Below are 57,671 nucleotides of genomic sequence, written 5' to 3'. Positions count from 1 at the left end.
TGTATGATCAAATCCGCATCCCCGCGGTTGCCCGCATCGATCAGCATGGTCTGCCCGCCGCTTTCCAGCAATGTGCAGTCCGCCTGGCCCACGTCCAGAAAGGTGATCTTTAATTCCCCGGATGCCGGCGGCGCATAGCTGCTGCCGGATGTGCCGCTTTCATTCGCCGCTTCCGCACAGCCGCTAAAAAGCAGGACCAATGCGATAAGAAAGCCCAAGACGGCGGCCCTGCCTGTTCTGTATTTTTTCATATTTAGAATCCTCCATTTTATAAATCGCAGGCGGATGTCCTGCGCACACATCAGCGTGCTTCCTCCCCGTCCTGATCACCGCGGCCCGCGCTTAGCCGTACGCTTATGAGTTTCCACACGGTCAGCAGGATACCGGCAATCAGGCAGAAACAGAAGATGCCTACCAGGGCATTCAGGCGGTACATCTGTACAAAACCGCTGAAGGAGTAGGGCGGATCATTGGTATACCACACATTTATGCCGTCTGAGGCGGCCGATGAGAAGCCGGACTGGATCATTGTGGAAAGCACCCAGATCACCAGCAGTCCCAGCGCGCCAATGCCGCTTAACGCGGCACTTACAGCCACCCATAGGCGGCCGGTGTTTTTTTCTTTCCGTTTGCCGGCGGTACAGTCTGCCGGCTGCCGCATTTCGGACGCCTGCACTTCTTTGCCGGCTTCTTCGCCGTACTCGTCATACAGCAGATAGTCCGTCGTCACCTCAAACAGTCTGCCAAGCTGCACGATATTCGCCGCATCCGGCATGGTATCTCCAGACTCCCAGCGCGAAACCGCCTGTCTGGACACCGATATCTGTGATGCCAGCTCTTCCTGCGACATGCCGCGGCTCTTTCTAAGGCCGGTAAGTTTTTCACCAAATTTCATAAACTGCTGCCTCCAATTTCATGTTTTTGATTATACTACATGATCCGCATTGCGTATGCCACCGCAGCAACGCGGCATTTGCGCAACCCGATGCAACATACGGATCGCAGGGAGGTAACAGCCGGTTGCCCGCTTATCCCTGCAAGCCATTGGACTGGCGTTCCATGTTCTCCACCACGATATCGTAAATCTCGCCCAGTGAGGCACAGTACTCCAGCACCTTCCAGGGCGTGTTGGTGTGGAAATGTATCTTGATCAGCTCCTCATCCCCAACCGCCAGCAGGCAGTCGCCCTCTATATTATTTGTGATATAATCGTTGATCTCATCTTCGGAAAGGTCTTCTCCTTCAATTAAGAGCTGTGTGTCATATTTGTACTCGAGCATATCGTTCTCCTTATACTGTTTATTTTTAGTACTGCATTGTGTAAATAATGGTGAATAGAGTGCCTGATCTCTGTGTCAGGTGTGCGTCTGCAAAGCTGCGGACACAGAGCCGTCTGCCGTAACAGTAGTTTACGCCCTGTTTTGTTTCTTGTCAAATCTAAGGTAAAGAGTTTCTATACTGATGTTACTTGTTCACACGTTGCCGATAAAGCAGCGTATGAGAGGACCATACCCTGCCCTCTCTTACGCGGGAATTTTTCGGTAACTGTGAACAGTAACATACTGATGTTGTAATAACTGACCTTCTCCGGTATACTATTACAAAGAGAAACATAAAGGAAGCGCGCCAAGGCGGGCGCAGGCCATCGGCCTATCAGCAGAAAAATGGGAGGCGAATCGTATGATCTTATATTTTTCCGGCACCGGCAACAGTGAATACGCAGCAAAGAGGATCGGAGAAGCATGCAGGGATGAAACGGTCAGTTTATTTGAAAAAATACGCAGCCGCGATTTTTCCCCCATGCATTCCGACAGCCCCTGGGTCGTTGCCATACCCACCTATGCATGGAGAATCCCCCGCATTGTGCAGGAATGGCTGCACCGTACCAGTCTTTCCGGAAACAGGAATATTTATTTTGTGATGACCTGCGGCGGAAATATCGGTAATGCGGGGAACTATCTGAAGAAGCTGTGTGCCGCTAAAGGACTGAATTATATGGGGTGCGCCGAAATTGTTATGCCTGAGAACTACATTGCAATGTTCACTGCGCCGGCGAAAGAAGAGGCGCTGGCTATCATCGGACAGGCGGAACAGGTGATTGACAATGCAGCACTTTTAATCAAGAAAGGTGAGCCGTTTATACAGCCTGCCGTGACAGTAAAGGATAAGCTGAACAGTGGCTTTGTAAACAATATTTTCTATCCGGCGTTTGTTCATGCTAAAAAATTTTACGCCACCGACGCCTGTATATCCTGCGGGAAATGCGCAAAGGTCTGTCCGTTAAGCAATATTCACCTCGACCGCGGAAAGCCCGTATGGGGAAAGAACTGCACCCACTGCATGGCGTGTATCTGCCGCTGTCCGGCTGAAGCCATCGAATACGGCCGGCACAGCAGGGGGCTGGTGCGGTATGTCTGTCCGAAAGTTACTGTTCAGGGCTGACCTGTCATTCGCGGTAGGTTTACGACAACCCTGAACAGCAACGTCCGAAAAATATTTAATACAGTTTATAGTTTATTTCGTTTTCTTTTTTGACTAAAAATGCTATAATCAGTTTACACTTATAAATATATCAAGAAAGGAAGTATTCTGTCATGAAAAAATATGTTTGCGACGTATGTGGTTACATCTACGATCCCGAAGCCGGAGATCCGGATAACGGCATTGATCCCGGCACAGCATTTGAAGATCTTCCCGAAGACTGGGTTTGTCCTCTCTGTGCGGTAGGCAAAGATGAGTTCAGCGAAGTGGATGAATAAATAATTTTAAAAAATCAGCCCCATCCGGCATGTATCCGCCAGATGGGGCTGATATTTTTTATGCTCTCTTCAGAAATTCATACTGCGACATATAGAGCTTGTAGTATTCTCCCTGCAGTTCCATCAGCTCGTCGTGGCTTCCCATCTCCTGTATATTGCCTCTGTCCACATACATGATGCAGGAGCTGTTCTTGATGGTGGAGAGGCGGTGGGCGATGATAAAGGAGGTTCTGCCCTCCAGCAGGCGGTTTAAGCCCTTCTGCAGCACGATCTCTGTTTCCGTATCGATGCTGGAGGTGGCTTCGTCGAGAATCAGGATCTTCGGGTCCGCCAAAAGCGCTCTGGCAAAGGAGATCAGCTGTCTCTGCCCTACGGAAAGCCTGCTGCCCCGCTCATTTACCTGCGTATAATATCCGTCTTCCATATCCTTAATAAAATCGTGGGCGCATACGGTCTTTGCCGCCGCGATCACCTCTTCATCCGTGGCATCCATATTGCCGTACCGGATATTGTCCATGATGGTGCCGGAGAATATAAAACTGTCCTGCATCATGACGCCCATCTGTGTCCTTAGGGAACGGATCGTCACGGTATTGATATCCACCCCGTCGATCAGGATCTGACCGGATTCCAGGTTATAAAAACGGCTTAACAGATTGACGATCGTGGTCTTTCCGGCTCCGGTGGGGCCTACAATCGCAAAGGACTGGCCCTTCTGCGTGATAAAATTGATGCCGTTTAACACCCTGACGCCGTCTTCATAGGAAAATACCACATCTTTAAACTCCACCCTGCCTTCGATTTCCGGCATAGGCACCGCGCCCGGCTGATCCTTCACCGTGATCGGCTCATCTATGGTTTCAAAGATTCGTTCCAGGTAAGAAATGGCGGTCAGCAGTGAATTGTAAAAACCTGCCAGTGTGGTGATCGGCGCCCAGAACCTGCCAATATAGCCGGTGAATGCAATCATGATACCTACGGTCACATCTCCCGCACCGGAAACCATCCACGAAATCCCAAGCAGATAAATAAAAGCGGTCGTAATCGTGGATATGTTATCCACTGTGGGGTGGATCAGGAAGTTAAATTTTATGGCTCCCATCCATGCTTTGCGGCAGTTCTCACTTAAACGGTTAAAAATGCCCGCATTTTCCCGCTCTCTTACAAAGGCCTGCGTCACGCGGATGCCGTTAATGCTCTCCGCGATATATGCATTCAGGTTGGACTGCTTATTGCTGGAGTTCTGCCATGCGCGCCTCTGCTTCTTCTTGATCAGAAAGACAACGACTGCCAGCACCGGGAATCCGCACATGCAGACTAATGTCAGCTTAACATGGATGCTGAACATAAAGATCAGGACAAACACCAGGCTGCAGAGATCGGTGATGGTATTGATGATACCGTTGGAAAGCAGGTCGCTTAGGTTATTCACATAGTTGACCACGCGCACCTGGATTTTGCCGTAAGGCCGGCTGTCATAGTAGGAAAACGGCAGTTCCTGCAGGTGTGAAAAAATATCCTCCCGTAACTGATGGATTACGCTCTGTCCGATCGTCGTGGTGATCTTAATCTTAATGCGCAGCGCCACAGCCACATAGATGGTGATGGCGAGGGTCGCAAGCGCCACCATCAGGAGCCCGTGCATATCTTTATTGGGAATATATTCATCCATTACCGTCATAAAAAATCTGGGCAGCAGCATGGATGCGGCGCTGGCGGACAGCATGACGGCCACCACCAGTATCAGTTTCTTCTTAAACGGTTTTAGATATTTCCCAAGGCGCTTTACCTGGCCAAAGTCAAATTTCACTTCCAGATTTTCGTCTACGTCATATTTATTTCTGGCCATGTCAGATCACCCCCATCGCTTTTAACTGTTCAAACTCACCATACTGGTGGTGGAATACGGTTGCATAATATCCGTCCTGGGCCAGCAGGCTCTCATGGGTTCCCTGTTCTACGATCCTGCCCTCATCCATTACAAGGATCAGGTCCGCATCCTTTACAGAAGAGATGCGGTATGCGATCACAAACATGGTGCGCCCTTCCCCGGTGGACTTCAGCTCTTCCTGTATATAGGATTCGGTTTCCATATCCACGGCGGATGTGGTGTCGTCAAGTATCACGATCGGCGGATCCTTTAAAAGCGCCCTGGCCAGTGATATCCTCTGCTTCTGGCCGCCGGACAGGCCCATGCCGCGCTCGCCAACTATGGTGTCGTAACCGTCGGGCATCTGGCGGATAAATCCGTCCGCATCGGCGATCTTCGCCACTTTGACAACATCCTCCAGGCTGCAGTCCGGACGCCCATAGGCGATATTTCCCTCTATGGTATCGGAAAACAGAAATACATCCTGCATGGCAATACCGATATTATCACGGAGCTGATATAAATCCAGTTTTTTCACATTGACGCCGTCCACCAGCACCTCTCCGTCCGTCACATCGTAAAAACGGCACAGCAGGTTCATCAGTGTGGACTTGCCGGATCCGGTGGAGCCAATGATGCCCACCGTCTGTCCCCTTCGCACCTTAAAGTTGATATCGGTGACAATATCTTCATCATCCGCCCGATAGGAAACATTGCGGAATTCGATATTTCCGTCCATATGTTTGCGGTCCACAGGATGCGCCGGCATCTTCACTCTGGGCTCCTCAATGATGGTGGCATAGATCTTTTCCACGGAAGTGGTAAAACGCTGTATATCGTTGACCAGCCATCCAATCTGGCGCAGAGGGTTCGTCAGCATCCACAGATAACCGTTCACCGTAACCAGCTTGCCCATGGATATGTCCCCGTTGATCACCATATATCCGCCCAGCAGGATCAGTATGATCGTCAGCGCGTTGGACAAAAACTCAAATACAGGCACATATTTCATCCAGACCCTGGAAGCTCCCAGTTCCGCGTCACGGTAGGCATCGTTCTCCGTACCGAACTTTTCCATCTCGTAATCTTCTTTTGCAAAGGCCTTCACCACACGGTTGCCGCTGATATTTTCCTGTACGAAAGCATTCAGGCTGGAAAACTGCCTTCTGATCTTATGGAACGCCGGCTTCACCGCTCTTGACTGGCTTAAGGTGGTCAGCAGCGTGAACGGAACCACGATGAGCATGCAAAGCGCCAGCCGGACATCCACTGTAAAGATCATCACCAGCGCCAGTATAAAAAGCAGCATATTTTCATAGAAGGCATAGACCACATAGGATACGAAATGCCGGATCGCGTCCATATCTCCGGTCTGTCTGGACATCAAATCGCCGGTCCTCCTCTTATTGTAGAAGGTGAAATCCTCCTGCAGAAGGCGCCGGTACACAGTGTCTCTCATCTCATACAAAAGGCCCTGGGAACAAGTCTCGAAAATAAACAGGTACACCCAGCGCAGTATGCTCTTGCCCAGCGTTACGCTGACAAGGCAGATCAAAAGCTTTGGCAGCAGATCGTATTCCCCGCCTTTGATTACATTATCCACAATGATTCCCGATATGTATGGATTTACGACTGCCAGCACGGCGACGCAGGTGACAAACACCAGCCCCAACGCCATCTTCCTTCGGTATTTCTTAAGGAAGGAGTAAAACCATTTCATAGGTGTCATTTTCATATCCCCCGTACTAATGTTTTTTTGCTTGGTTTTAAGTTACATTTTGTAAATTATAATCTCATTTTTCAGAAAAGGAATGTACTTTCTTGCCTGTTTGATGTAGAATGTTGTTATTATAAGGAGTGGAAGCTATGTGTACAAACCAACATGATATTGCTTACGAAGACCTGAATCCGACCATTCTGTTTTTCTGGAAAGGGAGACGGATCAAGCCGGAACGCTGCCACTGCCACGACCATGTGGAGATGGGCTACATACTGTCCGGCAGCTGTAAATTCCGGATTGACGAGAAGATTTACACGGTAAGTGCCGGCGATCTGCTGGTATTTAATCCCAGGGTGATGCATGAAGGCATCGTCACCGATCCGGAGAATCCGTCTGTTGAATTTTTTGTCGCTTTTACAAATGTGACTTTCTGCGGCGCGGAGGCGAACCATTTTCCGCTGCCGGATCCGGATGTTCCGATCATACACACGGAAACATCTTTGCGGCAGCAGTTAAATAAACTGAGCTATTCCATGATTTCTGAAAACGAAAGCAGTCTGCCCGGAAAATATTACATGCAGAAGGCTTATCTGATCCAGTTTCTGCTGACGCTTCTAAGGGCCCAGCAAAAGGCGAAAGAGGAACCGGCCGATAAAGTGAACGGCTGTGTATTTGAATCTCCCGGACGGGCTTATGTGATCGATCAGATCGTGGACTATTTTAACGATCATTATAATGAGAAGATTTCCCTGGACCAGATTTCCAAAAACATGTATTTAAGTCCTTTTTATATTTCAAAAATCTTCAAAGAGGAGACCGGAGAAACCCCGATCAACTATCTGATCAAGATACGGCTGGAAAAGGCGCGGGATCTGCTGGATACGGACAGAGGGCTTAATATCCGTGAGGTGGCCACCCAGGTCGGCTATGAAGATGTGTATCATTTCAGCAAGCTGTTCAAAAAATACTATGGGGTGTCCCCCATGAATTACAAAAAGCAGAGAGCGGAATAAAAATAAGCTCTCTGCTTTTATGTGTCCTCCTGTGCGCCGACCCGCAAATTGATGTCCCCTAATCTGATGATATCTTACAAGCCACCCCTGGGCCTAGATGGTATAATGTCGACAGGACATTATACCTGCGCTGATTTTCGTCTGCGAAGCAGACATTTTCTATTGAAAATCATGCGCATCCCCCGGAGGGGCTATGTCAGCTTGCTGACATGTCATAATGTCGACAGACATTATACCTGCGCTGATTTTCGTCTGCGTTTATTACAACATTTATCTATGGAGGCGACACTTTGAAAAAAGAAACACGGACAATTGTCTATGACGATGAACTGGGCATAGAGGCATACCGCCTGGAAGGAATTGTCCAGCCCTTTCCAAATCATTTTCATGAATATTATGTAATTGGACTGATCGAGTCAGGGGAACGTTTTCTCTCATGCAGAAATCAGGATTACAGGCTGAAGCCAGGAGACATGGTGCTCTTTCATCCCGGAGATAACCATGCCTGCCGCCAGGCCGGGGAAGCTCCCCTGGACTACCGGGCATTTAACATACCAAAAGAAGTGATGCTAAGGCTTGCCGGAGAAGTGACAGGCGTACATAAGCTTCCGGGATTTTCCGTAAACGTATTTGTAAATGAAGAAGCCGCCTGTTATCTGCGCCCGCTGCATGAGATGGTCATGACAGGCTCCGGTGAATTTGGCAAAGAGGAGAATCTGCTGTTTCTTATCCTGCTGCTGATCCGACACTATGGACAGCCTTTTGAGGAATGCATACCGGATTGTCCGGACGAAGTGGAAAAAGCCTGCGCGTTTATGCAGCGGCATTTTGCGGAACCTATCTCTCTGGACCGTCTCTGCAGCTTTTCCGGCTTAAGCAAATCCACACTGCTTAGGGCATTTACCAAATACATAGGCATCACGCCTTACCGCTATCTGGAAACGGTCCGCATCGGTGAGGCGAAAAAGCTGCTGGAGTCGGGAGTGCCTCCTGTAGAAACCGCCATACAGACAGGCTTTTCCGACCAGAGCCATTTTACTAACTATTTCAGCAGCTTTATCGGTCTGACTCCCGGCGCTTACCGTGAGATATTTCTAAAGAGCAAAATTACAGATGCACGGGCAAAAGGAGGGGCACATGAAGAATAAAACTGCGTCGGGCCATCTGGCCGCGTTCCTCACGATCCTGATCTGGGGAACCACATTTATTTCCACAAAAATACTGCTTGCAGACTTTCAGCCGGTAGAAATCCTGTTTATCCGCTTTGTCATCGGAGCGCTCGCCCTGCTTGCGGTCTTTCCACACAGGCTGAAAGGCACCGGATGGAAGCAGGAATGCACGTTCGCTGCCGCCGGACTAAGCGGTATCTGTCTGTATTATTTACTGGAAAACATAGCGCTGACCTGTACACAGGCCTCCAACGTAGGAGTGATCATTTCCATCGCCCCGTTTTTCACTGCAATGCTGACGCATCTGTTTATGAAGGGGGAAGAGAAATTAAGTGCAAACTTCTTTACCGGCTTTGTGCTCGCCATGGCTGGGATCGCTCTCATCAGTTTTAACGGTTCCAGGCTGGCGCTCAATCCGGCCGGCGATCTGCTGGCGGTGCTCGCCGCTTTTATATGGGCATGCTATTCTGTGCTGACGAGAAAAATCAGCAGTTTCGGGTACCATACCATCCTCACCACCAGACGGATCTTCTTCTACGGCATTCTGTTTATGCTGCCGGCGCTGTTCCTGTTTGATTTCAAGCCGGATCTTACACATTTTTCCAATCCAGTCTGTCTCTTAAATATTCTGTTTTTGGGGCTGGGCGCTTCCGCCCTCTGCTTTGTCACCTGGAATTATGCCGTAGGGATCCTGGGAGCTGTGAAAACCAGCATCTATATCTATTTGGTGCCTGTGATCACCGTAATCACTTCCGTTATCGTGCTCCGTGAAACGGTAACGTTGATGGCAGGCGCCGGCACCGTTCTTACAATGGCCGGCCTGTTCCTGTCCGAGCGAAGAGGGTGTCCCGCAAAACTACAGTGACACGGTTTCCATAATCTTAGCCATCAGCCTTGGCTGTATTTCGGGATACGTCCAGGCATCCGGCAGCTCTGTAAACAATGTGATCCGTTCCATCTCAAATTCGGCGGGCAGTTCTGAAAGCTCATAAATCTCTGCATAGCAAAGCAGGCCAAAGGTTTCATTCCTGTCCGCGCCTTTAGCGCTGCTGCGGACCACCGAGTATACGCAGACCGGCTTTAAGCTGTATTTTCGAGCGCCGGTCTCTTCATAGAGTTCCCGCCTGGCAGTGGCCAGTATATCTTCTCCCGGCTCTCTGTGTCCGCCGGGGCACTCATAGGTCGAACGGTTTTTATGCTTACAGAACAGCCATTGACCCTGAAAGCGCGATACGATCACAGCATATTTTAAAAGGCTGTCTGAAACTTCATCATAAAAACAAACATCCACAATAGAACCCTGCATGTTTTTCTCTAAAACCATCAGAAGCTGGTGCTCTCCTATCCTGCCTTTCACAATAAAACCGGCCTTCTCATAGCAGCGGATTGCTCTTTTGTTATCCTGCTCCGGGTCCAGTATGATCTTACCGGCCTTTTTTTCCTGAAACAGATATCCGGTCATTTTATTCAGTATGGCCGTGCCATAGCCCCGGTCTCTGAAATCATCTTCCCCTATAAACAGATCAATCCCCCATACATCGCTCTCCCCCGGACAGTCATCGGTTTTGTAATACTGTATGTAGCCTGCAGGCCTGCCATCTATCTCTATGACAGCCGGAGTGACCGCATCGGCTCTCAGACAGCGAAGCCTGTACTTTTCCTTAACCAGGTCCAGGCTGACCCCATCCGGGAAATCTTCCTGTCCATACCACCGAAATACTTCCGGATTGGAAAACCATGACAGCAGCAGCCGGTAGTCCTCTTCCGTATCCTGCATTTCTCTGAAATTTATCACTGTATCCTCCTCACTGGCGCTCATTTCATCCAGAATTTCACAGCATCCCTAAGAAACTGGGCGCAGCCCTCCACCTCACTGTCGTAATATTTGCGGAACCGCTCATCCGCCACATACATCTCCACCAGGCCTGCATGAGTCTTCGTTGTATAGCTCTGCCAGGTAAATTCCAGCCATTCCCTGTGCATTTCGGCCAAACGGCGTCCCATCTCTCCCTGCGGGTTTTCATGGCCGGATACAGCCTGCTGCAGCCCTTTTAGAATCTCCTTTCCCAGTTTTTCAAACCGGTCGTACTCTTCTTTTGACAGATTCATCATTTTCGCATTGCTTTCCTCCACCCTGTCCTCACCGTAGAGCTCCCTGGCTTCTTCACCGTACTGTTTTTCATTGTCGTCCACCATCCGCTTTTTAAAAGCTGCAAATTTCTTCGCGTCATCCATTACTATTTCTCCTCTCATCATAGATATCGTCAGATTCACAGTTTGAATCAGGTCCGAAATATACTCCTGCTGCCTTTCAAGCTCACGCAGATGCTCTGTGAGCGCAGCCAGCACATCGAAATCCTTTTCCTGCAAGATGTCCCGTATTTTATCCAGCCCCATCCCGCGCTGTCTGTAGAACAGAATCTGCTGCAGCCTTTCCACCTCTTCCTGCCCGTAATACCGGCAGCCGGTTTCACCGGTTCGGACGGGCGCAAGCAGTCCAATCTCATCATAATAGCGCAGTGTTCTTGTACTGACTCCCGCCAGATCCGATAACTGCCGAATGCTGTATTCCATATCCAAGGACCTCCGTTTCCTGTTTCTGACACTTATACTCTATCAGTTGACGCGGCGTAAACGTCAATACTTTTTTTTAAATATTTTAGCATAGGAATGCGGAGAAAGAGATGCCGCAGCATCCCTTCCTGTCAGTGATTCTTATACTTAATTACAGCGGCTTCACAGCCAGAAGTTCGATATATCCCCGGGTACCTCTGGGCTCCAGCTGTATGCGGGGATTGGAGGTATCCCAGGCAAGCCCGATGCCGGAAGGATCATATTTTTTGATTGCTTCCTGCACTTCACAGATGGCCTCCCCATAGTCCTCTTCCTCAAAGGGTTCACCCTGGAACATCAGGTATTTCGCCGGCGGCAGATCAATGACCTCAAACCCTTCCGGCACCGCGCCGTCATAATCACAGGCAACTTCCACCCCCTGCACATATTCCGAAGTTCCCGGCCGGATCAGACTAGCCGGCAGCCAGAGACATACGGGCTCTCCGCTGATGGACCGAATGCTTGTAAGCAGCCCCCAGACGTCGCATCCCACCTCTTCGCAGTACGAAAAATACTCCGCCGCCTTCTTTCCTCTCTTTAGGATCACTTTGCGGGCAGGTCTTTCCGTCAGCTGAATAAAAACATTTTTTACCTCTTTCATCCTGTTCTCCTTTTCCTGCGTTTTGTACTTAACACCGTAAGGAGTAAACAGATACAGCGGCACCGGCCGGTTCGCATATTCCCGGGGATTGCAGCCAAATTCACGGTAAAAGGCGCGCTGATATCCGTCCACGCTTCCAAAACCCATCTCAAACGAGATATCCGTGATGCGGCAAGTTTCATCCCGAAGCTTCAGGGCTGATTTAGACAGCCGAAGTCTCCGGATATACTCGGACGGAGCCAGACCTGTCCAACGCACAAACAGGCGGTGGGAATACCACGGTGAAAATAACGCCGCCCTGGCCAGATCGGCGAGCGTGATCGTTTCCCCTATGTGTTCCCCTATATAATCCTGCATGCGCTGTACCGCTTCTATCTGATCCTGCATCCTTTTACCCCCCTCTCTCGTTTTCGGCTGTACCGAACCGTTCTGTTCCTCACAAACAGTTATGCAGCGCTTCAACGCTGGACTTAAGTATACAGGAAGCGTAAAATTATTTCTCGATCATTCTTGCTCTGCTTCTTACCGTTTCAGACCGCAGATTGTCATCTCCGGTCAGTCAAAGAACGTCACCCAGCCCGGATCGTGATATGCGTCAAAGCACATTCTGATCTGCTCCTCATTGTTCTTTTCCTCCGCCAGCTGCGGAAGCGCATTCAGCGCGAAGTAAGCGCTGTCCACCGTCTCCATATTTTTCTGAAAGCTCCCGCCCAATACCGAGCAGAGCACAAAAATCTTGCAGATCCTGTAGGCATAGACAGGGAGATTATGCTTTTCCCGGTCCTGTACGGCGATGATCCGGTCGGCGGATACCAGTAACCCCGCTTCTTCGCGGACCTCTTTTACCGTATTTTCCTTAACGGACCGGTCCACATCCACCCATCCTCCCGGCAGCGACCACATACCGTTATTTTCCTGCACCAGGAGGATCTTATCCTCTTTAAATATCGCCGCCCTGGTATCCAGCTTCGGCGTCTGATACCCCGTCTCACCGCAGAAGAGATCCTTCACTTTATCTATAGGAATCTCCGACTGCAGGCTGACCATCTCCGCAGCGATCTCCCGCACCCGTTCAAACCGCTCCCTGTCGTAGTCATCCCTGCAATAGGTCAGGGCACACTGCGCGATGCTCTGCAGCTCCACCGCCCAATCAAGCCATTTGCTCATACTTTCTCCTCCCGTACCGCCGCATGCCTGGCAGGCGGCCTGCGCTCCATCCGGTCAGCCCGTTACTCAAACTCCCCCGCATGCCTGCTGAAAAACTCATAAAACAACCGCACATTGCCAAGCTCGGTCCAGGGCTTTACATCCACCGGATTTTCATCCAGATCATAAATTTTGGCGTTTTTCATCGCTAAAAGAAACGGGGAATGGGTGGACAGGATGAACTGGCAGCCAAAAAAGCGCGCCGAATCCTCCAAAAATTTCACCAGCTCCAGCTGCCGCGCAGCGGACAGGCTGTTCTCCGGCTCGTCCAGCAGATACAGGGCATTCTCTTTGATCTTATCCACAAAATAGGCAAAGGCATTCTCCCCATTGGAACGCTCCCGCACATTATCCATCAGATTTTCCCGGACATAACGCGACTGTGTCCTGCGGCGCGACTGATTCACCTTCTTAAGCCGCTCATAGTCCTCCAGCGTTCTGAACTTAAAGTCGGAATACTTTGCATCCAGGTACTCACTGAAAATTTCTTCCCGGCGGGAATCAATGCCCTCGTTTAATGTCCTCATATCCAGCATGTAGTCAAAAACATCATCGCTGGTGATGATCCTGCTGCCCTCTGTAACCTCTTCATCCGTTTCATATCCGCACAGATCCACATATCGCTGAAAGAAGCTGGATTTGTTGTAGGGCGCCCCTCTCTCCAGCTTCAGTTTTTCGGCAATCACATTTAAAACTGTGGATTTTCCGCAGCCGTTGCCCCCGTACAGTATCGTGACCGGCTCAAAATCAATCCTCTCAAACCCGATCTTCGTCAGCACCTGAAACGGGTAATAGCTGTCATAACATCTTCTCTGTACGCTCATAAAAAAGTCAAATTCCTGCTCCGCGTCTGGAAATACAAACTGATTCAGAAACATAGGTCTGCCACCCTCTTTTTAATCGCTGCTGCATATTGTTTGAACAGGTGAAACCGGTGCATTTCAATATTTTTATTATAGCTTCCTGCAGCTGATATGACAATCCTTATTTCAAACGCTGCGGCCGATGATGCTGCTATTCGCAGTTGTCGTAAACCTACCGCGAATGACAGGGCAGAATATGGTCCTCATAGGGACACGCTCTCGCTCCGTGAAGCGCGCAGATCGTCACCAACCACCAGGTTGATGACCTGCGCGCACATCAGTGCGCTTCCTTGTGCGGGCTTCAAGGGATACCTATGAGGACCATATTCTGCCCTGTCATTCGCTGCTTTATCGGCAGCGTGCGAACAGTAACCAATGGTAAATTCATTGTTAATGTCTGCTCACATTCACTTGACATCCGCATATAATTGGTTTATCATGTTAGTAACAATATGTTATTATCATTTTATTAATATTATAAGTAGAACCACGAATACTGTAAAGAGGAAGCACACTGACGTGTGCGCAGGTCATCAGCCTCCGGCTGATGACCTGAGGAGGAACTGATATGGTTTATAATCTGAATGATCTGAAAGAAGCCTGCAGCCGCGGGGAGCATTTTAAATATATGTTTTTCTGGGGTCATACGCCGCCGGCGGACGGTCATATTAACGAGGCCTGCTTCAGCCAGTGGTGGATGTGTCCATTCAGTGTTGACGGCATAGAGTACAGCTGTGCGGAACAGTTTATGATGGCGGAGAAGGCCCGTATGTTTAAAGACACCGAGATGCTCGGACAGATCATGGAAACGCGCGTGCCAAAGGAGATGAAAGCCTACGGCCGTGCGGTCAGAAACTTTGATCCTAAAGTCTGGGATGCCTCCTGCTATGCGGCTGTCCGGAAGGGCAATATGGCTAAATTCTCCCAGAACCCTGAATTATGGGAGGTTTTAAAGGCCACGGGAAATCAGATTTTAGTGGAAGCCAGTCCAAGGGACCGCATCTGGGGAATCGGGATGGGAAAGAGCAACCCGGAAGCAGAAAATCCCTTTCAGTGGAAGGGCACCAATCTGCTCGGATTCGCCTTAACCGAGGTCAGAGACCTGTTAAGGGAACAGGAGGCGCAGCTCGTATGACAAAGTATAATGGGGACGAACCCAGGGATAAAAACGGGCTTACGGAAGCGGAATTCCTGGCACAGTATCATGCGGGCGATTATGTGCGCCCTTCCGTTGCCGCCGATATGGTGATCTTTACGGTCATGGACACTGCAAAGGAGAATTACCGCAAGCTTACGGAGAAAAAGCTGTGCCTGCTGCTGATACAGAGAGGCGGCCACCCCTTCCTTGGCAGCTGGGCGCTGCCGGGAGGATTTATACGGCCCAATGAAACGGCCATGGATGCCGCCCGCCGGGAGCTTAAGGAAGAAACGGGCCTTGCACATGTATACCTTGAGCAGCTTTACACCTTCAGTGAGCCGGACAGGGACCCCAGGACCTGGGTCATGAGCTGTTCGCACATGGCATTGGTGGACAGCACCAAGCTCTCACTGCATGCGGGCGACGATGCGGACGATGCACTGTGGTTTGAACTCTCCTGCCGGCTGCTGAACGAGCACACGGATGATCACCCGGATAAAGCGGTCAAAAGCCGCCGCATTCTCCTGGAACTGTCTCACGGGGAGATTGAGCTTAGCTGCGTCATAGAGGAAAAATGTATCCGTTCCCTGTATGATTCCGTCAGGGAATACCGCATTGTGGAAAATCATGGGCTGGCATTTGATCATGGGAAAATCATTTTTTATGCCCTGGAGAGGCTGCGCGCGCAATTGGAAACCGAGGATCTGGCACTGCATCTGATGCCGGAGGAATTTACCCTCACCCAGCTTCAGCAGGTATATGAGGTGATCTGGGACAGACCGCTTTTAAAGGCCGCGTTCCGCAGAAAAGTGGCATCTCTGGTGACGGAGACGGATTCGTACACCCAAAATGAAGGACACCGTCCTTCCAGGCTTTATCGGAGAAAATCGTCCGCTGATCTTGCGGGATGGACACCCCATCCCCCGGCGGATGCTAAATAACTATGGAAATTGGAGACACAATGATGGATAGAAAAGCGATTGCAAGACAGACTTTGGAAATACTGAAGCAGGGAAAATATACGTATCAGGATACTGCGGTGACGATCCGCGAAGCACATCTTTATTCGGTTGAGCACAGCAGGCTGTTCACACCTAAACAGGGAGAGCAGCTGCTTCATGAATACGCAGGAAAACATACCGGTGACCGCGGCACCTCTACATGCGAAACGGCAGCCGGACACTCTGACGCATGCCGGCAGGAAGTAAAAAACATCTCCACCGTGGATGCCGTTTTAGAGCTGTCCGCAGAAGGAGCGGCACATACCGGAGTCTTAAACTTTGCCAGCGCCAAAAATCCCGGCGGCGGCTTTCTAAACGGAGCCATGGCACAGGAAGAAAGCCTGGCGGCTTCCGGCGGGCTGTATAAGACCCTGACCGTCCACGAAGAATATTACAGAGCCAACCGCGGCACATCCTCCATGATCTACACCGATCATGCCATCTACTCACCCGAGGTGGTTTTCTTTCGGGACGGAAGTTTCCGCCTCCTGGAAACGCCGGTCACTGCTTCCGTGCTCACTCTTCCTGCAGTGAATATGGGGCAGGTAATTTTAAAAGGTGAAGATATAGGGATGGCCAGAATAGCTATGAGGAGGCGAATGGAACTGGCCCTGGCGCTCTTTGCGGATAACGGAGCCAAAAACCTGGTGCTGGGCGCCTATGGCTGCGGTGTATTCCGCAATGATCCTGTTCAGGTTGCAGCCTGGTGGAAAGAGCTCCTGGAGAGCGGATACGGTACCTATTTTGATCATATTGTATATGCGGTGCTGGATCACTCGGCCAGACAGGAATGCATCCTGGCCTTTGAGGAAGCATTTCCCTATCCGGCCTGATATTGCCTATTTGTGAAGATCGACCAGCCTTATGCCAAACACCCCGCTTCGCTGGCAGACCCGGAGTGCTGCATCCGACTGCGCCAGCTCGTAGATCTCATCCGAGACCTTTAATTCCAGGACTTTCCCGTCATCCAGCATCACCGATACATGATAATGCGTGCTGCCATCCTCTTCGCCAACCCGGCTGCCCATGATCTGCGCCTCATAATGTTCGGCCGGGCCGCTGAAAGCCAGATCGATACTGTATGCCAGAGAATAGCAAAGGCTTATGGCGCATACGCACAATACAGCTATATTGCCGGCCCGTCTCATAACGCCGGGCATCCTCAAGAGACAGCTGATCACAAGCACGGCAGCGATCAGCACGCTGAAGCCGAACATCTTCCAGCCGTCCGCCACCGCAAACAGCGATTCTGATGCGGTCATAAAAAACAGCAGAACCAGCCAAACCAGGATCAGATAAGCGGACGGAACCGCAGCGTGATTCCTCTTAAAGGCCTCCGACGCATATCTGGGCATTCCGCTCCAGATCAGCACCTGTGGAAACAGCAGATAATAAAAAAACATCAGCAGAGGAAGCCCTGCAAACAGTAACAGCATGTATTTTAAAGCCATGAACCTCACAAGCAGAGTGACAGACATCACACAGCCTGCCGCAATGACAGCAAGCAGCGCCCAGGCTCCCAGCCGTATGCCTTTGACATGCCGGTGTTCCGCTGTATCCATTTCGTTGGCACCGAAAGCGGAGCATACCCCGCCGCCTTCCTCCGGTCTGACGGCAAGCTCCACATTCCAGTCAAGGAGATGCTCCAAAAGCTCCTGCGAATGTTTCATATTGCCTTCAAAACTAAACAGCCTTTTTCCGCGGCTATCTGTCAGGCGCACGGAACCGGTGGGCAGCCATAGCCGCATCCTGCCGATCTGGCTGTAATGATAGGATCGCAGACGGCCTGTAAAGTCCGAATAGGTGATATTCCCATTTTCATCGAAAGCAATGCGCCGGTGGCGGTAATCCAACAGCATCCAGCAGGAAAAAAACAGCAATGCCATGCCGAATACGCCAAAACCGTAGCAGCTCTCCGTTTTATCCAGAATCGCCATACAGGAAGCTGCAAACAGCAGGCATTCACCGGCTGCCGTAAAGATACACCCCAGCATAAGCGGCACCTTCGTCTCTTTAACCAGGACCTCCCCCTGCCGCTCCTCTTTTAACACCGGGCGTCTCCAGATCACGAGCGTGATGATCCCGGTAATAAGCGCCGCCGCATTCAAAATGATTCCATGGTAAGCCACCGACTGCTCATCCGCGACACATACGCAAAAGGAGCCAAACATCATCAGCACAGCCAGCAGTACAATTAAGATCCCTGTGACCGGTCCGGCGATCTCCCGCTTTTTGGCCGTATCTGACAGACCCATAGTGATTCTGTTCATTGAAGATCTGTTCATAAAAAGATCCGTTCCTTCCCCAGGCATACCGCCCGTATGCATCAGCCATAGATAAATTTCCGGATCATGCGTTTATCCGCATCCGGGTTCAGCTTAAGCACCTGCTTCGTGATCCTCTCTTCCGCCTCCTGTTTCGATATGCGCTGCGCCCTCTGGAGTATGTCTTCCCCCCAGAAGTGCTCCGGCGTGCAGAATACTGAGGATTCCCATCCATAGGGCTGGCCCTGCCGGTTTGTCTTCTTTGCATAGCCGCAGATCGTGATATACATCCGCATCTGCAGCTCCACAACCGCCTTTTCAAAGCGCCCCTTATCTTCCTTTCCAAATCCGCCGATCCGTTTGATTTCGTGGCAGGCCGATTCTTTACAGTCACAGACGATCTGATAGATTTCTTTGGATGTACGGCTTAAACTTCCGTTCTCATACGCTTCCTCAAAGCACTCTCCGCCCTGCCTAACAGCCAGGAAATACGGATACCACTCTTTTGTGATATAGCCGCTGGTATTAAAAAACACTTTGGAATACGCGATATCCTCTCTTTCCTTCAATACCCTCATGCGCCATTGCCACGGATCAGTTTCGGGATCACCCGTATGCCATTTTACCGGTGTATTCAGAAATTCCTGCTCCTCCCAGCTAAAGGGGATAGCCGCATAGATTCCGTGCGGATTTCCTCCGCCCATAGAAAACCCGTTTTTCAGCAGTTCCTCGCAAAACTCATCATAATTATGTATCATATTTTCTCCGCTTTCCTGCATATCCGGCCATGGGGCCGATGTTGACTGTGTCCGCTGCCTGAAACTGGCTCACTCCATCTTCAGCATCTTGCCAAGTCTCATGCCTGTCAGCCTGCTGCGCACGTAAGGTGACAGCGTGAGTGTGAGCTGCCTTAAAGCCGGATCCACACCGGCCCCCTCCATATCGGTCACACATCCGGCCTTTGTCAGCATGTGTTTTACCTCCTGACTGGAGGGCAGCTCTGCCCATATTCCGGCAATCTCCGGCAATACCCGTTTCAGCCGGTCCGCATCCACTTCAAGCAGCGGGTCCGGCGTATTCTCTTTCAGTATTCCGTCTAAAAGCCCCTTTTCTCCAAACGTGCTCCTAAGCAGCTCAAGCTCCGGTCCGGCATATCCCTTAACCCCGCAGTGTCCGGACTGTATGGCATCCTTCATCCTCTCATACTCCTTAAGGCACATAATCAGCCCCGCTGAAACCTTTTCACCGTGATAGGCGTCGGTATGGGGATTGATCACTTCCATCTCCCAGAGATGGGACACATGATGTTCCGCTCCGGATGCGGGTCTGGAGTTTCCCGCCATCTGCATGGCCAGCCCGGACAAAAGAAGCGCATACATCAGTTTCTCACAGGCTTCCGGCTTACCGTCCTTTATGTCCGGCAGGCACTCCCGCACCGCTTCCACCGCCCGGTACTCCAGCCCGCAGATCTGCTCGCAGAAATACTCACCGGTCACAAGATGCGATACCTTCCAGTCCGCCAGTGCGGTATACTTTCCCATCAGATCCGATATTCCGGATGCAGTGAGGCGGTAAGGCGCTGCAGCAAAGACCGAAGTATCCGCCAGTACGGCGATGGGAGCCACCGCCGGAAAGGTGATCTTTAATCCGTTCCATGTCATAGCGGCCACTGTGGAAACAAATCCGTCCACACTGGCCGCTGTGGGAATGGATACAAAGGGAATGCCGCACTCTCCGGCCAGATAGCGGCTCACATCATGCACAGTGCCGGACCCCACCGCAAGAATCAGATCCGTATCCCCGCTCATCTGTGACTTCACCGCGAAAACTGCGCGGTTATCCGCATGCAGCCCTTCCGGCGGCAGGCAGATGCAGTCCGCCTTTATCAGCTCCAACACTTTCCTGCCGGCGGCCTCATAGGTATTGCGGTCGCAGATCACCAACGGACATCCGTATGGCTCAAGCAATCCGTCCCGAAACAGATCCGGAAGGCGCAGGATCGCCCCTGCCTCAATGGATATCTCCTTTACATCCAGCCGGTGCTCCCGCCCGCAGGCGCAGGGCCCGGTAAAAGACTGCAGATCGATTTTCATAATTCTCCGTTCTCCTTATTTTTATATCACTTATAAACCGCCTTTTGGCACACATCGCATAGATATTTATTATAACACATTTAAGTAATCCGGGATTGATAATTTTTTAAGTCTTGATGAAGTATAAACACGCAGTAAATCTATGCATTCTTTTTTCGTACAGTGACAAACTGATGCTGCGCATGTTATACTTAAACCAGCCCGTAACAAACATGGAGGCACGATCATGTATCAGATAAACTACTGCGATTATAACGCCTGCAACCGTGACTGCGATATGATTTACCGTCCCGGAGGAAGCGGCGATTATCTGTTTCTGATTCTTTTGACACCCATGAAATTCTACCTGGAGAAGGAAATAACCATCACCAGGCCCATGGCCTGTATGCTCTATTCTCCCGGCGTACCGCAGCACTACCAGTCTGTCCGGAAGTTTAAGAACAGTTATATTCATTTTTCCGCCCCTCCGGGGTTTCTTAAAGAATACGGTCTGATCACCGATAGCATCTGCTACCCGCAGAAATGCGATGAACTCAATCAGATCGTGCGTAAAATCCATACGGAATACCTGTCTAAGGACCTCTATTACCGGGAAAAAATGAATGCCTACATGGACGAACTCTTCATCACGCTAGCCCGAAACCTGCGCACGGAACACGGGCTCCCCGACACCGCGCCGCTTCTCTACCAGGATTTCCAAAGAGCACGGCTGCGCATTCTCTCTTCCTGCGAACAGCAATGGGATGCAGCTGCCATGGCGGCCCTGGTCAATTTAAGCAAAAGCCAGTTCTATCACTACTATACGATGTTTTTTCATACTACGCCCAAAGCCGAGCTGATCAATGCCCGGATCGATAAAGCCAAATACCTGCTGAGCAACGAAGCGCTGCAGATTCAGCAGGTAGCGGAATTATCCGGGTTTCAGAACCTGTCCCACTTCACCCGGTGTTTCAAAAAGCTGTGCGGCTGCAGTCCCAGCCGATGGGGAAAATAAACAGCCCTGCGAAAAACCCGTTTCTGATATCCGGGTTTTTCGCAGGGCTGTAAAAAGGAATCCCTATAAATCATAAATCCTCGTAAATTTATCTTTCAGATACTGTATATAATACTCTGCGGTGAAATCTTCGCCGGTCGTATCTTTCAGGAGTTCTCTGGATTTTTTCACCATTCCATAGCGGTGGATGTTTTCGCCAAGATACTTCACAATCGGGCTGATATCACCGGACCGTAATACCGCATCCACATCCAGTTTCTTTTTCATATGCTCATAGATCTGTGCGGCAAACGCATTGCCCAGCGCATAGGACGGAAAGTAGCCGAACATCCCCTGAGCCCAGTGCACATCCTGCAGGACGCCTTCTGTTTCATTCTTTGGACGAACACCCAGATATTCCTCGTATTTATCCGCCCAAAGCTTCGGAAGTTCGGACAGATCTATATCTTCCTCCATGATCTGCTTTTCCAGCTCATACCGGATCAGAATATGCAGAGAATAGGTGAGTTCATCGGCTTCTGTCCGGATCAGATCCGGCTGCACCTTATTGATCGCCTTAATAAAATCCTCCAGAGGCACTTCTTTTAACTGCTTCGGGAAAAAGGAAACCAGTTTTTCATAGATCGGTTCCCAGAAAGCCTCGCTGCGGCCGATCACGTTTTCCATAAATCTGGACTGTGATTCGTGCATGCCCATGCTGGCCCCGGTGCCCACCGGCGTCTGGGTCAGTTCATCCGCCACCCCGAATTCATAGAGCGCATGGCCCCCTTCATGTATGGTGGAAAAAATGGCGCTCTCCGGCATATTCTCATAATAATGTGTGGTGATGCGCACATCATGGTTATGCAGGTTTGTGGTGAACGGATGCTCGCTTTCCGCCATCACACCGCGGTCGAAATCAAACCCGATGTATTCGGCCAGAAAACGGTTGAACTCCTTCTGCTTATTTATATCATAATTCTGATGCAGGAAACTGTCATCGATTTCGGAATTCTTCTCCACCACCTTTTTAAGCAGCGGAACAATCTCTTCCTTCAGCCGGCTGAAAAATTCATCCAAAAGCTCCACAGAAAAGCCTTCTTCATACTCATCTAACAGCACGTCATACAGTTTCTGTCCGTCCTTTGCCTTATATCCAGCAAACTTTTTGTTGTAGCTGATTATTTTCTCCAGCGTGGGAGAAAAGGAGGCATAATCATCCTCCCTCTTGGCTTTCTGCCAAATCTGGGCGGCTACCGCCTGCAATTCAGCATATTCTCGGTATTCATCCGGAGGAATCTTCTCCATATCCTCCAGAGTTTTCCACAGATTTCGGACAATCGCTTTCTCATTGACAGAAAGGCTGTCATCACCTTTCAGCTTCACCAACAGTTCTTTCAGCAGCGGATCCGTGTTCGCCTTAAACTGTTCGGAAGACAGCTCACCCACCACACGGCTGGTATACTCCGATGAATCCTTTGGTGCGCAGGTTTCGCTGTCCCAGCTGAATAAGGTTAATGCGCTGGAGTACGCGTTGATTTTGTCTAGATGCGGTTTTAACTGCTCAAATAATTCGCTCATGGTTCCCTCACTCAAAAATATTTTTTGTTTCCCCACAGGTTTTGCTTTTTCAGCTCCAGATACTCGTTATATGCCTTCTCCAGTATCTGCTTCTCATTGGAAAATTTCAGCAGGTGATAGGCTTCGTAAAATTTGTAATACCCGGAATCGATAAAATACTCTTCCCGCTGGGGCTTGCTGTAATAGCTGTCCGCCATCATCAGATACCAGTGCACCTCTTTTTCAATCATATCTCCGGGTATGGTGAAGGAATACTGGCTTTTCCCCACATACTTAATGATCGAGGCCTCCACTCCTGTCTCTTCCTTCACTTCTCTAAGAGCGGTCTGCTTAAATTCCTCGCCCTTTTCTACTGTACCCTTCGGCAGCACCCAGCCTTCATATTTGTTCTTATAATTCTTGTAAAGGACCAATATTTTCCCACGAAATATTACCACACCGCCACAGCTTATTGCTTCGCTCATTGCAATCCCTCCTGTTTTGCGGTTGGACAGAGAATGTTTCCGGTTTACCTGGAAACATCCTCACTCTTTCTCTGAAAAGTATATCTCTTATCTGCAATTGTTGTCAACCCATGAATAAGAATCCCCCTCAAGGGATTCTCAGGCAGCCTCATCGGGACAGATATGCATCGAAAATCTTCTTTGCAATAGGACCGGCGTTGGTGCCGCCGGCACCGGTCTCTTCCAATACGATGCTGATGGCCAGCTTCGGATCGTCCGCCGGGGCGAAGGCCACAAACCACGCATGGGTTTCCTTTCCGGATTCAAACTGTGCAGAGCCGGTTTTGGCCGCCGCCTGGTAATCCTTGGATTTTACGGATTTCCCGGTTCCTTCCGAAACCACGCCGACCATAAAATCCTTAAGCAGCGCCGCCTCATCCCCTGTCATCACCCGGTGCGATCCCTCGGATGCAAACGACTGCACCTTCTGCCCATTAGCATTCTCAATACGTTCAATAATATACGGCTCCTTCATTTCGCCGCCATTGGCAATTGCTGCCACAATCATCGCCGCATGCAGCGGGGTGATCTGAGTATTGCCCTGTCCGAAAGCAGTCTGCAGCACTTCCCATTTATCCGCGTCCGCCGTCAGATTAAAACGGCTCCTTCCGCTTGCCAGGGCGAAGGGCATCTTCTGGTTAAATAAAAGCGTATCGCATAGATGCGTAAAGCTCTCGTTATTCAGCATAAGCCCGATCGTTGCAAAGGCACCGTTACAGGATTTTTCCACCGCCTTTTTCAAATCCACGGTGCCGTGAGCGGTGCCGCCCGAACAGCGTATGGAGTAATCCTCCACCGCAAGCACTCCGGGGCAGGTATAGGTAAAATCCTGCCAGCTGTCCGGATACTCCCGGATAAACTCCAGGGCTGTCACCAGCTTGAAAATGGATCCGGGCGGATACAGCCCCTGTGAAGCCCTGTTCACCAGGCTGGAATTGTCCGTATCCTCTATGATACTGTCATAATCCTCTTTGATTGTGTTGGGATTGTAGTCTGGTTTAGACACCATGGCCAGGATTCTGCCGGTCGCAGGCTCCATCACCACCACGGCTCCGTTGCGGTCCCCCATGCCCTCATAGGCGATCTTCTGCAGTTCCAGATCCAGAGTGGTCACCACATTGTCCCCCGGATTTTTTTTATCGCGAAGCTGGTTATAAACCTGTTCCAGCGGATTCATATGAGAGGTGAGCAGATAAAAATTCGCAAGGGACTCTATGCCGGTTTTACCCCTGGTGGAATATCCCACCGTATGGGCAAACATGCTTCCGTAAGGATAATATCTGCTTTCGCTCCCATCCTGCGCCACATTGGTCATGGCGAGAATATCGCCGCTGCCGCTTAGGATCTCTCCTCTCACCACACGGTCGGAGAAGCGGTCCAGACGGGCGTTGTATGAGTTATTGATCACATTCTGGCTTTCCACCCCTATAAACCAGCAGAAATAGCCGATCAGCCCGACGAAAAGCGCTATGATCAGATAGGTAACTGTCAGAATTTCTTTATTTTCTTTTCTGTTTTCGGCCTTCCTTTTTGCTTCCCTCAGCTTTTTGGCTGACTGTTTCCCGGAGGACGGCTGCCTTTTTGGGGCCTGCTGCATCTCGTTCCTGCTCTTTTTCAAGTTTTTGGTCCTCATCCATTTTCATGATATATAATCCCTGCATGATTCCGAATAGTATAAAGGTGCCGAGCACCGAACTCCCCCCGTAGCTCACAAAGGGCAGCGTCAGCCCGGTGGAGGGAATCAGCCGGATCACGCCGGCCACATTGAGAAAAATCTGGATGGAAAAGATGGAGGCAAGCCCTAAAGCGATGACCTTATAATACCGGTTTTCCATCCAGGTGGAAATCAGAAAGAACTGCAGGATACAGCTTAAATAAATCAGCAGCAGAGCGATGGCTGCCACCGCTCCCATCTCCTCCGATATCGCGGCGAACACAAAATCTTTCAGCGCTACCGGAATCTGATAAGGCATGCCCTGATAGATTCCCATACCGAACCAGCCGCCCGTTCCAATGGCAAAGAGCGACTGCGCCAGCTGCCATCCACGGTTTGTGATATCCGACCAGGGATCGAGCCACACCGATACCCGGACGCGCACATGATCGAATAAATAGTATGCGCCAATGGCCGCTCCGGTGCCCACAGCCGTGCCGCTTAGCAGATACCACCAGTTCCTGGTGGCCACAAACAGCATGAAAAGAAACGGTACAAACAGCGTCAGCGCCGTTCCCAGATCCTTAGACAGAACCAGAAGCAGCACATGCACAGCCGCCAGCGCTGTGGTGAGCACGGTCCACAGAAAAGTGGTCCGTTTCCGGAACATCCCGGCTATAAAGAACACAAAGGTGATCTTGACGAATTCCGCCGGCTGCAGCGAAAAGCTGTCCGTGCCCAGCGAAAGCTTTGCACCGTATTCCACGCGCCCGATCGTGCAGACCAGGAATAACAGCAGGATGCCGATGCCGCCGTAGATCCAGGTGCCTTTGCAGATCTTCTTCCAGTACCGGATGATGTAGGGCACCAAAAGCGTTACCGCTGCCGCCGCCAGCGCTATGATCATCTGTTTAAATGCCTTCGTATAGGACAGCCTGGTCTGTATGATGAAGCCGATCGTAAGCAGCATACATGCATTCGTCACCAGCTGGCGGCTGGCATTTTTATAGATCGCCCGGTACAGCAGGATATATGCCGCGAAAAAAACCAGCTGTATCGCGTACATCACCAGTATCTTGCTGTCCTCTGTTTTCAGAAACAAAATCAGATATCCAAGGAAATGCACGCAAAAAAGAAAAAAGTTCTGCATTCCCACCATGTGACGGCGGCCCGCATCCGTCTTCTTCCGATAGTAAAAATACTGGAAGAAGACATAGCCGACCATCAATATCATCAGCAGGTATTTGGATAATTCCACAATCAGGTTGGTCATCTTGTCACTCCACGCCTCGTTTGAAATGCCCCCGGGTAAATTCCGGCAGCTCTCCGCCCGACTCTTTTAGCAGAATGCTGTTAAACAGCTTAAGCACCTGCCTGATTTCATCTTCTGCTTCAATTGTAAACGAAAGCCTGACACCGGCAGGCTTCAGCCTCAAAACCTCATCAAACATCTGAAACAGTGACAGAGGCAGGCTGTTATAGATCGTATTGAAGCAGTATCTGCAGTTATTTTTGACCGGAAAGCTCATCTTTTTTCTGTCCTTCATCCAGAGCAGGCCGGGTGTACCGGTGCAGCCTTTCAGCGTATTCCTGATGCACCCTGCGGTCGTCATCATGGGCAGGCGGCCGTAAATGAGCAGTTCACTGTGTTCCATGCCCCGCTTCGTAAGCTCTCTGCTGTTTAACTCCAGCGGTGCGGTATCCGATGCGATCCCCAGCATGCCAAGCACCCTGCGGCTCTCCCGGTTCCATGTATACAGAGTATGGTCTGCCTGTATGGGTAAAGTATTCCCATGTTCTCTCAAAAATTGTACTTCTTCCAGATTTCTTACCAAAAATCCGTCGATTCCGCCGGTTTTCAGCAGAGAAAACTCTTTTTTAAACAGGTCCATGGACGTGGATCGCAAGATAGGCGGCAGCATGTAGAGACACTGTTTGCCGGCCCCATGGCACCTTTCGGCACATTTTACCGCATCCTTGGCGCCGATCCAGGCGCCGTCAAGCAGCACTCTGTCCACAAACTTCTGCCTAAGCAGCAGGTCCAGGCAGGAACTATCCTCCAGCGATACGCTGACAGCCATACCGGCTTCTCTTCCTGCAGCACCGTCTTCCTCTGTTATCCGGGGCTTTGCTGCCGCGTTTCGGTAATGCTGTTTTAAGACCTCGTGCCGCAGCGCTTCCAGCCCTTCCCTCCGAAGCTCGTTCTGCGCCTGTACCGGCATAAAGCAGTCGCCGTGTAGTTCAGTCTCAAGCCTGTCAAATTCATATTCTGTACCGCCGGTTTTTGAAAACTGCCGCCGCACGTTCTCCTCCGTAAGAGGCTGTTTCATGGCGGCCTCCACTGTCCTGCCCTCAAAACGAACCGATGTGTCACGCCATTTGAGCTCCATTATAGCAGGAAATCCCGGTTCAAATCTTACTTTTCCCTGAATATGTTCTTTCAATTGCGGCTTTAGATAAGTGTTTTCAATATATTCGGTTAAATTTCGATCCGGCTGCCGCAAATCCGGTTTTTCGCCCAGCGCGATCATATCCGCATGGTTATGGCTGTGCAGGTAGCGGTCGGTAAAACCTCCGCGGTCAAAGAGCTCCGCCAGATTTTTGATATCCTGCGGATTAACGCAAAACCTGTCCCTTCCGTGCTCCAGATACAAATCCACATAGCGCCGGTATATGCTCACCACACCGGCCGTATAGGTCGCACTTTTCATCCTGCCCTCAATTTTCAGAGAAGTGACGCCCGCGTCCAGCAGATCCGGAATATCCTGTAAGGTGCACATATCCTTCAGATTCAGGACATAATTCTCACCGCTTCCGGTCATCTTCCTGCCACGGTCCGTCACCTCATAGGGAAGGCGGCAGGGCTGGGCACAGCGGCCGCGGTTGCCGCTTCTTCCTCCGATCATGCTGCTGTAGAGGCACTGTCCGGAATAGCAGTAGCAGATGCTGCCGTGCACAAAGGCCTCCAGCTCCAGGCCCGTTTCCTCTGATATCTCCTTTAACTCACGCAGGGACAGCTCCCTGGCGGCCACCACCCGGCAGACTCCCAGTTCCTTTAAAAGTCCGGCTCCCAGCGCTCCTGTTACCGTCATCTGGGTGCTGGCATGGACATGCAGATCCGGAAACGCCCGCCGGACAAAGGAAAGCACTCCCAGGTCCTGGACGATCACCGCATCCAGCCCCATCTCGTAATAAGGCAGCAGGTAGTCATACAGCTGCTGTGTGAGCTCCTCCTCCTTTAGCAGTGTATTGACCGTCAGATACAGCTTTCTGCCATGCAGATGCACATATTCGATGGCCTCCCGGATGCAGTCCTCTCCTGTGCTCTCGGCATATGCCCTGGCGCCGAACCTGCTGCCGCCCATGTAAACCGCATCCGCTCCGGCCGCCACGGCCGCCTTCAGGCTGTCCATAGAACCCGCAGGCGCCAGAAGTTCTATTGTCTGTCTGTCTTTACTCCGATTCATTCTCGATTCCTTTCCTCTGCAGTATGTACGTGTAGATATTTAGCGCGGGGCTCTTCCTTACATAAGCCGTACTTCCCTGTGAGATGAAAAAACGCAGCGGGATGCCTGCTTAGACACCCCGCCCCCTCTTTTGTTATTCCTGTACTGGAAAGTTCCGGCTTTCTGTTCCCTTTGCAGCATCCTGATCTTTCTGATGGCTGTCATCTGCTGTCCGGGTATCCGCATTCGCCGGATATGATTTATCCTTCTGCATATTATTGGCCGTTTTACCGCTGCGGCCGTTTCCCGCGGCATATTTCGGATTATTTCCGCGCCTGCCGTAAGACTGCTGCTTATCGGCCTGCTGCGCTTTCTTATCTGCCGGATTTTCAGAAACTTTATCCGGCTTAGCCGTACCGCCGGCCGTCTGTATTTCTTTTTTGGCGGCTTCCAGCTGCATCTGCACCGTCACCAGCTCGTGCTTGATGCTGTAGACCTCTTTTTCCAGCTCCGCCAGCTTTTTCTCCTGTTTTCTGACCGTATCCTGCGCTTTGAAGTAGTCGTCTGCGATGTTCAGCGCCAGCAGTACTCCCTGGAATTCCGGGCTCTGTTTCCTATAGCCCTCCACCACGTCCAGCTGATTCAGCTTGCCGTTTATGTAAGAAGCGACCTTCTGCAGGTACTCCTCTTTCTCATAGCCGCCCAGCTTGTACACATTGCCGCCGATAATTACATCCGTATAATTCTTATCGCCCATCTCGCATACCAGGTGTCCATCGAGTTTCCAACGGCCACCATACCCTTTCTTCCTGTTACAAGAGAAATCGAAAGGCATTTTCACCTGCCTGTTTCATTATATCCTGCCGGGGTTAAAGTTGCAACCCCAAATGCCGGTATGCAGCAGGAGTAACCACCCGCCCCCTGGGGGTACGCTGTATAAAGCCGTTCTGTATCAGGAAAGGTTCATACACATCCTCCAGCGTCCCCACATCCTCTCCCAGGGCCGCCGCCAGCGTATCCAGCCCTACCGGACCGCCGGAAAATTTATCTATGATCGTCGTCAGGATGTTCCTGTCATTGTGATCCAGCCCCATCCTGTCCACATCCAATATATCCAGAACCTCGACGGCAACCTGGCGGGTGATCACTCCGTCGTATCTCACCTGCGCGAAATCCCGGACCCTTTTCAGGAAACGGTTCGCCAGACGCGGTGTCCCTCTGGATCTCTTTGCAATCTCCACTGCGCCCTCTTTTTCCGTCTCGATCTTAAGCATCCGGGCCGAACGCAGAATAATCGTGGTCAGTTCCTCCACCGTATAAAACTCCAGCCGGTTCACCACGCCGAAGCGGTCCCGCAGCGGCGCTGTCAAAAGCCCGGCTCTGGTGGTGGCACCCACCAGCGTAAACTTCGGCAGATCCAGCCGGATCGATCTGGCCGAAGCACCTTTTCCGATCATGATGTCGATGGCAAAATCCTCCATCGCCGGATACAGCACCTCTTCCACCTGCCGGTTTAAACGGTGGATCTCATCCACAAACAGGACATCGTTTTCCTGCAGATTGTTGAGAATCGCCGCCATCTCACCCGGTTTTTCAATTGCCGGGCCTGAGGTGATCTTTAAATTGGTGCCCATCTCATTGGCAATGATGCCGGCCAACGTGGTCTTTCCAAGGCCCGGAGGGCCGTAAAACAGGACATGGTCCAGCGCCTCTCCCCTGGACTTGGCCGCTTCGATGAAAATCTTAAGCGTGCCCTTGGCCTTCTCCTGGCCTATGTACTCGGAAAGCTGTTTCGGGCGCAGGCTGTTCTCTATGCCCTGGTCCTCTTCCGTAAAATCCGTCGTAATCATCCTTTTATTCATACCGATCGCTACCAATCCTTAGAATTCACCCTGTCTGCCTCATTAAAGAAACACCAGTTTTTTCAAAGCCTGCTTCAGGACCTGCTCCACTGTCATATCTTCGGTGAGCTCCACCTGTTTCACCGCCTTTAACGCATCCGTCTGGGAGTAGCCCAGCGCGGCCAGCGCCTGGGCAGCCTCACCGATGACGTCGCCCGGCAGCCCATCCCCGCCTGTAAGATCACTCGCGGCCAACCGCTGTTCAAACGCATCCTTCAAATCCAGCTTGTCCTTCAGCTCTATGATCAACTTCTGAGCCGTTTTATTTCCGATGCCCGGGGCTTTGGAGATGGCCTTCACATCATCTGATAAAATGGCAAACCTTAAGTCATCCGGGCTGATATTGGACAGTATGCCGAGCGCACCCTTGGGCCCGATGCCGCTGACCCCGATCAGCAGCCGGAAGATCTGCAGATCGTCCCTGGTAAAAAAACCGTAGAGCTGCAGCGCGTCTTCCCTGACATACAGATATGTATAAATCTTCACTTCACGCCCGATAGGGGGCAGTCCGGACAGCAGGGAAACCGGCACATTGATCTGGTATCCGATCCCGTTGTTCTCCAATGTAATGCAGTCCTGCATGACCTCCGTCAGCTCACCCTTTATATAATTCAGCATTGCCGTTCTCTCCTCACTTGACATATCACGGTTCTTATCTTACCATAGAATCACACGGATGGCAAGCAGAAGCGCACTGATGTTCGCTGCTGGGCATAGGGGATGGAGGTACGGATGGTTGAGATTACGAAAGAGATGATGACGGAGATCGGGTATGATCTGGACAGGATCACAGAGCCCTGTGAATGTCTTTTTTTTGATATTGAAACAACGGGATTTTCGGCGGACCGGGCTTTCGTCTATCTGATCGGCTGCGTCTATCAGCAGTCGGGACGGTGGTGGTATACACAGTGGCTGGCCGAAGAGCAGACGCAGGAGGAGGAAGTGCTGAACGCTTTTTTTGCATTTTCGGAATCTTTCCGGTATTTGCTGCATTTTAACGGCGATACCTTTGATATACCTTTTCTGACGAAAAGAGCCGATATTTGGGGGATTGCATCCCCTTTTAAACAGCTGGAAAGCCTGGATCTCTACCGGATGATCAAGCCGTTTCGCAGGCAGCTGGGGCTGGACAGCTGCAAGCAGAAATCGCTGGAACGTTTTTTAAATATACACAGGGAGGATCAATTCTCCGGAGGAGAACTGATACCGGTGTATCTGGAATACGAAAAGACCGGCAGCAGACGGGCGCGAGATCTGGTGCTTCTGCATAATGCGGACGATCTCGCGGGCATGCTGATGATTCTTCCTGTATTAAATTACCGGGACTTTTTTGACGGGGATTTCGTGCTGGAACATTCCTGCATGCAGGAATACCGCACCCTGCAGGGTGATCTGCGCAGGGAGCTGTATCTGACCTACCGTTCCAAAGTCAGCGTTCCGGTGCCTTTTACCGCAAATCTGGAGCACTGGTATATGAGTGTGAAGGGGAATGTCCTGAAGCTTCGGATCGCGCTGTTTGAAGGGGAGTTAAAACACTTCTATCCCAATTACCGGGATTACTATTACCTTACGGTGGAGGATACCGCCATTCATAAGAGCGTCGCAGAATTTGTCAATAAAGAATATAGAAAAAAGGCTACGGCTAAGACCTGCTATACAAAACACAGCGGGATCTTTCTGCCGCAGCCTTCGGAAATCATCACGCCCTGTTTTCAGAGGGAGTATAAGGATAAGCTGTTCTTCGCCGCTTACGATGAACGCCTGTTTGAAGATGCGGGGCGGTGGGAACAGTATCTCCACGCGCTGATCGGCAAATCCGTTTAACTTTTGCTTCCTATCAGTCGAACCAGATCACTTTTGAATCGGGCTGCGCACCCTCCGGGCCGATGCAGACGCAAAGGCTGTAACCGTCCATAAACGGGATGGGATAAAACCTGGCCGGACAGCCGCCAAGCACCGAGAAACCGGAAAAACTGTCGCTTATGCCTGAACCTGTATATTTAACATAACTTTCCTTGGCCGCCCACAGGTCAAAGAAATCCGTAAACCCGCTCTCTTCCAGATGCTTTCGTTCTTCCGGGTGAAAAAAGCGGCGGACCACCGGTTCGGGATTTGTGCTACGGTGTTCCTGCAAATCCATACCCAGGTCCGCGGTGTAAAATGCACAGGCCCAGTAAGACCCGCTGTGGGATACGGAGAAGTGAAGGGGGGAGGCGCAGAAATACGGTTTCCCCCGCTGCGTCCGGCAAACCGAGGTTCCCGGCTCCCATGCAGTCCCTGTAAGCTCCGCGTAATTCTTCGCGAGCGCAGGAACCGTTTCCTCCGTAGTGATCCCCGGCTTACGGACACAGGCATAGACTGCGATCACTGCTCCTCCACCCCTTTGGCCTTTAAATACTCCACCGCGTCCTTCACCTGGCGCAGCTGCCAGACGTCCCTGGTAGGAATATCCACGTCATACAAATCCTCCAAAGCGCTTATAATATTCATAACATCAAATGAATTCAATTCCAGATCCTTCACGAAATCCGTATCATCCGTCAAATTCAGATTATTCTTCCCAGTTACCTGATATATAATTTCTTCTAACCGCTCCAACATCACATAAACCTCTTTTCACCAGATTACACCAGCTGCCGCTTAATTTTATTGGAAGATGTCCTCTCAAACTCCGTATCCCGGATATTTACCATCTGTATCTGCTTATACGTGGGCAGCTGCGCGTTGAGCCTGTCCACATATTCCTGCAGCTGTTCCAGAATCTCATAGCTTGTCATATCCTTCGCCGCTTCCTGATCGGGATATACCATCACCGCGATCTTTACATCATCCTCGGAGATACCGCTTTTCGCGCCGTATACCATGGCTTCTTTTACCAACGGCAGCTTCTTCATCTCCTCTTCCATCTCTTCCACCGCGACTTTTTTGCCGTTTTTCATAACGATCAGGTTTTTCTTGCGGCCGGTTATATGGACATGGCCCTGCTTATCCAGATAACCCAGGTCCCCTGTCTTAAACCATTCACCGTCATAGGACTGCGCGGTCAGTTCCGGCTGCTTGTAATAGCCATTCATCAGAGGCACGCCCCGCACCTGTATCTCGTCGTCCACGATTCTCACCTCATAGCTGGGAAGAACCAGACCGACGCTGTCCAGACGGTAGTCCTCGTTACGGTTTACCGATATGCTGGGCGAACATTCCGTGATGCCGTAGCCCTGCAGCACGACGATGCCGAAATGCTCCAGATCCTGAGCCACCTTCTCCGAGAGATGGGCGCCGCCGGATAAAATGTATTCCAGGTCCTTTAAGCAGGTATCCGCGAATGCCTTTTTTACCTTTTCCTTCATCAGCCGGTTGGGCCGCCCCAGAAAATTTTCCAGCTTCATCAGCCTGTCCGCCGCATCCCCGCTGCAGCTGTTTTTGATATAGCTCCACGCCAGCTTATGGATGGCTTCAATGATCAGCGGAACAGCGACCACCGTGTTGGGCTTAAAATAGGTCATCTCCTGGATCATGCGCTTCAAATCACAGCTAAGCCCCACTTCTATACCGCGGATCAGCGCACAGAGGACGCCGCAGGTAAACCCATAGGTATGGTAAAGCGGAAGGGTATTGAACACCTTTTTGCCGGAATCCAGCAATGTCAGCGAATCTCCCGCATTTCGTAATATTCCATGCTGTGAAAGCATGACCGGCTTGGCCGTGCTGGTGGTTCCGGACGTATAGACAATTGTCGCCGTCTGTTCCTTTTTGGGCCTGCACAGCTTCATCGCCTCACGGCCGCTGCCTTCTTCCAGCAGCCTCTGTGTAAATTGCGCCATGGCTTCAAACTGACCGTCCGGGTCACTGCCGGTCACCAGCAGCTTTTTAATATTGCTGTTTTCCGCTACGATACGCCTGCCCAAAAATAACATGGAAGGGGATACGATCAGGATTTCCGCATCTGCCTGTGCAGCCATCGCAATGATTGTCTCATCCCTGTGTTCGATATCGATGCATACTGTGACTCCGCCACTGGCCGCCACGCCAAACCATGCGGTCAGCCATTCCTGGCTGTTTTCACTGATCAGCGCCGCGTGTTTTCCGCTAAGCCCCGCTCCGCAGAGCGCTTCGCCGAATGCGAACGCATCTTCCTTCAGCTGCCGATAGTTTCTGGTATGCGCCTCTCCTTTGCGGTTATAGCAGGTGACCGCCGGCGATTCGCCATAGCGAAGCGCTGCGTCGTTCAGGAAATCGCGGAAATTGTCATAGTATACCGTTTCTTTAGCAGGGTATTGTTTCATCCGTACGTACCTCCGTTTTATGATTCTGGTTTAAATTCCGGGTAAGTCCATTTCAATTCTTCCTTTATTTCATCATAGTGCTCCAATATATTCAAAAATACATCTACGATCTTTGGATCGAACTGACCGCCTTTCCCCCTTAGCAATTCCGCGGCCGCCTCATCAAGAGTCAGTTCGCTGCGGTACGTCCTTTTCGATGTCATAGCGTCAAATGCATCCGCCACACTTATAATCCGCGCCTCTTCCGGTATCTCCTCCCCCTTTCTGCGTGTGGGATAGCCGTTTCCGTCATAACGTTCATGATGGCAGAGGACTATATCCGTAATATTCTGAAATGCCGCCATCACGGACAGAATCCGCTTTCCTTCCTCACAGTGCCTCTTTACTTTAGCATACTCCTCATCCGTCAGCGAAGAGTCCTTTTTCAGTATGCTGTCATCCACACCGATTTTGCCGATATCATGGAAGATGCCGGCAACTTTGATGCGTTTTATGTACTCCTCGCTTTTGCCCATCGCTCTCGCAATCATGCACGCATAGGCGGAAACGCGGTCAGAATGCCCTCTGGTGTAGATATCCTTGGCATCTACCATCAGCCGCAGCGCATCGATCATGCCCATATAATTTTCGTGTATCGCCGTATAGGCATTGCGCAGCTTCTGATTCTGACCGTCGAGCTGGCTGCGAAGCAGCATATTGCCCACGGCCGCTCCGGCCTGTTTGGCATATACCTCAAATAACTGCGCCGTCTCACTGCGGATGTTATTAACCGGGCGGATGCCCATAATGCCGTAACAGCTCTGGGATTCATCTGCAAGCGGCGCGATCATCAGCCCATCCTGCAGGATCAGCTTTCCTTCAGCCTTCCCTGATTCTTCAAAGTAGGCCGATACCCGATTCTGTTCTGCCGCAAACAGCCCGCTGCCTCTGTACACAGGCCCATGTGCCTCTCCCATCCCATCGCTTTCCAGATAGACGAAATACTCCGCATCCCCCATATAATCCGCCAGATTTTCCATCATCAGATCCGCGGCATCTTCCCTGGTCTGTATGCTGTAAAACCGAGGAATACCATCCAGCATCTTACGGAGGCTGTCCCGGTAATTGCGGATCACCCTCATCTGACGGATGGACTTTACGCAGGATTCCACCAACAGTTCCAATTGGTCAAACCGGTCGCTCTTTTCATAATATCCCTGGATATCCAGTTCCCGTATTGTTTTTATGGGAGGGGCCATGCTCTTATGGCCGGTCAGCAGGATGATATATATATCCTTATCGAACTGCCTGACCCGGCTCACCACTTCGCTGCCGCAGATGGGGCGCATCAGAAAATCCAGCAGCAGGATATCATAATGCTGTTCGCGGATTCTCTCCACAGCAGCTACCGGATCATTTTCCGCATCCACATGAAAGCCCGCCGCCTGAAAATAAGACTGCAGGGTCAGCGTCATGATCTCATCATCGTCCACGGTCAGAATTGAAAATTCTGTCTGCCCGCCTCTAACACGGTTCTTTCTCATAGGCTCCTCCTTTCCTGTTCTTTTAATATCACATTCTCAAGGGGTATGGATATGCCGAAGATACTTCCCCCCTCCGGATTGTCCTCCATCCACATATCCCCGTCAAACTTGGCCCGGATCACCGTATGGGAGATAAACACGCCCAAACCGGTTCCCATGTTGCCTTTGCTGGTGATCATCTGTTTAAACAGCTTTTCACGGATCTCTGAAGGTATGCCGGTTCCGTAATCTTTCACAGTGAGCATGAGCTGCTTCTCATCTCTGGAAATTCCCACCACAATCTCATGCAGACCGCCTTCCTTCTGCGCGTCTATGGCGTTGGAAATCAGATTGTTCACCACCTGTACCAGATTGTTGATATCGCCGTGGATCCAGACCTCTTCCTCCACATGATTCTCCACCCTTAAGGTACAGCCGCTCGCAAGCAGCTCGTGGCGCAGGAGAAGCGCAACGCGCTTGATCATCTCGTCTGTGGAAAAATCCTCATAGTCCGAGGCGTTCATGTTGCTGGCCTGTCCCTTTACAGCCGTGATAATATCGGACATATAGGCGCAGGCTTCGCGGATCTTCCCCAGCCATCCTTCCATCTCCCCATAGATCTCCCGGTAATCCTCCTGCGTGACCTCTAAATCTCCCAGGCTGCTTTTCGCCTCTACGATCAGATTCTCTATGGAGGTTGTGCCGCCAGACACGCTCATGATCGGCGTCTTTAAGTTATGGGCCAGCCCGCCTACCATCTGGCCCAGGAAGGCCAGCCGCTCTCTTTCCATCATCTTCATCTGACTGTCCTGCATCCGCTGCATGTTTTCCTTGATATTCGTCACATCTTTGAATATGGTCAGAAAACCGCATATATCTCCTTCTACCAGAAGCGGAGTGATTTCCACCATGAAATAAAATCTCTTTACCTCCCCGCCAGGCGCCGTATTCAGAAGCATTGCCTGCTCGTAGGTGATCTTGGAACGCGTATCCATGCTGGATGTGAGGCTCGTGATCAGATTATACACCGCCGTTTTATTTTCCACATCCTCGCTCTTTAAACAGTCCTGCAGATACATGTTTTCCCGGATTCCGTGTCCGTCCCCGATCATGCGCTTAAAATGCTGGTTATATGTGACCACCAACCCCGCGGCATTGGTCACGAGATAACAGTCGGATATCCATTCCAGCAGCTGCCGCTGTGCGATGGGACGGATATCCAGAAAATGCAGACGGTAAATGATCAGACCGTGGAAAATCAGCGTCACCACAAAGCTTAAGGGGGTTACCGCGATCGTCGCCTCGATCAGCCGGAACATTACAAGCAGGTTCACGATGCTCGGCACAATGCAGCCCACATCGAAGAAGACCGCCTGCCTCACATGCAGCCCTGTCCTGGTCTTTAAAGCGAAGGCCGATATGATCCAGATAGACAGCACCGTGCACGCTGAGGTATAAAGCGCATGCAGATAGAAGAACGGTCCGAACCGCACGGAAGTATTGATCAGGGAAAATACCCGGTAAAACATATGGTGCAGTGGATTCGTCCAGACCATGATATTGGTGAAAACAGGGACCAGCATGAGCAGCGCATATTTCCAGGGCATTTTTCTTTCATATCCCTTTGTATAGGCGATGGCAAACAAAAGGCTCATGACCGGGATCCCGCTGACTCCGATATAGGTGAGGGAGTCCCACACATACATCAGAGTCATATCGGCCGGATTGGTAAACTTCACTCCGATCAGGGCCACTAACCAGGAGATCAGCATTCCGGAAGCGATCAGATAGAATTTATGTATCATCATCAGAGAACCGGAATAGATGATTTTAGCCATAAACGCCACGATAAACAGTATGACCACAAAAAATGTGATCAGCATTTGGTTGGATATCATCGGGATCAGTCCGTCCTTTCAGAAAATGATCTAAGCAGCATGTGCAAATCCGGCGCTTTCCATACAAACCCGCATTTTCCAAGTTCTTTTACCGTCTTCTCACAGTCCGCCTCTATAGTGGGAACAGCCACCCTCAAACGGTTGTACTGGTTTAAAAGAGGCGTCAGCTCCGCCAGATGCCCGTTCTGCATTTTTTCCAGCAGATGGCGGTCGAATCCGGCTTCATCCGTCTCCTCACAGCTGCCCTTCAGCCAGATAATCAGATCCCTTAAGGTTACCTGCCGAGGCTGAAATACATGGTATATGCCTGCCGGAGCTCTGCTAAGCGCCGCAATAGCCCTGGCGCACTCGTCGACCGCCGTGATCTCCAGTGACAGGCCTGTCATGGAAGCAGGAAAACGCTCCAGGCACTTTAGGCCCTGTATCATGCCATAAAAAGCGTTGCTGTCCGGATTTTTCTGAAAGACACCGTCCGTACTGCGCCCGGCAAGCCGTCCTACGCGGAAAATCCAGGTTTCAAAACCGTCCTTTGCCGCATCCAGCACAATCCGTTCAGCCAAAAACTTGCTCTCCACATATACGTTATCCTTCCAGTTCTGTCCGATATCCAGATCATCTTCGGTAAACTTCTGTTTTCTGGCAGGATCGGCTTTGAGATATTCTCCGCAGATACTCGCAGTCGATATGTGAAGCAGCTTAGCCCCGGCTGCTCTGGCCAGGGCAGCCGCCTCCGATGTGCCTCTGCAGTTTGTTTCTTTTAATCCGCCCTGGCTGTCATAATGCCGCACGTCCGCAGCTGCATGAACCACCGCACATATCCTGCCGGACAGCTCTTCATATGTCTTTGCATCCATCCCCATGTGTTCAAGTGTGATGTCCGCCGAAACCGCCCGGATCTTCCGTTTCTGTCCGGACAGCCATCCGTTCCCGAAATACCAGGACAAAATCTCATCCAGCCGTTCCTGTGGCCGTTCTCCGCGCACCGCACAGAGGATCTGTCCATATCCGGCATCCAGCAGTTCCTTCACCAGATGCGCTCCCAGAAAGCCTGTCGCCCCAGTCAGGAAGACCGGCTTTATTTCCGGCTTAGCACAAGCCGCGGGTATCTTTGAAACAGCGGGCAGCGCGGCAGAAACAGCCTCCCTCACCGGTTCGACTGTCAAAGAGGAGCCGCAAATCAAACGTTTCTGTTCCTCTATGCTCGGATGGTCATAAAACTGTGCCAGAGTGAGTGTCCACCCTTCGTTGAAGTAATTTCCAAGCAGCGTCAGCGCGGCCAGGGAGCTGCCTCCCTGTTCAAAAAATGATGCGGTGTGATCCACGGACTCCCGGCCGAGCACTCTGCGCCAGAGGTTATCCAGCGCCTCCTCAACATCTATGCCACTTTCTTTTTCTTCGCCGCAGGACTTCTTATCCCACTTTGGTTCAGCTTCAGGATTGTGCTGATTCGGCGTCATTTCCGCGGCCGGCACGGTTTTCTCTTCCGGCAGTTTTAACGTCAATTCCAGAGCTTCACATTCCGCCTCCGACAGCCCCGACAGCTTTTTCAGATCCGCCTTGCCGCTGGGCGTGCCGGGCAGTTCCTTCCATATATAAAGCTCTTTTGGAAGCATATGGGAAGGCAGCTGCCCCTTAAGCCAGCCGAGGATCTCCTCCTTTGTAAGCTCCCGTCCCTCTTTGGGGGTTACAAAGGTGCGCAGTTTCTTGAAACCGCTTCCGTATTCCACCGCCACCGTAGCGGCAGAAGAAACCATGCCGGATTCCAGGATTTTCCCCGTCACCTCCGCAGGTTCCACCCGCTGTCCGTCGATCTTTATCTGGGCATCCAGCCGGCCGATAAACTCTATGCTGCCGTCTTCCAACAGCCGGGCCCGGTCCCCGGTTTTATACATCTTCTGCCCCGGAAAGAACGGGTCCTCCACGAAGCACTGATCGGTCAGGTCCTGGCGGTTTGCATAGCCCAGAGCCAGACATTCGCCCGCCAGATACATCTCTCCTACCGCTGTGGGCATCACCGTTTTTCTGTCCTCATCCAGAATATAGACGCGGCAGTTGTACATCGGTTTCCCTATGGTCGCATGCTCCTTGCCGGTCACGTCCGCCATCGTCACATATACCGCAGCTTCTGTGGGGCCGTACATATTGTAAATACCGCTGCATCCGGTGGACTGAAGGCGGTGCAGCAGACTGTCCGTAAAGATTTCACCCACCAGTATGGTGAGCCTGCTCCTGCCTGCGGCCTGAAAAAACGCATGGTTTTCCAGACACATCTGCAGCCTGGAGGGCGTAAACTGCATGATGCGCACGTCATTTTCCTCCGCAAGCCCCGCAAGCTCCCAGGGAAGGCGCATCTGCTCATCATCCGCCAGCACCACACATCTGCCCATGGCCAAGGGAAGCAGGCTCTCCGATATAAAGATATCAAAGATCATATTGGTCGAACAGAGCACAGCTCCTTCCACTCCCGCCATCCGATCCGACATAAATGCCATCAGATTATTAATGGAGCGATGCTTTAGCATGACACCTTTGGGCTGGCCGGTGGATCCAGAGGTGTAGAGGATATAGATCAGATCCTCACTGCAGCGCCCTGCCGGCGGGATGAAATTTTTTCGTTCCTCCCGATCCGCTTCACTCATGCTGACCACTGTGCAGGAAAGTCCCTCCGGCAATGCCCCTTTTGCGGATTCGTCGCAGAGCAGAAGGCTCATGCCGCTGTTTTGTGCTATGTAGCGGATCCTTTCCGCAGGATAGTCGGACAGCATGGGGACATAGGCCCCTCCTGTCTTCATGATTGCAAACAGGGATGCCAGCATGTCCGGGGTGCGGCGGCACATAAGCCCAATCCTGCTCCCCCTTTTCGCGCCGGCATCCGCCAGGCAGTGAGCCAGCGCATCCGACCTGTCTTTCAGCCATCCAAAGGACAGCTTACGCCCGTTGCAGACAATCGCAGTCCGCCCCGGATTTCTCGCGGCACTAGTCTCCATCCTGCGGTCCAGCGGCAGATCCAGAAACGGGGTACAGGTGCATCCCGGCACCTCAAACAGCCGGTAAGCATCTTCCGGGGAAACAGGATTTAAATCCGACATACGGGAGCCGTCATTCTTAAGAATCTGCTCCAGCACCGTCTGACAGCTGCGGCTGTACATCTCTACCGTCCGCTTTCCAAACAGCTCCGCCGCATATTCAAATCCCAGGTAATACACACCGTTCTCCCGGTATATCTCCAGAGAAAGATCCAGCTTGGAAGTGTGCGTATCCACAGAATCTGTCTCCAGCTTTCTGCCGCCAAATTCCAGCGACTTGCTGTCCACCGGTCTCATGGACACCATAGTATTATACAGAGGATTCCGGTTCAGGCTGCGTTTCACCTGGGCGAGGGACAGTATTTCCTCCAGAGGCAGGTCCTGATGATCCATCAGGCCGATCACCTGCTCCTTCACATGCTGCAGATATTCTCTGACCGTCCATTCGCCGTTTACCCTGATTCTTAAAGGCAGCGTATTCAGAAAAGGACCGATGATGTCCTTAAGCCCTGGATGAAAACGCCCGGATACCGGTATGCCGGTCACCTGATCCGATTCATCCGTCAGCTTATAAAGGAGGAATGCAAATGTTCCCGCAAAGAGCATATAGGGCGTAATGTCCATCTCCTTGCAGAAGCTCTCCAGGCCCTCTCCCAGCGCAAAGTCCAGTGCCAAAATCACCTTCCCGCCCTGATCATTAAACTGCTTCGGGCGCTTGTAATCGCAGGGCAGCAATACGGGCTCGGGCAGGTCTGCCACAGCCTGTTTCCAATATTCTCTCTGCTCCTCAAACAGGCTCTTCCCTTCATGTTCCAGGAAACAGCAGTAGTCCTTATAGGTGATGCTTTCCGGTTCCGGTTCTCTGCCGCCGCAATACTCACTAAGCCGTCTAAGCACCGCCGGCATGCTCAAGCCGTCTCCGACAAGATGATGGAAATCGATCAAAAGCAGGGGCTTTTCCTTATCCCTTACTAGTGCCGCATGAAGAAGCGGCGGTTTATCCAGCTGAAACGGCCTTAAGAAACGGACTTTTGCTTCCCTGCGGTCCGCACAGTCAAACTCCTCCAGTTCAAACTCCACACGGTCACAGATCTTCTGGCGCACTCCCTGCGGCCCGGCCACAAAGGCCGTACGAAACAGCTCCACGCTGTTCACCAGCCTGACAAAGGCCTCTTTTAGCCGCTCTGGCTGCACATCCTCATTCAGCCAAAAAGCTCCCGGCATATGATACGCGAGAGAATCCGGGCTTCGCATGCTCTGAAAATAGATGCTCTTCTGTACAGGCGATAACGGATAATCTTCCATTTCAGGAGCTTTGGGGATGATAAGGGATGTGCGGTTTTCCTTTACAGCCAGCCCCAGCCGTCTTTCCAGATTTTCGGCCGTCCTGCAGGCATACAGATCTGCCACGCGCAGCCGCACCCCAAACAGTTTCTCCAGCTGTGTGAGACTCTCCACCGCATTCAGGGAGTCTCCGCCCATCTGGAAGTAATCATCCCAGGCCTTCATATCGCTGCACCCCAGCACCTGCTTAAAGACCTCTGTGATCTTTTTCTGATTCTCGGTCTCGCTGCCCGCATTCCTGCTCTTTGGCATGGGCGCAGGAAGGGCGCGCTCATCCACCTTGCCGTTTGCGCTAAGGGGGATGTCATCCATATGTATAAATACAGACGGTATCATATAATCCGGCAGATAGGTCGCTGCAAATTCCATCAGGTCTGCGTCTTCAATCGGCTGCGGCGAGGTATAATACGCGGTCAGCACAGGCTGCTCACCCATCCTCTTCAGCCTGACCGCAGCCCGGCCGATCATCGGATGGCCTTCCAGACGCGATGCCACTTCTTCTGTCTCAATCCGAAGGCCTCTAAGCTTCACCTGCCCGTCCGCGCGCCCGTTTATCACAATCTCTCCACCAAAATTCCAGGCCGCCACATCTCCGGTCCTGTACAGCCGCTCTCCGATCTCAAACGGGCTTTCCATAAAAGCCTGGGCCGTAAGATCCGGCGCGTTCCGATACCCTCTGCCCACACAGACGCCGCCGATATAGAGATCGCCGGACACGCCCACCGGCAGAGGCTTAAGATGGCTGTCTAAGACATACATCCTGCAGTTTGGCATGGGCTTTCCAACGGTTATGGACAGCGCCTGATTCAACTCCGCATAGCTTACCCCCACCGTAGTCTCAGAAGGCCCATACTGATTCAGTATCCTGGCTCCGGTCGTTTTCTGCAGTTCTTTTAGCAGCGCCGCGGGGAACGGCTCCCCTCCGCAGAGGATCACCTCCAGCCGGCCTGCCGCCCGGCAGAATTCCTCATTTTTCATATAGGAAGAGAGGCGGGACGGCGTCACCGCCAGAAAGCCCACCGCATATCTCATGATCAGTCCGGCCAGTTTGTCAGGGCGGTCCTGCTCCTCTTTGCCGGGCAGCACAACCGTACGTCCGTTTAAAAGCGCTGCCACGCTCTCCAGCAGAAATGCATCAAACCCCACGCTGCAGATGGACAGCACCGCGCCGTGAGCATAACAGGGCGCCATAGCGTCCGCGAAATTCACGAAGCTTTCATGCTCGATCTCCACGCCCTTAGGCTCTCCGGTACTCCCCGACGTATAAACCAGATAAGCGATATCATGCGGGCCGGCATGGGATTCCAGCATGGAAACGGGCGCACTGTCAATCTCCTCAGTCAGGAGCACCGGGCAGATCTTTGCAGCTGACTCATACAGCTGCATATGCCCGGCATCCGTGATCAGCAGGGCCGCACCGCTTCCCGTCAAGATCTCCTCCATGCGTTTCTCCGGCAGACTGTCCGCCAGCAGCATCCAGGCGTTATCCGACTGCGCGCATGCGATCATCGCCTGAAGCAGAGGAAACCCTTTCGGCAGCAGCACGGCCACCGTCCGCCCGCCCCCCGGAATCCTCCGTGCCAGCTCCCACGAGAGCAGGTTCGCGCTGTTTTTAAGTTCGTCATATGTGTAGCGCACACCGTCGCTGATGACCGCCACGCGCCCGGGACAGTTTTCGCATTCCCTGGCGAATCTGCGGTAGATGTTCCCCCCTAAAACCGGACGCTCTGTCCGGTTATAGGTATAGAGCACCAGCTCCTTCTCCGCGCTATCCATCACGGAAAGCTTCCAGATAGGAATCTCGGGCTCCGCCAGCGCATGCGAGAGGATATTCATCAGGTAATGATGCAGCGCCTCTATCTCTTTTTCGGAAAATACTTGGGTCAGATAATCATAGTGGATGGTATAACGCCTGCTGTCCTCTATATTAATCAAATGGATACAAATCTGTTCCGCCTGATATCCGGCGTAATGCCACTGCCCAGAGAAATGCAGGGAAGCATCGCTGTTCTCATAGACCCGGCTGTTCTGAAAGGAAAGCACCACATCAAACAGCCGGTCCACGGACGGATTCTGCTTTCTGGCAATTTTTTGTATCTCCTCATACGGGAAACGCTGATGGCGCAGCATCTCCAGCCATGTCTCTGAAAGCTCTGCAATAAATTCATGGAAGCTCTTCTCTTCGTCCAGTTCATTTAAAAAGGGCAGAGTGCTGACAAACATCCCGGTAGTCTCCCGGTCCGTATAGGTGGTCCTGTTATGCACCGGCGCACCGATACAGAAACGTCCGGCCCCCTTCATGCGTTTCAGGTAAACCGCCAGCACCATATAGACGGGCACAAACGGCGCCACCCGCATTTCACCGCAGAAGGCCGTCAGAGCATGGCAGAGCACATCGGGAAGGCAGAATGTTTTCCTTCTCCCGACGCTGCTGACTGCGGCACTGCTGCATTCCTTTAAGGCCGCAGGGCTCCCGGCATTCTTCATGATTTCTTCCCAATACTTTTTATCTTTAATAAAAGCTTTGGAACCGATATAATCGGCCTGTGCGCGGACATGGAGGTCATATCCCGGCGCAGGCTTTAAGACAGCCTCCCTGCCAGAGATCAGGTCCAGATAGCAGCCGGCCAGTTTATTGATCAGCGACACCTGTGACCAGCCGTCCGAGATCAGATGATGAGTCTTGAGCAGCACACCTCCCTCCTGCTCGCTGATCTTTATAATGGCAAAATAATAAAGAGGGGCATCCAGCACCGGCATGACCTCCCTGGTCACACTGTACTCCCAGTGTTCAATACCGGCCTGATTGGTGGTGGAAAAATCAAACACAGGAAACTGCTGCGTTTCATACTCCGCCTGATATTGAACGGGATTCCCCTCTTCATCCAGTACGATCTGCGCACGCAATGACCCGTCACTTTCCAGCAGCAGGTTAAGACACTGCTGCAGAAGCGCGATGTCAAATGTACCCCTGATCCGGATCGTCTGACATATATTATTGATGGATGTTCCCCTGTAATGCTGTTCCAGCCCCCAGATGTTGCGCTGGCTGCCGGAAAGCGGATAACTTTCTGTTGTCCTTTTCACGATTAGCGACCGCCCTTTTTCATAACGATACATGATCATACGATTTTTATTATATGATTTTTCCAGGGCCTTGGCAATGGATTTCCTTAATAAATATTCAAAAAGCAACATATTTCAACGTTTTATCTGGCTAATTTATCCATTTTTGTCGATCAGGTACTGCTGATACTAAAAAAATGGTATTTCATGCCATTTCGGCACGAAACACCATCTCCTTATTCTTCAACTCTGTATCCACTTAAGCCGTCCTGCCAACTCTAATGCGGAATTATTCCTCTGTATAAGCGGGCTCCCCATCATAAGCATCTTCGGAATCTTCAGAAGAATTTCTCTCCAGAACCTTCATGCTTAAGCTGATCTTTCTGCCCTCTTCATTAAAATCCACTACCTGGGCGGTGATCACCTCTCCGATGGACAGCACGTCAGCCGGTTTCTCCACGTGTGCTCTGGAAATCTGTGATACATGGAGCAGCGCATCAATTCCGGGCTCCAGCTCTACGAATGCACCGAAATCGGTCATACGGGCCACTCTGCCTTCAATTACATTGCCCACCGCATACTTCTCCGCTGCAGTAACCCAAGGATTCTCATCCGGGAATTTCATGCTAAGAGCGATCTTCTCGCCGTTGATCTCCTTAATAAATGCCTTAACGGTATCGCCTACCTTGAACACCTTCTTCGGGTTCTCAATGCGGCCCCAGGACATCTCGGAAATATGAAGCAGTCCGTCCGCTCCGCCCAGATCGATGAATGCGCCGAAATCGGTTACATTCTTTACGGTGCCTTCCACGGTCATGCCGGGCTCAATTCTCTCAAACAGGGCTTTCTGCATCTCGGCCTTCTTTGCCGCCAGAAGCTGTCTTCTGTCACCGATGATCCTTCTCTTTCTGGGATTGAACTCGGTGATTACAAATTCGATTTCCTGTCCTGCATATTTATCCAGATTCTTCTCATAAACATCGGATACAAGGCTTGCGGGAATGAATACCCTGGCGCCCTCTACGATCACGCTTAAGCCGCCTACCAGCACCTGGCTCACCTTTGCGGTCAGCACTTCCTTGTTCTCAAACGCCTCTTCCAGCCTCTTGTTGCCTCTGTCGGCCGCCAGCCTCTTATAGGACAGCAGCACCTGGCCCTCGCCGTCATTGACCTTCACTACCTTTGCTTCCAGCTCATCGCCTTCCTTTACAAGGGTGGTGAGATCCGCGTTGTTATCGTTGGTGTACTCGCTGCGGGTAATAATGCCATCGGATTTGTAACCTATATTTAAGACGATTTCGTCTTCTTTAACAGCGATAACTCTGCCAGTGACAACCTCCCCAGTGCGTATTGTTTTTTCATAATCGTCCAACATTTGTTCAAAACTTAACTCTGACATTAGCCTGAACCTCCTCAATTATATTCTTTGGGGTGGATGCCCCTGCTGTAATACCTACAGTGCGCACAGCCTGAAAATCCTGAACTGCCAAGTCTTCGAGAGTCTGTATATAGTAAGTATTCTTACATTCTTTTTTACATATTTCATAGAGCTTCTGCGTATTGGAACTGTGTTTACCACCGATCACAATCATCGCCTCCACATCGGATGCGATGGCTTTTGCCTCCGTCTGACGCTCTGAAGTAGCATTACAAATTGTGTTCACAACAATACTATCATAACGCTTCTCCAAGATTTTTTCAACTATATCTTGAAATTTCTTGTTGTTAAATGTCGTCTGAGAAACAATCGTCACCGGCGTGTCCGGCAAAAAGTCCAACTCTTCCACGTCCTCTGGCGTCTCCACCACGGCCGCAGGAGTGCTGCTCCAGCCGCGTATGCCCTCCACTTCCGGATGACTGCTGTTGCCGATAATGATGATGGTTCTTCCCTTGGCGGAATCTTCTTTCACTATCCGGTGAATCTTTCTGACAAAGGGGCATGTGGCGTCCACCACTTCCAGTCCCTGTTCTTCCATCAGATCGTAAATTTCCCTGCAGACACCGTGGGACCTGATGATCACTGTCCCTTCTGTCAGCTGTGTCAGCTCTTCTTTTGAATGTAATACGCGGATTCCCTTCTCTTCCAGGTCTTTCACGACTTGTTCGTTGTGAATGATCGGGCCGAATGTATAAACATTCTTTTTCCCTGTTCTCACCTGTTCATATACCTTGTTCACGGCGCGTTCCACGCCGAAACAGAAACCCGCAGATTTAGCCACTCGTACTTCCAAACAGTATTTCCTTTCTATCTGTGACACCCATCACAGTTACTCTTTGCTTTCTGACAGATACACAGGATCTCCTCCACAACCTCATCCACTGTCATGTCGGATGAATCCACCAGGATTGCATCATCGGCCTGCTTCAGGGGAGAAATGGCTCTGTTCATGTCCCGGTAGTCTCTCTGTGTGATATCATCGGCAATTTCCTCTATATTACAAGGAATTCCCCTATCTGTCAATTCCAAATATCTGCGTTTTGCACGAGTTTTTACGCTCGCGGTCAGATAGATCTTTATGTCCGCCTCCGGCAGTACAACTGTACCTATATCGCGGCCATCCATCACTACATTCTCCGAATAGGCCAGATCCCGCTGCAGCTGCAGCAGTTTTTCCCGCACAAGGGAATTGCTGCTGGCAGCCGAGGCCATATTGCTGACCTCTTCCGTCCGGATGAGTCCGGAAACATTCTCCCCGTTCAGCCAGACCTGCTGCTGTCCGTCCTCATAGGTGATGGTCACAGTTATCCCCTCAAGCCCTTCAGCCACCGTTTCTTCCGCCTCCGGCCCTATCCCCTGCCGCAGAAAATGCAGGGCGATCGCTCTGTACATGGCTCCGGTGTCCACATAGATAAATCCCAGTTTCCCGGCGATCAGCCTGGCGATTGTGCTTTTACCTGCTCCCGCAGGGCCGTCAATGGCTATCTGATATGTTTTATGCTCCATTATGATCTCCGTTTCCAGCAATATAGAATCCTGCCCTGTTGCTAATTATTACATATTTTTTTTTAAATGTAAATTAAAAATACCTTACAATTATTCAGATACTGCTGCCCGCCGTCCATCCGGTGGACCAGGCGATCTGAAGGTTGTACCCTCCCGTATAGGCATCCAGATCCAGCATTTCCCCCGCCATATAAAGCCCCGGCAACAGTCTGGATTCCATCGTGGACGGATTGATCTCCTTCACCCTGACACCGCCCTGTGTGATGATCGCCTCATTGAATCCGCGAAGCCCCGTAAGCTCCACCGTAAAGTTCTTGGTCAGCGCCCCCAGGCGTCCGCGTTCCTCCCTGGTGATCTCATTGACCTTTTTGTCCTCCGGTATGCCGCTGCGCCGGATCATTACAGGGATCAGCCTGGCCGGATACAGTTTATCCAGCGCATTTTTAAACTGCCTGTTCTTTGACGCCTCAAAATCCCGCAGGATCCGCTCATCCAGCTGCTGATGGTTCAGCGCCGGCTTCAGATCGATTCCCAGCATCAGCGGGCCCTTCTTCAGCCGCTTGCCGACCAGGCTGCTGGCGCTTAAAATCGCGGGGCCGCTCACTCCAAAATGTGTGAACAGCATCTCCCCCATCTCCTGGTACAGCTTCTTTTTTCCGTCCCAGATCGTCACCGTCACATTTTTTAAAGACAGTCCCTGAAGTTCTCCGATCCAGCTCTCTGAAGATATAAACGGAACGAGCCCCGGGTGCAGGTCGGTAACCTCATGTCCGGCCACCTTCGCCATGCGGTAGCCGTCACCGGTGGAACCGGTGGCCGGATAGGACAGGCCGCCCGCCGCCAGAATCACCGCATCCGCATCCAGCTTTTCTCCGTTTAAAAGAAGCACGCCCGCGCAGCGCCCATCCCGGATTATGAGGTCCTTAACTTCCGTTTGAAGGCGCACCGTCACCCCGGCATCCTTCAGGGCAGCCGAGAGTGTTTTGATCACATCGGAAGATTTATCCGATTCCGGAAACACGCGGCTGCCTCTCTCCACCTTCAGCCTAAGCCCATACTTTTCAAGCAGCTCCATCATATCCTGATTGGTAAATCCGTAAAAGGCGCTGTAGAGGAATTTGCTGTTTGTGACCACATGAGCGAACAAATCCTCCATATCCCCCGCATTGGTGATATTGCACCGTCCTTTTCCGGTAATATACAGCTTTTTGCCAAGCTTTTCATTCTTCTCCAACAATGTTACACGGTGTTTGTTCTTACCGGCGGCATATGCCGCCGCCATGCCGGCAGCCCCGCCGCCAACCACGATTACATTCCTCATAAGGCATTTCCTTTTTCCTGAATATTCTGTTCTTTTATTATAATACGTTTTTCGCAATTACTCACTAAAAAAGTGGTTTTCCTGTGAACTGTTACGAAATGTGCTCCCGGTGTATCACGCAAAAGCAGCGTCCGCACTAAAAAAGCGCGGCCGCTGCCCTGTCTGTCACACAGCAGTTTTGTATTGATCAGAGATTAAACCGGATATGCCTTGCTGCTCTCATCCGCCATCGTCGGATCGACTTTGGTCTTCTGAGCAGCTCTGTACTTGAAGAAGTCCACGGCAACCTTCGGGAACAGAGCATAGGTCAGCACGTCTTCATCCTGCTCCTTCCACTGGGACATCTCCGCTTCAATTTTGTCCAGTTCCGGAGGAATCAGGTCGGCAGGACGGCAGGTGATCGGCTTCGCATCCCCGATTACCTTCTTCTGCACTTCAGGGTTAAAAGGCTTAACGGTCTGGCCGTATTCTCCCATCAGCATGCCCTTGGTTTCCTTTGTAGCCACTTTGTAACGCTCACCCATCAGCACGTTAAATACGGCCTGAGTTCCTACGATCTGTGAAGACGGCGTTACAAGCGGAGGCTCACCCAGATCCTTACGGACTCTCGGCACCTCTTCCAGCACGTCATAGTACTTATCCTCGGCGTTCTGCTCCTTTAACTGACTCACCAGGTTGGAAAGCATGCCGCCGGGCACCTGATAAAGCAGTGTCTTGATATTGACGCCCATCACCTTCGGGTTTAACAGGCCGGTCTTTAAAGCGTTCTCCTGGATCGGACGGAAATAGTCGGCGATCTCCGCCAGCAGCTTCTGGTCAAAACCGGTATCGTAAGGAGTTCCTCTGAAGGTTTCCACCATAACCTCGGTAGCGGGCTGGCTGGTTCCCAAAGCGAACGGAGACATGGCTGTATCGATCACGTCCACGCCGGCTTCTACGGCCTTCATATAGGTCATGGATGCCACGCCGCTGGTATAATGGGTATGCAGCTGGATCGGAATACTCACCGCATCCTTCAGCGCACCGATGAGTTCTGTGGCCTGATAAGGCGTAAGAAGGCCGGCCATATCCTTTAAGCACAGGGAATGCGCGCCCATCTCCTCCACTCTTTTTGCGGTATCCACCCAGTAATTGAGCGTATATGCGTCACCCAGAGTATAGGACAGCGCTACCTGCGCATGGCCTTTCTCCTTGATCGCCGCGTTCACCGCTGTCTGAAGGTTTCTAAGGTCGTTTAAGCAGTCAAAAATACGGATGATGTCGATGCCGTTGGCGATGGATTTCTGTACGAAGTATTCCACCACGTCATCGGCGTAATGACGGTATCCAAGGATGTTCTGGCCGCGGAAGAGCATCTGCAGTTTTGTATTCTTAAACCCGTCCCTTAACTTCCTAAGTCTGTCCCAGGGATCTTCCTTCAGGAAACGTAAGGACGCGTCAAAGGTAGCGCCTCCCCAGCACTCTACGGAATGATAGCCCACCTTATCCATCTTGTCCACGATGGGCAGCATCTGCTCGGTGGTCATTCTCGTTGCGATCAGGGACTGGTGCGCGTCACGCAGCACAGTCTCTGTTATCTTAATCGGCTTCTTTTCTATTTCTGCCATTCTAATCTCCTCCTTTTATCGATGTTATACTCCGAATATAGCCATAAAGGTACCTGCGGCTACCGCCGTACCGATAACACCGGCCACATTCGGTCCCATGGCATGCATCAGCAGGAAGTTGGTAGGATCCGCTTCCGCGCCCACCTTCTGTGACACTCTGGCCGCCATGGGCACTGCGGACACGCCGGCAGAACCGATCAGCGGGTTCACCTTGCCGCCGGTCACCTTGCACATCAGCTTGCCAAACAGCACGCCGGCCGCCGTACCGAAGCAGAACGCCAGCAGTCCCAGGCCTACGATCTTTAACGTGGTCACGTTTAAGAATGCGCTTGCGCTGGTGGTAGCGCCTACGGATGTGCCCAGCAGGATAACAACGATATACATCAGCGCGTTGGACGCAGTTTCAGTCAGCTGTCTGACCACGCCGCTCTCTTTAAAGAGGTTACCCAGCATCAGCATACCGACTAACGGCGCTACCGACGGCAGGAGCAGGCAGACAACGATGGTTACTATGATCGGGAACAGAATCTTTTCCAGCTTGGTAACCGGCCTTAACTGCTCCATCTTGATCTTTCTTTCCTTTTCTGTGGTCAGAAGCTTCATGATGGGCGGCTGAATGATCGGCACCAGTGACATATAGGAGTACGCTGCCACGGCGATGGGGCCCATCAGAGCGCTCTGTCCGAGCTGGCCGGCCAGATAGATGGAGGTCGGGCCGTCAGCTCCGCCTATGATGGAGATCGCGGCTGCAGCCTTATCCTCAAATCCCAGCAGCATAGCGCCGATGTATGCGGCGAAAATACCGAACTGTGCTGCAGCTCCTAAAAGAAAGCTCTTGGGATTAGCAATCAGCGGTCCGAAATCCGTCATGGCGCCAACGCCCATGAAGATTAACGGCGGCAGGATTCCCCACTCGTCCAAAAGGAAAAAGTAGTGAAGCAGTCCGCCCTCCTCCATAATAGGAGGATAAATATTTACCAGTAACATACCGAAGGCAATCGGCACGAGCAGAAGCGGCTCATACTCTTTCTTGATTGCCAGGAACAGAAAACCACATGCAACAGCGATCATGACGTAGTTACCTACCGTCAGATTAAAAAACGCGGTCTGATGCACGAGATTCCCCAGTGTATCCATGATGTATTCCATTTCTTAACCTCCGTTATTTCAATTATCCGGCAGTATGCTTTACGGACGGATTAGTTCAGGGTTGCCAGTAAAGCTCCTGCCTCCACAGCATCGCCTTCGTGTACATCAATGCTGGCAACGGTTCCGTCCTGCGGTGCAACAACGGGGATTTCCATTTTCATGGCTTCTACAACAACCACGGTATCGCCGGCTTTGAGCGCCTGGCCAACCTTTGCTTCTACCTTAAAGATCTTTCCGGCGGCTCCTGCCGTCACTTTAATATTTCCTGCGCCTGAAGCAGGAGCAGCGGCCTTGGGCGCCGCTTTCGGGGCAGCCTTGGGCGCTGCCTTTACAGCAGGCGCTGCAGGTGCTGCGCCCGCAGCGGTTTCTTCAACAGTAACATCGTATGCCACACCGTTTACGGTGATTGTATAACTTTTCATCTTTATTTCCTCCTATGCTCTGATTACCATTTTCTGTTAGATGCGCGCTTGATTGAACGTACTACAAAACCATCCGTGCTGCTGCCCATGCTGGCCGCCACTGCAGCGGTAATCACCGCTACCAGCTCCAGATCGTCTTCTGCTTCCGCTTCTTCCTCCAAGGCCGCTGTTACGGGCGCAGGAGCCGCTTTTGCAGGTTCCGGAGCCGCTTTTTTGGAGAACTTATCCTGAAGTTTAGGAATATATTTAAAGCAGGAGATCAGCAGGCAGATAAAAATCAGCACAACAAAGACGGTCCCCATACCCAACAGGGTATTTAACAACGCTTTTTCTAAAATAAGTGCTAAATCCATCGATTACACCCCTTACATTACGGAGCCGTGCTTTTTCGCAGGACGGTCCTCTCTCTTTGTGAACAGCATCTCAAACGCGCCAATCACATATTTTCTGGTATCCTGTGGTTCAATGATATTGTCAACATATCCCCTTCTGGCCGCGGAAAGAGGGCTGGACTGCAGATTCGCATACTCGGCCGCCTTTTCACTGATCAGAGCGGATGCTTGCTCGGAAGCGTTTATTTCGTCCGCATAAATGATCTTTACCGCGTTTGTCGCATCCATCATGCCGATGGAAGCATCCGGCCATGAAAATACCACATCCGCGCCGATGGACTTGCTGTTCATCGCCACATATGCGCTGCCATATGCTTCACCGATCACCACACTCACCTTCGGAACGGTCGCGTTGGCAAACGCATAGGTCATCTTCGCCATCGCCGCCGGAAGCTTCTTCTCCTGGCAGATGGATGCCTGCATGCCCTTTACATTCACCAGGGTCAGTACCGGGATGCCGAAAGCATCGCAGAAATTCACGAATTTTGCAGCTTTCTCACAGCCTGCCGCGCTTAATACAGCATCGTAGGTTTCGGCAGCATTTCCCTCTTCATCCAGGACTTCGCTGCGGTTGGCTACCGCGCCTACCGTAGTTCCGTTCAGACGGATAAATCCTGTCACCATGCTCTTGCAGTAACCCTTTTTCACTTCGAAGAAGAAACGGTTGTCGGAGATCTCCGCCAGCGCTTCTGCGGTGTCACCCTTGAAGGCTTCCAGATTCTCACAGGCACGGTTTAAATCATCCGTGCATTCATCATAGGACATATCGTCTTCATTATTGGCCGGCAGTATCGAAATCAGGGTACGGATGCTGTTTATAAGGTCTGCTTCGTCACCCGTCATATCCACTTCTCCGGTATTCTCCTCCTGCCATGCGGCGCTTGAGGTATTGCATTTTGATATCTCATTGCCGTCAATCGCGTTGGGGGAATTGAGGAAAAGCTTACCACTCTTAGTTTCCATGAATGTAAAATCGGTCAAAGCCGGGACTACCGCCATACCGCCGCCGCAGGTTCCTAATACCGCAGTGATCTGCGGAATCACGCCGGACGCCTGTACCTGGCTAAGGTAAATCTGTCCGAATGCATTCAACGCATCGGTAGCTTCCTGAAGGCGCAGTCCGGCACAGTCTACCAGGCCGATCACAGGTGCTCCCATCTTCATAGCCAGTGCATAGACATTCGCTATTTTCTTCGCGTGCATTTCGCCGATAGAACCACCAAGCACGGACGCATCCTGGCTGTACACATAAACAAGGTTTCCCTCAATTGTACCGTAGCCGGTCAGGCAGCCGTCCGCAGGTGTTTCTTTTTGCTGCAGATTAAAATCTGTACTTCTCGCAGTTATGTAGCTTCCCAGCTCCACAAAACTGCCGTCATCCAACAGATTCGCAATCCGCATACTTGCTGAATTACTCATTTTGCAGTCCTCCAATTTCTATTGTGTAGTGTGCTCGCAGCGGCTTCCTGATTCAGAAAACCGCCCGAACTGCTATAACATAAATTGGTCTTATTTACCAAAGGAAAATCTGCCCCTTAAATAATAAAACCAAATTTCTGCCGATTATAATTGTATAACTTGTATGTACAAAATTCAAGCTGTTTTTTACGAATTCGTTACTTTTTATACGTTACTGCTCACACGCTGCCGATAAAGCAGCGTATGAGAGGGCTGAGTATGGTCCTCATAGGGATCCCTTGAAGCCCGCCGGTACTTATGCTGTGTATTTTACAGCATTAGTACCGCTGCGCGCTTCACGGAGCGAGAGCGGGTCCCAATGAGGACCATACTCAGCCCTCTCATACGCGGGAATTTCTCGGTAACTGTGAACAGTAACTTTTATACAGAGGCCGACCGATTCAGGATTTTCTTTATTGTCAGGCAGTAGATCAGTATGCTGAAAGCCGCTCCGCCGATGTCGCTGATAGGCTCGGCGGCAAAAACCAGGCCGATGTCCAAAAACAGCGGAAGCAGAAACACGCCGCTTAAATACAGGAATTTGCGGAAGAAGGACAGGGAAAACGCAATCTTTGCGATCCCAAGTCCGGTAAAACCGTCTACAATCGTATACTGAGCGCCCAGCGGAATGATGCCCAGCGTATACAGGCGTATAATGCGCTCGGTCATCTCTATGTACTCCGGGTTCCTTGTGAAGATTATGATAAAATAGCGGGAGAAAAACTGGGCGATGATAAACATAACCGTCACAAAGCACAGGGCGAGCTTTAGAATCTCTTTCTGTGCTTTCATCACTCTCTCCTTGTTTCTGGCTCCGTAGTTATATCCCAGGATGGTCTGCGTCCCTCCGGTGATGCCGCCTAGCGGCATTGTGATGATCAGCATAAAACTCTGGAGGATAGTGGCGCAGGTGAGCAGCATGCCCTCGTTGGCGCCCCCGTACTTTTTAAGAACCACATTAAGAGAAATGATCAGCACATTATCAAAGGCAATGATAATGAACGGGGTAAAGCCCAGCGCCAGCACCTTCTTGCACAGTTCCCAGTTCAGGCCAAAGCCGATCTTGACCGGAATCTTTCTGCCGGTTAGGACCTTGAGCACAAACAGGCAGGAACACATCTGGGACAGTATGGTGGCCCAGGCCGCGCCGGGCACTCCCATCTTAAATACAAAGATAAAGATCGGATCCAGCACGATGTTGGCGGCTGCGCCGATGATCACCGAAAGCATGCCAAGATTGGCATAGCCCTGACAGATGATAAACTGGTTCAGCCCCAGAGATACGATAGCAAACACCGTGCCTGCCAGATAAACCGTCATATACTGATCTGCGTAAACAAATATATCCCCTCCCGCTCCGAAAGCGGATATCATCCAGTCCTTGAGCAGATACGCTGCGAGCATTACCGCAAACGAAACCGTCAGCAGCATGGTAAAGCAGCTGTTAATGATCTGCTTGGCCGCGCGTTCATTGCCGCTTCCCATGCGGATGCTGAATAACGGCGCTCCGCCGATGCCGATCAGCGCGGAAAAGGAGGACAGCAGAGTGACGATCGGCCCGCAGATTCCCACGGCAGCCAGCGCCTGCTCCCCATATCCCGCAATGTTTCCGATATACATCCTGTCCACAATGCTGTAAAGCACGCTGACGAACTGCGCCAGCATGGAAGGGATCGCAAGCCGGAACACAAGTGTTCTGATATCGTCCGTACCCAGATTATTTTCTCTTCCCATCTCATTCTCCACCCTTATCGTGAATATGTACTTTCCTGCTAAAAAGGATCCTGCAAAGGAATGAAAGAGAATCCCGCCTGCGGGATTCTCCGCCTGCGGCGGGTCGCCCTGGCGACATAATACCTTCCCGCCGCAGTGCGATCCTAAGCGGAGCGTTTTTTTGTTCAATAGGTCGTATTTTCCTATTGAACAAAAAAACAGGGCCGCAAATCACAGCCCTGTTCATTTTAGCATATTCTTTATAGATTGCAATACCAAAATCCTGCATAATTCTGCCTGTTTCCGCTATCAGTTTTCCGAACCGTTTTCCGGCGAAACCGGCTCATTCTGTGAGACCGGCGCACCCTGTGAAACCGCATTGTAACGGATATCCAGAAAATGCTGAAAGTCTTTGTTGAAACATTTCTCCAGATCCTTATCATAGCCCACCACAATTTTAGGGAGGGTATCCGCATAGATTTTCAGAATGGCCTCGGCTTCTGTCTGGGAGGCGGCAATGGCCGTCATAGTTTTTGCGGTATTGAATACGCGCAGCGTACTTTCGGAATGCCTTCCTGTACGGCGGTAGTAATAAGCCCATACCAAATCCTCATGATCCACAATCTCTGCGTACACACCCGATATGTAGATCGTAAAGCGAGCTCCCACCCAGATACGTTTGCCCACAAGCTGTGCCTGAAGGAAATCCGCCTCGATCGTCTCCATGCTCATCTCCGGATGTCTGCTTAAATATTTCTTAAGCTTTTTATCATAGCTTCCCGTAAACTGACGGACCAGTATATAGATCAAATAAAGCAGGGACAGTCCTGCCACAATCGCCCACATAACCGTAAAGGAGATGGTGTTGGATCCGATGGCATTGGTATTGATATAATAAGGAACGGCCGCCTGAAGATAGTCCTCTCCCAGATCCTCTGTGATCGTTTCATTGAAATATTTCAGCCGCTGTCCCTCCAGCGCTGTCCAGGTGCCTCTAAGAGTTCTGCTGCCCTCGACCTCTCCAATTTCCTCCGTAAGCCAGCTCCAGGTTGTGTCTATGTAACCGTTCATTTCGGATTCCTTGGAAGCGGGCAGTTCTGCCCCGAAGAAGACAGCGTCCTCATCGAAATACAGCAGATAGCCGATGTTTTTCAGTTTTTTTACTTTTGTGTCCGTGT

48 protein-coding genes (2 of these 48 cut by a window edge) are annotated in these 57,671 nt (G+C 51.3%); 10 read left to right on the top strand and 38 right to left on the bottom strand.

Translation table 11 applies throughout. From position 1 onward, the window contains the following. The 3 genes from DWZ56_RS07010 to DWZ56_RS07000 form a co-directional block, all read right to left on the bottom strand. Positions 1-251, bottom strand: the 5' portion of a protein-coding gene (locus DWZ56_RS07010) for a ComEC/Rec2 family competence protein (RefSeq protein ID WP_158584486.1). It extends 829 nt beyond the left edge of the window; only the first 251 of its 1,080 coding nucleotides appear in the window; its start codon is at positions 249-251; its stop codon lies off the left edge, out of view. A 50-nt stretch (positions 252-301) separates the two neighbouring features. Then, a complete protein-coding gene (locus DWZ56_RS07005) occupies positions 302-895 on the bottom strand; it encodes a helix-turn-helix domain-containing protein (RefSeq protein ID WP_118555680.1) in 594 nt (197 codons plus the stop codon). Between the two features lie 133 nt (positions 896-1,028). After that, entirely contained in the window at positions 1,029-1,280 is a 252-nt protein-coding gene (locus DWZ56_RS07000; RefSeq protein ID WP_118555679.1) for a kinase to dihydroxyacetone kinase, read from the bottom strand. 400 nt (positions 1,281-1,680) lie between these two features. Here DWZ56_RS07000 and DWZ56_RS06995 point away from each other — a divergent pair, with 400 nt between their 5' ends. Next, complete coding sequence (locus DWZ56_RS06995) at positions 1,681-2,442, top strand: EFR1 family ferrodoxin (RefSeq protein ID WP_118555678.1); 762 nt, start codon at positions 1,681-1,683, stop codon at positions 2,440-2,442. Positions 2,443-2,594: 152 nt separating this feature from the next. Continuing rightward, a complete protein-coding gene (gene rd / locus DWZ56_RS06990) occupies positions 2,595-2,759 on the top strand; it encodes a rubredoxin (protein ID WP_118555677.1) in 165 nt (54 codons plus the stop codon). Positions 2,760-2,817: 58 nt separating this feature from the next. Here rd and DWZ56_RS06985 read toward each other — a convergent pair whose 3' ends face one another. Continuing rightward, positions 2,818-4,608, bottom strand: coding sequence for an ABC transporter ATP-binding protein (locus tag DWZ56_RS06985; RefSeq protein ID WP_118555676.1), 1,791 nt, complete (start codon positions 4,606-4,608; stop codon positions 2,818-2,820). Position 4,609: 1 nt separating this feature from the next. After that, entirely contained in the window at positions 4,610-6,358 is a 1,749-nt protein-coding gene (locus tag DWZ56_RS06980; RefSeq protein ID WP_118555675.1) for an ABC transporter ATP-binding protein, read from the bottom strand. Positions 6,359-6,495: 137 nt separating this feature from the next. Here DWZ56_RS06980 and DWZ56_RS06975 point away from each other — a divergent pair, with 137 nt between their 5' ends. From DWZ56_RS06975 to DWZ56_RS06965, 3 genes are all read left to right on the top strand, one after another. Then, positions 6,496-7,362, top strand: a complete 867-nt coding sequence (locus DWZ56_RS06975; RefSeq protein WP_118555674.1) for an AraC family transcriptional regulator — start codon at positions 6,496-6,498, stop codon at positions 7,360-7,362. A 290-nt stretch (positions 7,363-7,652) separates the two neighbouring features. Further along, positions 7,653-8,510, top strand: coding sequence for a helix-turn-helix domain-containing protein (locus tag DWZ56_RS06970; RefSeq protein ID WP_118555673.1), 858 nt, complete (start codon positions 7,653-7,655; stop codon positions 8,508-8,510). Further along, entirely contained in the window at positions 8,500-9,396 is an 897-nt protein-coding gene (locus tag DWZ56_RS06965) for a DMT family transporter (RefSeq protein WP_118555672.1), read from the top strand. The genes DWZ56_RS06970 and DWZ56_RS06965 overlap by 11 nt, the downstream gene beginning before the upstream one ends. On the opposite strand, the gene DWZ56_RS06960 is transcribed toward DWZ56_RS06965, so the two are convergent. The 5 genes from DWZ56_RS06960 to DWZ56_RS06940 all read right to left on the bottom strand — a co-directional run bounded on the left by DWZ56_RS06960 (position 9,388) and on the right by DWZ56_RS06940 (position 13,829). Further along, the gene (locus DWZ56_RS06960) at positions 9,388-10,326 is read right to left on the bottom strand and encodes a GNAT family N-acetyltransferase (protein ID WP_158584485.1); all 939 of its coding nucleotides are present in this window, start codon (positions 10,324-10,326) and stop codon (positions 9,388-9,390) included. The two genes, DWZ56_RS06965 and DWZ56_RS06960, sit on opposite strands and share 9 nt — an antisense overlap. Positions 10,327-10,346: 20 nt before the next feature. After that, on the bottom strand, positions 10,347-11,105 hold the full coding sequence (locus tag DWZ56_RS06955; protein WP_118555670.1) for a MerR family transcriptional regulator: 759 nt from the start codon (positions 11,103-11,105) through the stop codon (positions 10,347-10,349). Positions 11,106-11,256: 151 nt separating this feature from the next. Beyond that, positions 11,257-12,132 (bottom strand): helix-turn-helix domain-containing protein, encoded by an 876-nt coding sequence (locus DWZ56_RS06950; RefSeq protein WP_118555669.1) that lies wholly within the window; start codon positions 12,130-12,132, stop codon positions 11,257-11,259. A 168-nt stretch (positions 12,133-12,300) separates the two neighbouring features. After that, a complete protein-coding gene (locus DWZ56_RS06945; protein WP_118555668.1) occupies positions 12,301-12,912 on the bottom strand; it encodes an NUDIX hydrolase N-terminal domain-containing protein in 612 nt (203 codons plus the stop codon). A gap of 62 nt (positions 12,913-12,974) precedes the next feature. Next, a complete protein-coding gene (locus tag DWZ56_RS06940) occupies positions 12,975-13,829 on the bottom strand; it encodes an AAA family ATPase (RefSeq protein ID WP_118555667.1) in 855 nt (284 codons plus the stop codon). 553 nt (positions 13,830-14,382) lie between these two features. Here DWZ56_RS06940 and DWZ56_RS06935 point away from each other — a divergent pair. Genes DWZ56_RS06935 through DWZ56_RS06925 form a run of 3 tightly spaced genes read left to right on the top strand, consistent with a single transcriptional unit; the run spans position 14,383 to position 16,786 of the window. Further along, complete coding sequence (locus DWZ56_RS06935; RefSeq protein ID WP_118555666.1) at positions 14,383-14,949, top strand: NADAR family protein; 567 nt, start codon at positions 14,383-14,385, stop codon at positions 14,947-14,949. Beyond that, entirely contained in the window at positions 14,946-15,893 is a 948-nt protein-coding gene (locus tag DWZ56_RS06930) for an NUDIX hydrolase (RefSeq protein ID WP_118555665.1), read from the top strand. The genes DWZ56_RS06935 and DWZ56_RS06930 overlap by 4 nt, the downstream gene beginning before the upstream one ends. Positions 15,894-15,916: 23 nt before the next feature. Next, complete coding sequence (locus tag DWZ56_RS06925; protein WP_118555664.1) at positions 15,917-16,786, top strand: TIGR02452 family protein; 870 nt, start codon at positions 15,917-15,919, stop codon at positions 16,784-16,786. A 6-nt stretch (positions 16,787-16,792) separates the two neighbouring features. On the opposite strand, the gene DWZ56_RS06920 is transcribed toward DWZ56_RS06925, so the two are convergent. From DWZ56_RS06920 to DWZ56_RS06910, 3 genes are all read right to left on the bottom strand, one after another. Then, positions 16,793-18,238 (bottom strand): hypothetical protein, encoded by a 1,446-nt coding sequence (locus tag DWZ56_RS06920; RefSeq protein ID WP_147369395.1) that lies wholly within the window; start codon positions 18,236-18,238, stop codon positions 16,793-16,795. Between the two features lie 41 nt (positions 18,239-18,279). Then, positions 18,280-18,975 carry an AlkZ-related protein gene (locus DWZ56_RS06915; protein ID WP_118555916.1) on the bottom strand — a complete coding sequence of 232 codons (696 nt, stop codon included), beginning with the start codon at positions 18,973-18,975 and terminating at the stop codon, positions 18,280-18,282. Between the two features lie 69 nt (positions 18,976-19,044). After that, entirely contained in the window at positions 19,045-20,310 is a 1,266-nt protein-coding gene (locus DWZ56_RS06910; RefSeq protein ID WP_118555662.1) for a sn-glycerol-1-phosphate dehydrogenase, read from the bottom strand. Positions 20,311-20,536: 226 nt separating this feature from the next. On the opposite strand from DWZ56_RS06910, the gene DWZ56_RS06905 reads away from it, so the two are divergent. Further along, entirely contained in the window at positions 20,537-21,304 is a 768-nt protein-coding gene (locus tag DWZ56_RS06905) for a helix-turn-helix domain-containing protein (RefSeq protein ID WP_118555661.1), read from the top strand. 63 nt (positions 21,305-21,367) lie between these two features. Here DWZ56_RS06905 and DWZ56_RS06900 read toward each other — a convergent pair whose 3' ends face one another. The 8 genes from DWZ56_RS06900 to ruvA form a co-directional block, all read right to left on the bottom strand. Next, positions 21,368-22,864: a carboxypeptidase M32 gene (locus DWZ56_RS06900; protein ID WP_118555660.1), complete on the bottom strand. Its 1,497-nt coding sequence runs from the start codon at positions 22,862-22,864 to the stop codon at positions 21,368-21,370. Between the two features lie 11 nt (positions 22,865-22,875). Then, positions 22,876-23,328: an NUDIX hydrolase gene (locus DWZ56_RS06895; protein ID WP_118555659.1), complete on the bottom strand. Its 453-nt coding sequence runs from the start codon at positions 23,326-23,328 to the stop codon at positions 22,876-22,878. Positions 23,329-23,476: 148 nt separating this feature from the next. Then, the gene (locus DWZ56_RS06890) at positions 23,477-24,985 is read right to left on the bottom strand and encodes a peptidoglycan D,D-transpeptidase FtsI family protein (RefSeq protein ID WP_243095116.1); all 1,509 of its coding nucleotides are present in this window, start codon (positions 24,983-24,985) and stop codon (positions 23,477-23,479) included. After that, positions 24,867-26,294, bottom strand: coding sequence for an FtsW/RodA/SpoVE family cell cycle protein (locus tag DWZ56_RS06885; protein ID WP_118555657.1), 1,428 nt, complete (start codon positions 26,292-26,294; stop codon positions 24,867-24,869). Before DWZ56_RS06885 ends, DWZ56_RS06890 begins: the two co-directional genes overlap by 119 nt. A gap of 4 nt (positions 26,295-26,298) precedes the next feature. Further along, entirely contained in the window at positions 26,299-28,488 is a 2,190-nt protein-coding gene (locus tag DWZ56_RS06880) for a peptidase U32 family protein (protein ID WP_118555656.1), read from the bottom strand. Positions 28,489-28,621: 133 nt separating this feature from the next. Continuing rightward, complete coding sequence (locus tag DWZ56_RS06875; protein ID WP_118555655.1) at positions 28,622-29,224, bottom strand: cell division protein ZapA; 603 nt, start codon at positions 29,222-29,224, stop codon at positions 28,622-28,624. 112 nt (positions 29,225-29,336) lie between these two features. Next, positions 29,337-30,329, bottom strand: coding sequence for a Holliday junction branch migration DNA helicase RuvB (gene ruvB / locus DWZ56_RS06870; RefSeq protein WP_118555914.1), 993 nt, complete (start codon positions 30,327-30,329; stop codon positions 29,337-29,339). 42 nt (positions 30,330-30,371) lie between these two features. Further along, positions 30,372-30,986 carry a Holliday junction branch migration protein RuvA gene (gene ruvA / locus DWZ56_RS06865; protein ID WP_118555654.1) on the bottom strand — a complete coding sequence of 205 codons (615 nt, stop codon included), beginning with the start codon at positions 30,984-30,986 and terminating at the stop codon, positions 30,372-30,374. Positions 30,987-31,100: 114 nt separating this feature from the next. On the opposite strand from ruvA, the gene DWZ56_RS06860 reads away from it, so the two are divergent. Continuing rightward, positions 31,101-32,192, top strand: a complete 1,092-nt coding sequence (locus DWZ56_RS06860; RefSeq protein WP_158584484.1) for a ribonuclease H-like domain-containing protein — start codon at positions 31,101-31,103, stop codon at positions 32,190-32,192. Positions 32,193-32,205: 13 nt separating this feature from the next. Here DWZ56_RS06860 and DWZ56_RS06855 read toward each other — a convergent pair whose 3' ends face one another. From DWZ56_RS06855 to DWZ56_RS06775, 17 genes are all read right to left on the bottom strand, one after another. After that, the gene (locus DWZ56_RS06855) at positions 32,206-32,736 is read right to left on the bottom strand and encodes a 4'-phosphopantetheinyl transferase family protein (RefSeq protein ID WP_118555652.1); all 531 of its coding nucleotides are present in this window, start codon (positions 32,734-32,736) and stop codon (positions 32,206-32,208) included. Then, positions 32,733-32,969, bottom strand: coding sequence for an acyl carrier protein (locus DWZ56_RS06850; RefSeq protein ID WP_118555651.1), 237 nt, complete (start codon positions 32,967-32,969; stop codon positions 32,733-32,735). The genes DWZ56_RS06855 and DWZ56_RS06850 overlap by 4 nt, the downstream gene beginning before the upstream one ends. A 23-nt stretch (positions 32,970-32,992) precedes the next feature. Further along, positions 32,993-34,651 (bottom strand): AMP-binding protein, encoded by a 1,659-nt coding sequence (locus DWZ56_RS06845; protein ID WP_118555650.1) that lies wholly within the window; start codon positions 34,649-34,651, stop codon positions 32,993-32,995. A gap of 17 nt (positions 34,652-34,668) precedes the next feature. Beyond that, a complete protein-coding gene (locus tag DWZ56_RS06840; protein ID WP_118555649.1) occupies positions 34,669-36,174 on the bottom strand; it encodes a response regulator in 1,506 nt (501 codons plus the stop codon). After that, on the bottom strand, positions 36,171-38,051 hold the full coding sequence (locus DWZ56_RS06835) for a sensor histidine kinase (RefSeq protein ID WP_118555648.1): 1,881 nt from the start codon (positions 38,049-38,051) through the stop codon (positions 36,171-36,173). Before DWZ56_RS06835 ends, DWZ56_RS06840 begins: the two co-directional genes overlap by 4 nt. A gap of 5 nt (positions 38,052-38,056) precedes the next feature. Beyond that, on the bottom strand, positions 38,057-45,508 hold the full coding sequence (locus DWZ56_RS06830) for a non-ribosomal peptide synthetase (protein ID WP_158584483.1): 7,452 nt from the start codon (positions 45,506-45,508) through the stop codon (positions 38,057-38,059). A 268-nt stretch (positions 45,509-45,776) separates the two neighbouring features. Beyond that, positions 45,777-46,886: a 30S ribosomal protein S1 gene (gene rpsA / locus DWZ56_RS06825; protein ID WP_118555646.1), complete on the bottom strand. Its 1,110-nt coding sequence runs from the start codon at positions 46,884-46,886 to the stop codon at positions 45,777-45,779. Then, complete coding sequence (ispH, locus tag DWZ56_RS06820; RefSeq protein ID WP_118555645.1) at positions 46,867-47,718, bottom strand: 4-hydroxy-3-methylbut-2-enyl diphosphate reductase; 852 nt, start codon at positions 47,716-47,718, stop codon at positions 46,867-46,869. The genes rpsA and ispH overlap by 20 nt, the downstream gene beginning before the upstream one ends. A 14-nt stretch (positions 47,719-47,732) precedes the next feature. Continuing rightward, positions 47,733-48,431 (bottom strand): (d)CMP kinase, encoded by a 699-nt coding sequence (gene cmk / locus DWZ56_RS06815; protein ID WP_118555912.1) that lies wholly within the window; start codon positions 48,429-48,431, stop codon positions 47,733-47,735. Positions 48,432-48,525: 94 nt separating this feature from the next. Then, positions 48,526-49,752 carry an NAD(P)/FAD-dependent oxidoreductase gene (locus tag DWZ56_RS06810; RefSeq protein WP_118555644.1) on the bottom strand — a complete coding sequence of 409 codons (1,227 nt, stop codon included), beginning with the start codon at positions 49,750-49,752 and terminating at the stop codon, positions 48,526-48,528. 194 nt (positions 49,753-49,946) lie between these two features. Beyond that, positions 49,947-51,359, bottom strand: coding sequence for an oxaloacetate decarboxylase subunit alpha (locus tag DWZ56_RS06805; protein ID WP_118555643.1), 1,413 nt, complete (start codon positions 51,357-51,359; stop codon positions 49,947-49,949). A gap of 24 nt (positions 51,360-51,383) precedes the next feature. After that, complete coding sequence (locus DWZ56_RS06800) at positions 51,384-52,508, bottom strand: sodium ion-translocating decarboxylase subunit beta (RefSeq protein ID WP_118555642.1); 1,125 nt, start codon at positions 52,506-52,508, stop codon at positions 51,384-51,386. A 50-nt stretch (positions 52,509-52,558) separates the two neighbouring features. After that, on the bottom strand, positions 52,559-52,930 hold the full coding sequence (locus DWZ56_RS06795; protein ID WP_118555641.1) for a biotin/lipoyl-containing protein: 372 nt from the start codon (positions 52,928-52,930) through the stop codon (positions 52,559-52,561). Positions 52,931-52,953: 23 nt separating this feature from the next. Beyond that, on the bottom strand, positions 52,954-53,283 hold the full coding sequence (locus DWZ56_RS06790; protein ID WP_118555640.1) for an OadG family protein: 330 nt from the start codon (positions 53,281-53,283) through the stop codon (positions 52,954-52,956). A 12-nt stretch (positions 53,284-53,295) separates the two neighbouring features. Continuing rightward, complete coding sequence (locus DWZ56_RS06785) at positions 53,296-54,741, bottom strand: acyl-CoA carboxylase subunit beta (protein WP_118555639.1); 1,446 nt, start codon at positions 54,739-54,741, stop codon at positions 53,296-53,298. A gap of 420 nt (positions 54,742-55,161) precedes the next feature. Further along, complete coding sequence (locus tag DWZ56_RS06780; RefSeq protein WP_118555910.1) at positions 55,162-56,514, bottom strand: MATE family efflux transporter; 1,353 nt, start codon at positions 56,512-56,514, stop codon at positions 55,162-55,164. Positions 56,515-56,802: 288 nt separating this feature from the next. Then, positions 56,803-57,671 carry the 3' portion of a DUF6709 family protein gene (locus tag DWZ56_RS06775; RefSeq protein ID WP_118555638.1) on the bottom strand. Its footprint extends 229 nt past the window's final position, so only the last 869 of its 1,098 coding nucleotides appear in the window; its start codon lies off the right edge, out of view — the gene reads right to left on this strand; its stop codon occupies positions 56,803-56,805.

Source organism: Lachnotalea sp. AF33-28 (genome assembly GCF_003477885.1).
Taxonomy (GTDB): Bacteria; Bacillota; Clostridia; order Lachnospirales; family Lachnospiraceae; genus AF33-28.
Note: the sequence above shows the minus strand (reverse complement) of the source record. Positions and strands in the feature narration are given on the sequence as shown.

Coding starts and splice junctions, on each gene's coding strand:
- DWZ56_RS07005 (WP_118555680.1), bottom strand. CDS start 895: ATGAAATTTGGTGAAAAACTTACCGGCCTTAGAAAGAGCCGCGGCATG.
- DWZ56_RS07000 (WP_118555679.1), bottom strand. CDS start 1,280: ATGCTCGAGTACAAATATGACACACAGCTCTTAATTGAAGGAGAAGAC.
- DWZ56_RS06995 (WP_118555678.1), top strand. CDS start 1,681: ATGATCTTATATTTTTCCGGCACCGGCAACAGTGAATACGCAGCAAAG.
- rd (WP_118555677.1), top strand. CDS start 2,595: ATGAAAAAATATGTTTGCGACGTATGTGGTTACATCTACGATCCCGAA.
- DWZ56_RS06985 (WP_118555676.1), bottom strand. CDS start 4,608: ATGGCCAGAAATAAATATGACGTAGACGAAAATCTGGAAGTGAAATTT.
- DWZ56_RS06980 (WP_118555675.1), bottom strand. CDS start 6,358: ATGACACCTATGAAATGGTTTTACTCCTTCCTTAAGAAATACCGAAGG.
- DWZ56_RS06975 (WP_118555674.1), top strand. CDS start 6,496: ATGTGTACAAACCAACATGATATTGCTTACGAAGACCTGAATCCGACC.
- DWZ56_RS06965 (WP_118555672.1), top strand. CDS start 8,500: ATGAAGAATAAAACTGCGTCGGGCCATCTGGCCGCGTTCCTCACGATC.
- DWZ56_RS06955 (WP_118555670.1), bottom strand. CDS start 11,105: ATGGAATACAGCATTCGGCAGTTATCGGATCTGGCGGGAGTCAGTACA.
- DWZ56_RS06950 (WP_118555669.1), bottom strand. CDS start 12,132: ATGCAGGATCAGATAGAAGCGGTACAGCGCATGCAGGATTATATAGGG.
- DWZ56_RS06945 (WP_118555668.1), bottom strand. CDS start 12,912: ATGAGCAAATGGCTTGATTGGGCGGTGGAGCTGCAGAGCATCGCGCAG.
- DWZ56_RS06940 (WP_118555667.1), bottom strand. CDS start 13,829: ATGTTTCTGAATCAGTTTGTATTTCCAGACGCGGAGCAGGAATTTGAC.
- DWZ56_RS06935 (WP_118555666.1), top strand. CDS start 14,383: ATGGTTTATAATCTGAATGATCTGAAAGAAGCCTGCAGCCGCGGGGAG.
- DWZ56_RS06930 (WP_118555665.1), top strand. CDS start 14,946: ATGACAAAGTATAATGGGGACGAACCCAGGGATAAAAACGGGCTTACG.
- DWZ56_RS06925 (WP_118555664.1), top strand. CDS start 15,917: ATGGATAGAAAAGCGATTGCAAGACAGACTTTGGAAATACTGAAGCAG.
- DWZ56_RS06920 (WP_147369395.1), bottom strand. CDS start 18,238: ATGAACAGATCTTCAATGAACAGAATCACTATGGGTCTGTCAGATACG.
- DWZ56_RS06915 (WP_118555916.1), bottom strand. CDS start 18,975: ATGATACATAATTATGATGAGTTTTGCGAGGAACTGCTGAAAAACGGG.
- DWZ56_RS06910 (WP_118555662.1), bottom strand. CDS start 20,310: ATGAAAATCGATCTGCAGTCTTTTACCGGGCCCTGCGCCTGCGGGCGG.
- DWZ56_RS06905 (WP_118555661.1), top strand. CDS start 20,537: ATGTATCAGATAAACTACTGCGATTATAACGCCTGCAACCGTGACTGC.
- DWZ56_RS06900 (WP_118555660.1), bottom strand. CDS start 22,864: ATGAGCGAATTATTTGAGCAGTTAAAACCGCATCTAGACAAAATCAAC.
- DWZ56_RS06895 (WP_118555659.1), bottom strand. CDS start 23,328: ATGAGCGAAGCAATAAGCTGTGGCGGTGTGGTAATATTTCGTGGGAAA.
- DWZ56_RS06885 (WP_118555657.1), bottom strand. CDS start 26,294: ATGACCAACCTGATTGTGGAATTATCCAAATACCTGCTGATGATATTG.
- DWZ56_RS06880 (WP_118555656.1), bottom strand. CDS start 28,488: ATGAATCGGAGTAAAGACAGACAGACAATAGAACTTCTGGCGCCTGCG.
- DWZ56_RS06875 (WP_118555655.1), bottom strand. CDS start 29,224: ATGGGCGATAAGAATTATACGGATGTAATTATCGGCGGCAATGTGTAC.
- ruvB (WP_118555914.1), bottom strand. CDS start 30,329: ATGAATAAAAGGATGATTACGACGGATTTTACGGAAGAGGACCAGGGC.
- ruvA (WP_118555654.1), bottom strand. CDS start 30,986: ATGCTGAATTATATAAAGGGTGAGCTGACGGAGGTCATGCAGGACTGC.
- DWZ56_RS06860 (WP_158584484.1), top strand. CDS start 31,101: ATGGTTGAGATTACGAAAGAGATGATGACGGAGATCGGGTATGATCTG.
- DWZ56_RS06850 (WP_118555651.1), bottom strand. CDS start 32,969: ATGTTGGAGCGGTTAGAAGAAATTATATATCAGGTAACTGGGAAGAAT.
- DWZ56_RS06845 (WP_118555650.1), bottom strand. CDS start 34,651: ATGAAACAATACCCTGCTAAAGAAACGGTATACTATGACAATTTCCGC.
- DWZ56_RS06840 (WP_118555649.1), bottom strand. CDS start 36,174: ATGAGAAAGAACCGTGTTAGAGGCGGGCAGACAGAATTTTCAATTCTG.
- DWZ56_RS06835 (WP_118555648.1), bottom strand. CDS start 38,051: ATGATATCCAACCAAATGCTGATCACATTTTTTGTGGTCATACTGTTT.
- rpsA (WP_118555646.1), bottom strand. CDS start 46,886: ATGTCAGAGTTAAGTTTTGAACAAATGTTGGACGATTATGAAAAAACA.
- cmk (WP_118555912.1), bottom strand. CDS start 48,431: ATGGAGCATAAAACATATCAGATAGCCATTGACGGCCCTGCGGGAGCA.
- DWZ56_RS06810 (WP_118555644.1), bottom strand. CDS start 49,752: ATGAGGAATGTAATCGTGGTTGGCGGCGGGGCTGCCGGCATGGCGGCG.
- DWZ56_RS06805 (WP_118555643.1), bottom strand. CDS start 51,359: ATGGCAGAAATAGAAAAGAAGCCGATTAAGATAACAGAGACTGTGCTG.
- DWZ56_RS06800 (WP_118555642.1), bottom strand. CDS start 52,508: ATGGAATACATCATGGATACACTGGGGAATCTCGTGCATCAGACCGCG.
- DWZ56_RS06795 (WP_118555641.1), bottom strand. CDS start 52,930: ATGAAAAGTTATACAATCACCGTAAACGGTGTGGCATACGATGTTACT.
- DWZ56_RS06790 (WP_118555640.1), bottom strand. CDS start 53,283: ATGGATTTAGCACTTATTTTAGAAAAAGCGTTGTTAAATACCCTGTTG.
- DWZ56_RS06785 (WP_118555639.1), bottom strand. CDS start 54,741: ATGAGTAATTCAGCAAGTATGCGGATTGCGAATCTGTTGGATGACGGC.
- DWZ56_RS06780 (WP_118555910.1), bottom strand. CDS start 56,514: ATGGGAAGAGAAAATAATCTGGGTACGGACGATATCAGAACACTTGTG.